54 protein-coding genes and 2 pseudogenes (2 of these 56 cut by a window edge) are annotated in these 56,264 nt (G+C 70.3%); 32 read left to right on the plus strand and 24 right to left on the minus strand.

The genetic code is table 11. The features are described from left to right. Positions 1 to 399, minus strand: the 5' portion of a protein-coding gene (locus M2271_RS21390; protein WP_280888893.1) for a bifunctional 3'-5' exonuclease/DNA polymerase. 1,284 nt of this gene lie to the left of the window's left edge; 399 of the gene's 1,683 nt are visible here — the first part of the coding sequence; its start codon is at positions 397 to 399; its stop codon lies beyond the left edge, outside the window. A gap of 194 nt (positions 400 to 593) precedes the next feature. Then, positions 594 to 1,328 (minus strand): Clp protease N-terminal domain-containing protein, encoded by a 735-nt coding sequence (locus tag M2271_RS21395; RefSeq protein ID WP_280888894.1) that lies wholly within the window; start codon positions 1,326 to 1,328, stop codon positions 594 to 596. 79 nt (positions 1,329 to 1,407) lie between these two features. Here M2271_RS21395 and M2271_RS21400 point away from each other — a divergent pair, with 79 nt between their 5' ends. Next, the gene (locus tag M2271_RS21400; protein ID WP_280888895.1) at positions 1,408 to 2,718 is read left to right on the plus strand and encodes a DUF2786 domain-containing protein; all 1,311 of its coding nucleotides are present in this window, start codon (positions 1,408 to 1,410) and stop codon (positions 2,716 to 2,718) included. A 49-nt stretch (positions 2,719 to 2,767) separates the two neighbouring features. On the opposite strand, the gene M2271_RS21405 is transcribed toward M2271_RS21400, so the two are convergent. Beyond that, a complete protein-coding gene (locus M2271_RS21405) occupies positions 2,768 to 3,307 on the minus strand; it encodes a DUF4232 domain-containing protein (protein ID WP_280888896.1) in 540 nt (179 codons plus the stop codon). 509 nt (positions 3,308 to 3,816) lie between these two features. Here M2271_RS21405 and M2271_RS21410 point away from each other — a divergent pair. Further along, positions 3,817 to 4,092 (plus strand): DUF397 domain-containing protein, encoded by a 276-nt coding sequence (locus M2271_RS21410; protein ID WP_280888897.1) that lies wholly within the window; start codon positions 3,817 to 3,819, stop codon positions 4,090 to 4,092. Positions 4,093 to 4,250: 158 nt separating this feature from the next. Here the strand turns inward: M2271_RS21410 and M2271_RS21415 are convergent, their stop codons facing one another. Then, positions 4,251 to 4,748: an ATP-binding protein gene (locus tag M2271_RS21415; RefSeq protein WP_280888898.1), complete on the minus strand. Its 498-nt coding sequence runs from the start codon at positions 4,746 to 4,748 to the stop codon at positions 4,251 to 4,253. 378 nt (positions 4,749 to 5,126) lie between these two features. On the opposite strand from M2271_RS21415, the gene M2271_RS21420 reads away from it, so the two are divergent. The 5 genes and pseudogenes from M2271_RS21420 to M2271_RS21440 all read left to right on the plus strand — a co-directional run. Beyond that, a complete protein-coding gene (locus M2271_RS21420) occupies positions 5,127 to 5,951 on the plus strand; it encodes a helix-turn-helix transcriptional regulator (protein WP_280888959.1) in 825 nt (274 codons plus the stop codon). 112 nt (positions 5,952 to 6,063) lie between these two features. Next, positions 6,064 to 7,524 (plus strand): aldehyde dehydrogenase family protein, encoded by a 1,461-nt coding sequence (locus tag M2271_RS21425; protein ID WP_280888899.1) that lies wholly within the window; start codon positions 6,064 to 6,066, stop codon positions 7,522 to 7,524. Positions 7,525 to 7,674: 150 nt separating this feature from the next. Then, positions 7,675 to 8,223, plus strand: a complete 549-nt coding sequence (locus M2271_RS21430; protein WP_280888900.1) for a DinB family protein — start codon at positions 7,675 to 7,677, stop codon at positions 8,221 to 8,223. 38 nt (positions 8,224 to 8,261) lie between these two features. Next, positions 8,262 to 8,903 (plus strand): PadR family transcriptional regulator, encoded by a 642-nt coding sequence (locus tag M2271_RS21435; protein WP_280888901.1) that lies wholly within the window; start codon positions 8,262 to 8,264, stop codon positions 8,901 to 8,903. A gap of 159 nt (positions 8,904 to 9,062) precedes the next feature. After that, positions 9,063 to 9,317, plus strand: a pseudogene (locus M2271_RS21440) (daunorubicin/doxorubicin resistance ABC transporter ATP-binding protein DrrA); the annotation flags it as partial. A gap of 25 nt (positions 9,318 to 9,342) precedes the next feature. On the opposite strand, the gene M2271_RS21445 reads toward M2271_RS21440, so the two are convergent. Next, a complete protein-coding gene (locus M2271_RS21445; RefSeq protein ID WP_280888902.1) occupies positions 9,343 to 10,755 on the minus strand; it encodes a glutamate decarboxylase in 1,413 nt (470 codons plus the stop codon). 33 nt (positions 10,756 to 10,788) lie between these two features. Beyond that, positions 10,789 to 12,072 carry an ion channel protein gene (locus tag M2271_RS21450; RefSeq protein ID WP_280888903.1) on the minus strand — a complete coding sequence of 428 codons (1,284 nt, stop codon included), beginning with the start codon at positions 12,070 to 12,072 and terminating at the stop codon, positions 10,789 to 10,791. 214 nt (positions 12,073 to 12,286) lie between these two features. Here M2271_RS21450 and M2271_RS21455 point away from each other — a divergent pair, with 214 nt between their 5' ends. Beyond that, complete coding sequence (locus tag M2271_RS21455) at positions 12,287 to 13,057, plus strand: MerR family transcriptional regulator (protein ID WP_280888960.1); 771 nt, start codon at positions 12,287 to 12,289, stop codon at positions 13,055 to 13,057. A 34-nt stretch (positions 13,058 to 13,091) separates the two neighbouring features. Here M2271_RS21455 and M2271_RS21460 read toward each other — a convergent pair whose 3' ends face one another. Continuing rightward, a complete protein-coding gene (locus M2271_RS21460; RefSeq protein WP_280888904.1) occupies positions 13,092 to 13,457 on the minus strand; it encodes a YbjQ family protein in 366 nt (121 codons plus the stop codon). Positions 13,458 to 13,597: 140 nt separating this feature from the next. On the opposite strand from M2271_RS21460, the gene M2271_RS21465 reads away from it, so the two are divergent. Then, a complete protein-coding gene (locus tag M2271_RS21465) occupies positions 13,598 to 14,590 on the plus strand; it encodes a VTT domain-containing protein (RefSeq protein WP_280888905.1) in 993 nt (330 codons plus the stop codon). 80 nt (positions 14,591 to 14,670) lie between these two features. Here the strand turns inward: M2271_RS21465 and M2271_RS21470 are convergent, their stop codons facing one another. Both M2271_RS21470 and M2271_RS21475 read right to left on the minus strand, forming a co-directional pair. Further along, positions 14,671 to 16,335 carry a threonine/serine exporter family protein gene (locus M2271_RS21470; protein WP_280888906.1) on the minus strand — a complete coding sequence of 555 codons (1,665 nt, stop codon included), beginning with the start codon at positions 16,333 to 16,335 and terminating at the stop codon, positions 14,671 to 14,673. A 111-nt stretch (positions 16,336 to 16,446) separates the two neighbouring features. Then, the gene (locus M2271_RS21475) at positions 16,447 to 16,938 is read right to left on the minus strand and encodes an inorganic diphosphatase (RefSeq protein ID WP_164412192.1); all 492 of its coding nucleotides are present in this window, start codon (positions 16,936 to 16,938) and stop codon (positions 16,447 to 16,449) included. 79 nt (positions 16,939 to 17,017) lie between these two features. On the opposite strand from M2271_RS21475, the gene dacB reads away from it, so the two are divergent. From dacB to folE, 6 genes are all read left to right on the plus strand, one after another. Further along, positions 17,018 to 18,778 carry a D-alanyl-D-alanine carboxypeptidase/D-alanyl-D-alanine-endopeptidase gene (gene dacB / locus M2271_RS21480; protein ID WP_280888907.1) on the plus strand — a complete coding sequence of 587 codons (1,761 nt, stop codon included), beginning with the start codon at positions 17,018 to 17,020 and terminating at the stop codon, positions 18,776 to 18,778. Between the two features lie 223 nt (positions 18,779 to 19,001). Continuing rightward, positions 19,002 to 20,123 carry a zinc-dependent metalloprotease gene (locus tag M2271_RS21485; protein WP_280888908.1) on the plus strand — a complete coding sequence of 374 codons (1,122 nt, stop codon included), beginning with the start codon at positions 19,002 to 19,004 and terminating at the stop codon, positions 20,121 to 20,123. Positions 20,124 to 20,316: 193 nt separating this feature from the next. Beyond that, the gene (gene tilS, locus M2271_RS21490) at positions 20,317 to 21,465 is read left to right on the plus strand and encodes a tRNA lysidine(34) synthetase TilS (protein WP_280888909.1); all 1,149 of its coding nucleotides are present in this window, start codon (positions 20,317 to 20,319) and stop codon (positions 21,463 to 21,465) included. Positions 21,466 to 21,538: 73 nt separating this feature from the next. Next, positions 21,539 to 22,099 carry a hypoxanthine phosphoribosyltransferase gene (hpt, locus tag M2271_RS21495; RefSeq protein ID WP_280888910.1) on the plus strand — a complete coding sequence of 187 codons (561 nt, stop codon included), beginning with the start codon at positions 21,539 to 21,541 and terminating at the stop codon, positions 22,097 to 22,099. Positions 22,100 to 22,284: 185 nt separating this feature from the next. Beyond that, positions 22,285 to 24,324 (plus strand): ATP-dependent zinc metalloprotease FtsH, encoded by a 2,040-nt coding sequence (gene ftsH / locus M2271_RS21500; protein ID WP_280888961.1) that lies wholly within the window; start codon positions 22,285 to 22,287, stop codon positions 24,322 to 24,324. Positions 24,325 to 24,479: 155 nt separating this feature from the next. Beyond that, positions 24,480 to 25,085 carry a GTP cyclohydrolase I FolE gene (folE, locus tag M2271_RS21505; RefSeq protein ID WP_280888911.1) on the plus strand — a complete coding sequence of 202 codons (606 nt, stop codon included), beginning with the start codon at positions 24,480 to 24,482 and terminating at the stop codon, positions 25,083 to 25,085. Positions 25,086 to 25,097: 12 nt separating this feature from the next. Here folE and M2271_RS21510 read toward each other — a convergent pair whose 3' ends face one another. The 8 genes from M2271_RS21510 to M2271_RS21545 form a co-directional block, all read right to left on the minus strand. Then, positions 25,098 to 25,457 (minus strand): transposase, encoded by a 360-nt coding sequence (locus M2271_RS21510; protein ID WP_280888912.1) that lies wholly within the window; start codon positions 25,455 to 25,457, stop codon positions 25,098 to 25,100. 50 nt (positions 25,458 to 25,507) lie between these two features. After that, positions 25,508 to 25,915 (minus strand): helix-turn-helix domain-containing protein, encoded by a 408-nt coding sequence (locus M2271_RS21515; RefSeq protein WP_280888913.1) that lies wholly within the window; start codon positions 25,913 to 25,915, stop codon positions 25,508 to 25,510. A gap of 203 nt (positions 25,916 to 26,118) precedes the next feature. Continuing rightward, complete coding sequence (locus M2271_RS21520; RefSeq protein WP_280888914.1) at positions 26,119 to 26,607, minus strand: DUF3180 domain-containing protein; 489 nt, start codon at positions 26,605 to 26,607, stop codon at positions 26,119 to 26,121. Between the two features lie 57 nt (positions 26,608 to 26,664). Beyond that, the gene (gene folK / locus M2271_RS21525) at positions 26,665 to 27,276 is read right to left on the minus strand and encodes a 2-amino-4-hydroxy-6-hydroxymethyldihydropteridine diphosphokinase (RefSeq protein ID WP_280888915.1); all 612 of its coding nucleotides are present in this window, start codon (positions 27,274 to 27,276) and stop codon (positions 26,665 to 26,667) included. Next, the gene (gene folB / locus M2271_RS21530) at positions 27,273 to 27,632 is read right to left on the minus strand and encodes a dihydroneopterin aldolase (RefSeq protein ID WP_280888916.1); all 360 of its coding nucleotides are present in this window, start codon (positions 27,630 to 27,632) and stop codon (positions 27,273 to 27,275) included. Before folB ends, folK begins: the two co-directional genes overlap by 4 nt. Before the next feature lie 295 nt (positions 27,633 to 27,927). Beyond that, positions 27,928 to 28,431 (minus strand): nuclear transport factor 2 family protein, encoded by a 504-nt coding sequence (locus tag M2271_RS21535; protein WP_280888917.1) that lies wholly within the window; start codon positions 28,429 to 28,431, stop codon positions 27,928 to 27,930. After that, complete coding sequence (folP, locus tag M2271_RS21540) at positions 28,428 to 29,336, minus strand: dihydropteroate synthase (protein WP_280888918.1); 909 nt, start codon at positions 29,334 to 29,336, stop codon at positions 28,428 to 28,430. The genes M2271_RS21535 and folP overlap by 4 nt, the downstream gene beginning before the upstream one ends. 230 nt (positions 29,337 to 29,566) lie before the next feature. Beyond that, positions 29,567 to 31,378: a phosphatidylglycerol lysyltransferase domain-containing protein gene (locus tag M2271_RS21545; RefSeq protein WP_280888919.1), complete on the minus strand. Its 1,812-nt coding sequence runs from the start codon at positions 31,376 to 31,378 to the stop codon at positions 29,567 to 29,569. Between the two features lie 172 nt (positions 31,379 to 31,550). On the opposite strand from M2271_RS21545, the gene M2271_RS21550 reads away from it, so the two are divergent. Both M2271_RS21550 and M2271_RS21555 read left to right on the plus strand, forming a co-directional pair. Continuing rightward, complete coding sequence (locus tag M2271_RS21550) at positions 31,551 to 32,678, plus strand: alpha/beta hydrolase-fold protein (RefSeq protein ID WP_280888920.1); 1,128 nt, start codon at positions 31,551 to 31,553, stop codon at positions 32,676 to 32,678. A 159-nt stretch (positions 32,679 to 32,837) separates the two neighbouring features. Continuing rightward, entirely contained in the window at positions 32,838 to 34,301 is a 1,464-nt protein-coding gene (locus M2271_RS21555) for a hypothetical protein (protein ID WP_280888921.1), read from the plus strand. 74 nt (positions 34,302 to 34,375) lie between these two features. Here M2271_RS21555 and M2271_RS21560 read toward each other — a convergent pair whose 3' ends face one another. Together M2271_RS21560 and M2271_RS21565 are read right to left on the minus strand one after the other, a co-directional pair. Beyond that, positions 34,376 to 35,710, minus strand: a complete 1,335-nt coding sequence (locus M2271_RS21560) for a PH domain-containing protein (protein ID WP_280888922.1) — start codon at positions 35,708 to 35,710, stop codon at positions 34,376 to 34,378. Further along, a complete protein-coding gene (locus tag M2271_RS21565; RefSeq protein ID WP_280888923.1) occupies positions 35,707 to 36,210 on the minus strand; it encodes a PH domain-containing protein in 504 nt (167 codons plus the stop codon). The genes M2271_RS21560 and M2271_RS21565 overlap by 4 nt, the downstream gene beginning before the upstream one ends. A gap of 31 nt (positions 36,211 to 36,241) precedes the next feature. On the opposite strand from M2271_RS21565, the gene M2271_RS21570 reads away from it, so the two are divergent. Next, positions 36,242 to 37,393 (plus strand): NADH-quinone oxidoreductase subunit D, encoded by a 1,152-nt coding sequence (locus M2271_RS21570; protein ID WP_280888924.1) that lies wholly within the window; start codon positions 36,242 to 36,244, stop codon positions 37,391 to 37,393. Between the two features lie 126 nt (positions 37,394 to 37,519). Here the strand turns inward: M2271_RS21570 and M2271_RS21575 are convergent, their stop codons facing one another. Then, positions 37,520 to 38,512 (minus strand): SAM-dependent methyltransferase, encoded by a 993-nt coding sequence (locus M2271_RS21575; protein WP_280888925.1) that lies wholly within the window; start codon positions 38,510 to 38,512, stop codon positions 37,520 to 37,522. Positions 38,513 to 38,630: 118 nt separating this feature from the next. Here M2271_RS21575 and M2271_RS21580 point away from each other — a divergent pair, with 118 nt between their 5' ends. After that, complete coding sequence (locus M2271_RS21580) at positions 38,631 to 39,833, plus strand: sensor histidine kinase (protein ID WP_280888926.1); 1,203 nt, start codon at positions 38,631 to 38,633, stop codon at positions 39,831 to 39,833. Positions 39,834 to 39,999: 166 nt separating this feature from the next. Beyond that, complete coding sequence (locus M2271_RS21585; RefSeq protein WP_280888927.1) at positions 40,000 to 40,671, plus strand: response regulator transcription factor; 672 nt, start codon at positions 40,000 to 40,002, stop codon at positions 40,669 to 40,671. Here M2271_RS21585 and M2271_RS21590 read toward each other — a convergent pair. Next, a complete protein-coding gene (locus M2271_RS21590; RefSeq protein WP_280888928.1) occupies positions 40,668 to 42,002 on the minus strand; it encodes a beta-eliminating lyase-related protein in 1,335 nt (444 codons plus the stop codon). The two genes, M2271_RS21585 and M2271_RS21590, sit on opposite strands and share 4 nt — an antisense overlap. A gap of 183 nt (positions 42,003 to 42,185) precedes the next feature. On the opposite strand from M2271_RS21590, the gene M2271_RS21595 reads away from it, so the two are divergent. From M2271_RS21595 to M2271_RS21640, 10 genes are all read left to right on the plus strand, one after another. Continuing rightward, positions 42,186 to 43,151, plus strand: coding sequence for a DUF2520 domain-containing protein (locus M2271_RS21595; protein WP_280888929.1), 966 nt, complete (start codon positions 42,186 to 42,188; stop codon positions 43,149 to 43,151). Further along, positions 43,148 to 44,140, plus strand: coding sequence for a pantoate--beta-alanine ligase (panC, locus tag M2271_RS21600; RefSeq protein ID WP_280888930.1), 993 nt, complete (start codon positions 43,148 to 43,150; stop codon positions 44,138 to 44,140). Before M2271_RS21595 ends, panC begins: the two co-directional genes overlap by 4 nt. After that, positions 44,137 to 45,915, plus strand: a complete 1,779-nt coding sequence (locus M2271_RS21605) for an L-aspartate oxidase (RefSeq protein ID WP_280888931.1) — start codon at positions 44,137 to 44,139, stop codon at positions 45,913 to 45,915. Before panC ends, M2271_RS21605 begins: the two co-directional genes overlap by 4 nt. Positions 45,916 to 45,920: 5 nt before the next feature. Then, positions 45,921 to 46,919: a carboxylating nicotinate-nucleotide diphosphorylase gene (gene nadC / locus M2271_RS21610; RefSeq protein WP_280888932.1), complete on the plus strand. Its 999-nt coding sequence runs from the start codon at positions 45,921 to 45,923 to the stop codon at positions 46,917 to 46,919. Positions 46,920 to 46,924: 5 nt separating this feature from the next. After that, the gene (locus M2271_RS21615; protein ID WP_280888933.1) at positions 46,925 to 47,722 is read left to right on the plus strand and encodes a type III pantothenate kinase; all 798 of its coding nucleotides are present in this window, start codon (positions 46,925 to 46,927) and stop codon (positions 47,720 to 47,722) included. Positions 47,723 to 48,045: 323 nt separating this feature from the next. After that, positions 48,046 to 48,864: a hypothetical protein gene (locus tag M2271_RS21620; protein WP_280888962.1), complete on the plus strand. Its 819-nt coding sequence runs from the start codon at positions 48,046 to 48,048 to the stop codon at positions 48,862 to 48,864. A 61-nt stretch (positions 48,865 to 48,925) separates the two neighbouring features. After that, positions 48,926 to 49,105, plus strand: coding sequence for a hypothetical protein (locus tag M2271_RS21625; protein ID WP_280888934.1), 180 nt, complete (start codon positions 48,926 to 48,928; stop codon positions 49,103 to 49,105). Between the two features lie 134 nt (positions 49,106 to 49,239). Next, positions 49,240 to 49,683, plus strand: a complete 444-nt coding sequence (locus tag M2271_RS21630; protein WP_280888935.1) for a BlaI/MecI/CopY family transcriptional regulator — start codon at positions 49,240 to 49,242, stop codon at positions 49,681 to 49,683. Between the two features lie 9 nt (positions 49,684 to 49,692). Then, a complete protein-coding gene (locus M2271_RS21635; RefSeq protein ID WP_280888936.1) occupies positions 49,693 to 50,265 on the plus strand; it encodes an amino-acid N-acetyltransferase in 573 nt (190 codons plus the stop codon). A 276-nt stretch (positions 50,266 to 50,541) separates the two neighbouring features. Next, on the plus strand, positions 50,542 to 50,877 hold the full coding sequence (locus tag M2271_RS21640) for an Lsr2 family protein (RefSeq protein WP_280888963.1): 336 nt from the start codon (positions 50,542 to 50,544) through the stop codon (positions 50,875 to 50,877). Positions 50,878 to 50,922: 45 nt separating this feature from the next. Here M2271_RS21640 and M2271_RS21645 read toward each other — a convergent pair whose 3' ends face one another. Continuing rightward, positions 50,923 to 51,705 carry an SCO3374 family protein gene (locus tag M2271_RS21645; RefSeq protein ID WP_280888937.1) on the minus strand — a complete coding sequence of 261 codons (783 nt, stop codon included), beginning with the start codon at positions 51,703 to 51,705 and terminating at the stop codon, positions 50,923 to 50,925. Positions 51,706 to 52,184: 479 nt separating this feature from the next. Here M2271_RS21645 and M2271_RS21650 point away from each other — a divergent pair, with 479 nt between their 5' ends. Next, positions 52,185 to 54,713 (plus strand): ATP-dependent Clp protease ATP-binding subunit, encoded by a 2,529-nt coding sequence (locus M2271_RS21650; protein WP_280888938.1) that lies wholly within the window; start codon positions 52,185 to 52,187, stop codon positions 54,711 to 54,713. Between the two features lie 75 nt (positions 54,714 to 54,788). Here the strand turns inward: M2271_RS21650 and M2271_RS21655 are convergent. Further along, positions 54,789 to 54,884 (minus strand): annotated as a pseudogene (locus tag M2271_RS21655) (hydrolase); the annotation flags it as partial. 447 nt (positions 54,885 to 55,331) lie between these two features. Between M2271_RS21655 and M2271_RS21660 the strand changes: the two are divergent. Then, positions 55,332 to 55,958: a M23 family metallopeptidase gene (locus M2271_RS21660; protein WP_280888939.1), complete on the plus strand. Its 627-nt coding sequence runs from the start codon at positions 55,332 to 55,334 to the stop codon at positions 55,956 to 55,958. Here M2271_RS21660 and M2271_RS21665 read toward each other — a convergent pair. Continuing rightward, positions 55,955 to 56,264, minus strand: partial view of a TetR/AcrR family transcriptional regulator gene (locus M2271_RS21665; RefSeq protein ID WP_280888940.1) — the 3' portion only. The gene runs 287 nt beyond the window's last position; 310 of the gene's 597 nt are visible here — the last part of the coding sequence; its start codon lies beyond the right edge, outside the window; the stop codon is at positions 55,955 to 55,957. The two genes, M2271_RS21660 and M2271_RS21665, sit on opposite strands and share 4 nt — an antisense overlap.

Here is a 56,264-nt window from a genome sequence, read left to right on the forward strand (position 1 = left end):
CAGCGGTACGTGCGCGGCCTGCGGCTCGAACAGGGGTGACTGCGAACCCGGCTCGGCGGAACGCTGCGGCGGATCGGGCGGTACCGGGCCACCGCGCAGCCGGGCCAGGGCGGCGGCTGCCGACCGGGGTTCGCCGTAGCGCCCCTCGTGACCGAGGAGGAGCGTCTCCGCGTCCTCCACGTCGTAGCACCGCTCCACTCGCACCCCCGTGGCGAGCAGGCGCGGATACGTCTCGGTCGTCGACCGCCACACCCAGCGTGTGACCTCCGGCAGATCCCGCACCGCATCGGAGGCGTCGGACGCCCACCGCACCGGCCCCGCGAGCACTCCACCGGGGCCGAGGGCGGCGAACTCCACGCCACCACCCTCGGCCGGAGCGAGAGCCCACCGATCGGCCATGGTCACGAGTGTTGCAGGCGGGTCTGACAATGGGTCTTCCGCCGGCTCGGGCCAACGGGCCGTCCGGCCCTGACCGGGCCGTTCGGGCCACCCGGGCCGTTCGGGGCACCCGGCAAGACACCGCAGCCCGCAGCCCGCACCTGGTCCACGCCTGCAGTCCGCGTCCGCAACCCGCGCCCGCGCCCGCAGCCGTCTCAGTCCTGCTCGCCGAGCTTCACTGCGATCTTGGCGAGCGCCCCGGCGATGTTCTTCTCCGCCGCCGGCTTGGTGATGCCGAGGCCGGACAGGACCCCCTCGCCGTTCTCGAACTCCAGCAGGGCAAGCAGGAGGTGCTCGGTGCCGACGTAGTTGTGGCCCAGACGCAGGGCCTCGCGGAAGGTGAGCTCCAGGACCTTCTTGGCGTCGGAGCCGTAGGGGACGAGATCGGGGACCTCCTCTGCGGCCGGTGGCAGCGCGGCGGTGGCGGCCTGGCGCACGGTGTCGAGGAGGACGCCCTGCGCGGTGATCGCTTTGGCGGCCAGCCCCTCCGGCTCGGCGAGCAGACCGAGGATCAGGTGCTCGGGGCGGCCCTCGGCGTTGCGGGCGGCGATGGACTCGTTGTGGGCGGCCATCACCACGTTCCGGGCGCGCGGGGTGTACCGGGCGAAGCCCGCGTTCGGATCGAGGGCGGCCGACTCCTTCGGCACGAACCGCTTCTGCGCGGCCTGCCGGGTCACCCCCATGCTCTTGCCGATGTCCGTCCAGGAGGCGCCGGAGCGGCGGGCCTGGTCCACGAAGTGGCCGATCAGATGGTCGGCCACCTCGCCGAGGTGGTCGGCCGCGATCACCGCGTCCTGGAGCTGGTCGAGCGTGTCCGTGTGGGCCTTCTTGATGGCCGCGATGAGGTCGTCGAGGCGTACGGATGACGTGATGTCGGGGTTCGTCGTCATGTGTCAACCGTAGGTTGACGCTCATCACGTGTCAACCAGAGGTTGACGACAGTTCTGGGTCAAGTGAGACGATCGCCGAGTGAGCAGCACGAACAACTCCGGCAGGACGTCCGACAACTCCGGCAGGACGACCAACAACTCCGGCAGGACGACCGGCGACTCGGGCAGGACGGCCGACAACGCCGACGGCCCGCCCGGCACCGTCGGCCGCGCCTTCCAGGCCGCCCTCTACGCCGACTCCGACACCGCCCTCGACACCGCCGCCTCCCTCCTCGCCGCCGACCCCGCGGCGGACGCCGAACTGGCCCGGCGGGGCGAGGAGTTCGTCGCGGCGGCCTGGCGACGCGGCTGGCAGCCGGCGGATGTCGTACGGATCGTGCGGCGTGACTTGGACGACATCCACGTACGCATGGCGGCCACGCTGATCCGAGCGCAGTCCCCGAACGACCGGCCACGCGGCCCCCGCTGGACCGCCCAGCTGGACCGGCTCGCCCGGCTCGCGGACACCGACGACCCCGCCGCCGCCCCACCCCGCCCCGACCGCTTCACCCACGCGACCGCCGTACTGGAGCTGTACCGCCTCCTCCTACGCCTGCCCGCCCTGGAGCCCCTCGGCGAGCCACGCCAAGCCCCCGGACCGCACCACCGCACGCACGGGGCACAAGGCACGCACGGAGCACAAGGCGCACACGGAGCACAAGGCGCACACGGCACCCCCTCCCGCATGCTCACCCGCATCCGCGCGCTGCTCGCCAAGGCGGAGGCGACCGGGTTCCCTGAAGAGGCGGAGGCGCTCAGCGCCAAGGCGCAGGAGCTGATGGCCCGGCACAGCATCGACGCGGCGCTTCTCGCGGACCGGGACACCGCCCATGCCGCCGACGCGCCCGGCGCCTGCCGTATCGGGGTCGAGCCGCCGTACGAGCAGGCCAAGGCGGTGCTGCTGGACGCGGTCGCCGCGGCGAACCACTGCCGGGCCGTGTGGAACGAGCCTCTCGCCTTCTCCACCGTCGTCGGCTTCGAACCCGACCTCGAGGTGGTCGAACTGCTCTACACCTCGCTGCTCGTGCAGGCGCAGTCCGCCCTCGCGAAGGCGGAGGCGGCACAGCGCGCGGGCGGCCGCAAGCGTACGAAGACCTTCCGGCAGTCGTTCCTCGCCGCCTATGCCCACCGTGTCGGCATCCGCCTGCGCGAGGCCGCCGCGACCCCGGTGAGCGAGGACCTGCTTCCGGTCCTCGCCTCCCGCGAGGTCGCCGTCGCCGACCGCCTGGACCGCATGTTCCCGCAGACGACTACTTCCCGGCTGCGCGGAGTGAGCGACGAGGCGGGCTGGACGGAGGGCGCCCAGGCCGCGGACCGCGCCCAGGTCAGGTCCCGACATCCACTGGAGTGACACCCGCCGGAGTGACACCCACGCGCGCGGGACAGCTCCCTGCGGCTGGTCAGTCTCCCGCGCGCGTGAAGGGCCCCACCGAGGCGTCCGGCGCCCCGCCCTCCGCCTTCAGCGCCACCGGCCCGTACGACCACGGGAAGCTCTTCGCGTCGCCATCGGCCCCGGGCACGCTGATCGACAGCGTCTTCGCGGCGAGGTTCTTCCCACCGGCCGCGCCACCGCGCACATAGGTGAGCGTGAAGGTCGCGCTCTCGCCCTTGGCGAGGGTCAGCTTCTCGGGCTTGGCACCGCTGGCCCCGGGGGCGGTCGCGGAGGTGTCGCCGGCCTTGAGGGTGACCCCGGGGGTGCCGTCCAGGACGCACGGCGCGCTCTGGTTGGTGAGTGAGACGGGGATGTCGCCCGTGTCGCCGACGGCCGGCGCGACGTTCGCCGGGCCGGCCTCGACGCCCAACTGACCGATCGCGCAGGCGCCGCCGGCCTTGCCGGAGCTGTCGCTGTCACCGCCCCCTCCGCCGCCTCCGCCGCTGCTGCAGGCGGTCAGCAGAAGGGCGGCGGCGAGTGCGGTGACGGCGAGGGGAGTGGTGCGCATTGAGGGTCCTCTGGGGCGAGACGGAGCAAGACAGCGCCAGACGGCGGTACGCGAGGATCATCACGTACGAGGGGATCATCCCGCACCTGGGGGCATCACGTACGAGGGATCATCACGTACGAAGCGACACAGTTGCCGCCCCCCGAGTGCAAGCCACCAGGGCGCCCTCGCTTCCCACCGCTGACCGGCATGTCAGGAGGTGATCCATTCCGGACCCATTCAGGACGATCTTCCGATCCATGGAACACGAATGCCCCGCAACGCGTCTCTTCCTGTGCACGGGGGAGCGTGCTTGGAAGGCGGGCGCATGGTCCCGGAACTCCGGGGCAGGCGCCGGAACGCGTTCGGCACAGCAAACGTCACAGCTGTAACCGCAGGAACACCCCGCGTGCACGTGCATCTGCAGATGCAGCTGCTCATGCGTCTGCATATGAACAGAGCTATGATCCGGGTCAGTTGACCACTGCATCGATGGCCTCACCAGCCAGTGCACCACCGGGGAGCGACCTGTGGACCACGACGTGTACGACGCGTACGACGTTGCCGACGCGTCCGGCGTGTACAACGGCATGGCCGCCGCCCAACTGCGGGTGGCCTGGCAGAAGAGTCGGCACAGCAACTCGCAGGGTTCCTGCGTGGAGTTCGCCCGGCTGCCCGACGGGGACGTGGCGGTGCGCAACTCGCGCTTCCCCGACGGCCCGGCGCTGGTCTACACCCGCGCCGAGATCGAGGCCATGCTGCTGGGCATCAAGGACGGCGAGTTCGACCACCTGATAGCGAGCTGACCGCCAACGGAGCGAGCTGACCGCCAACGGGCTGACCGACAGCGAGCTGACCGCTGACGAGCTGAGCGCCGTCCGACCTCGTGGGCAACTGAGGGCGAGCGGCGCTCAACGGTCTGGAATGCGCGTAGAAGCAGCACGTCAGAAGGTGCCGCCGCGTTTCACTCGGTCGGGGGCAGCCGGAACAGCGCCCAGACGACCTTGCCGCTCAGCATGCCCGCCAGCGGGTGCCAGCCCCAGCTGTCGCTGAACGAGTCGACGAGGAAGAGTCCGCGGCCGGACTCCGCCGAGAAGTCGTCGGTGTCGCACGCGACGGGGCTCTCCTGGCTGGGGTCGCGCACCGCGCACACCAGCCGTCCGCTGCACTGCATCAGATGCAGCCGTACGGGCGGACTCTGCTCGGGCGCCCGCGGGGTGTCGGCCGGCAGCGCGTGCCGCAGGGCGTTGGTCACGAGCTCGGAGACCACCAGGCACACGTCGTCGAAACGTTCGTCCACGTCCCAGTGGTCCAGTGCGCTGCGGGTGAACCGCCGCGCCTCGCGCACCGCTTCGTAGCGGGCGGGCAGGGCGCAGGAGGCGGCGCTGGACACGCTTGCGGGATCCAGCGGCGGAAGGCCCTGCCGTAATGGCTTGAGCATGGTCGATCCATTCGTTCCCATGCGAGGCACTCCCGGGAATTCGCGGTCGTTGCGATGCAGCGGTGGCGCACCACCATGGTTTCCGATGCGCACAGCAGATGCAAGGGCAGATGCACGTGCACGTGACCGAATTAAGCCCTCCCGTACCGCTTGTTGGCCATTTTTTCCGCCATCTTCTCTCCTGCCTCTTGCCTGTCTCTTCCCGAACCCCCCTTCCGAACCCCTCCCGAACTCCCCTCCCCACCCGTCCCACTGCTGCGTGGAAACCTCGGCTTTTTCCGTCTCCGTAATCGCGCGAGTACTGCTCGGAGTGTTTTAGTGGCAGACTTCGGCCCCTGAAGACGGTTGGGGAGGCTGGCGAACGTGAGCGCGGGAGAGCCCGGATCGGTGGTGCGGCGGATGCTGCTCGGCTCGCAACTCAGGCGGCTGCGTGAGGCGCGTGGCATCACGCGCGAGGCGGCGGGATATTCCATCCGCGCCTCCGAGTCGAAGATCAGCCGGATGGAGCTGGGCCGGGTGAGCTTCAAGTCGCGGGATGTCGAGGACCTGTTGACGCTGTACGGCATCACGGACGAAGTGGAGCGCAACTCGCTGCTCTCCCTCGTGAAGGAGGCCAACGCCGCGGGGTGGTGGCACAGTTACTCGGACGTTCTGCCGAGCTGGTTCCCCACCTATGTGGGCCTGGAGGGTGCGGCGTCCCTGATCCGCGCCTACGAAGTCCAGTTCGTGCACGGCCTGTTGCAGACCGAGGCGTATGCCCGCGCGGTCGTGCGGCGCGGAATGAAGAGCGCGAGCGCGGCGGACGTCGAACGGCGTGTGGCGCTGCGCCTGGAGCGACAGAAGCATTTCCTGGAAAACAGCGCCCCCGAGTGCCACATCGTCCTCGACGAGGCCGCCCTGCGCCGCCCGTACGGCGACCGCGACGTGATGCGCGGTCAGTTCCAGCATCTGATCGAGATCTCCGAACGCCCCAACGTACGGCTGCAGATCATGCCGTTCGGCTTCGGCGGCCACTCCGGTGAGAGCGGCGCGTTCACGCTCCTGTCCTTCCCGGAGTCCGACCTCTCGGACGTCGTCTACCTGGAGCAGCTCACCAGCGCGCTGTACCTCGACAAGAGCGAGGACGTGGCCCAGTACGAGAAGGCGCTCAAGGAACTCCAGCAGGACAGCCCGGGACCGGACGAGAGCCGGGATCTGCTCCGGGGCCTTCTCCAGCTTTCGTAGGGCTGTTTCCGGAGCATGGCACTCCGTCCCCAACTCGCAGGCGGCGCACGTACGATGACGTGTGATCAGACCGTGATGCCGATCGTGTGTCTGCTAGTGACTTGGGGATCACATGTCGTCCTACTTCACCGACCTCGCTCAGCAGTACATCGACGGTGAGTGGCGCCCGGGAACAGGTTCCTGGGACATCATCGATTTCAACCCGTACGACGGCGAGAAGCTCACCTCGATCACCATAGCCACGGTCGACGAGGTCGACGAGGCGTACCGGGCGGCCGCCCGCGCGCAGAAGCAGTGGGCCGCCACCAACCCCTACGCTCGCCGCACGGTGTTCGAGAAGGCCCTCCGGTTGGTCGAGGAGCGCGAGCAGGAGATCAGCGAGGCGATCATCGCCGAGCTCGGCGGCACCCGGCTGAAGGCCGCCTTCGAGCTCCACCTCGCCAAGGAGTTCCTGCGCGAGTCGGTCCACCTGGCGTTGCGCCCCGAGGGCCGGATCCTCCCCTCGCCGACCGACGGCAAGGAGAACCGCCTCTACCGTGTACCGGTCGGTGTCGTGGGCGTCATCAGCCCCTTCAACTTCCCCTTCCTCCTCTCGCTCAAGTCGGTCGCCCCGGCCCTCGCGCTCGGCAACGGCGTCGTCCTCAAGCCGCACCAGAACACCCCGATCGTCGGTGGCTCCCTGGTCGCGAAGATCTTCGAGGACGCGGGCCTGCCCGGTGGCTTGCTCAACGTCGTCATCACCGACATCGCCGAGATCGGCGACGCTTTCATCGAGCACCCGGTCCCGAAGGTGATCTCCTTCACCGGCTCCGACCGGGTCGGCCGCCATGTCGCCACCATCTGCGCCGCGAACTTCAAGCGCTCGGTCCTCGAACTCGGCGGCAACAGCGCGCTGGTGGTCCTCGACGACGCCGACATCGACTACGCGGTCGACGCGGCGGTCTTCAGCCGGTACGTCCACCAGGGCCAGGTCTGCATGGCCGCCAACCGGGTCCTCGTGGACCGGTCGGTCGCGGACGAGTTCACCGAGAAGTTCGTCGCCAAGGTCAGGACCCTCAAGGCCGGCGACCCGCGCGACCCCGAGACCGTCATCGGCCCGGTCATCAACTCCTCGCAGGCGGAAGCGGTTTCGGGCGTCGTCGAGCAGGCGATCGCCGAGGGTGCCACGGCCCTCGTGCACGGCACGCGGACCGACAACCTGATCGAGCCGTCCGTCCTCACGAACCTCCCCGCCGACTCCGCCCTGCTCCGCCAGGAGGTCTTCGGCCCGGTCGCCTTCCTCGTCCCCTTCGACGGTGAGGAGGAGGCCGTACGCATCGTCAACGACACCCCGTACGGCCTGAGCGGCGCCGTCCACACCGGTGACATCGAGCGGGGCGTCGCCTTCGCCAAGCAGATCGACACCGGCATGTTCCACGTGAACGACGCCACGGTCCACGACGAGCCCCTCGTCCCCTTCGGCGGTGAGAAGCACTCCGGCATCGGCCGCCTGAACGGCGAGACGACGGCGGACGCCTTCACCACGCTGAAGTGGATCTCGGTACAGCACGGGCGGAGCGGGTTCCCGTTCTAGTGCCTGCCGCGGCACTGGCGAGTGCGGACCGGATCTCCGGCTCGTCGGGCCCTTGCGGACCGCCCTTGCGGACAGAATCTGACCTAAATCCCACCTAGGGTCATCGGTGTCAGGCAGCACCGGCACACGACCCGATGAAGGGCGGCCGTCATGGTCACTCACGTTCCCTCCGAGGCGCACGGCGACGAGCGCGGGGCCCTGCTCGCGTTCCTGGAGGAGCAGCGCGGCGGCATCCGCCGCGCCCTGCTCGGACTGACGGACGAGCAGGCTTCCAGCAGGCCCAGCGCGAGCGAGCTGTCCCTGGCCGGTCTGCTCAAGCATGTCGCCGAGGTCGAACAGGGATGGATCGCACGGGCCCAGGGCGAGCCGCCGGCGATCAAGCGGGACCAGTCGAACTGGCACGAGTGCTTCCAGCTGGCCGACGGCGAGAGTGTCGAGTCGCAGCTCGCGTACTGGGAGAAGGTCGCCGCAGACACGGAGGCGTTCGTCCGCGCGGTCCCGAGCCTCGACGACACCTTCCGGCTCCCGAACGACCCCTGGTTCCCGCCGGACGCGACCGTTTCCATGCGCTGGCTGGTCCTGCACCTGATCCGCGAGACGGCCCGGCATGCGGGCCACGCCGACATCATCCGCGAGTCCCTGGACGGCGCCACCGCCTTCGAACTGGTGGCCAAGGAGCAGGGCACCTCCCGGGGCTGACCCGCGGTGCTCCGCTGCGGCGGCCTAATCTGGACCGCATGTCAGCGATCCGTCTCCTCGTGCTCGGCGCGGTCCGTCAGCACGGGCGGGCCCACGGCTACCAGGTGCGCAACGACCTGGAGTACTGGGGCGCGCACGAGTGGTCCAACGCCAAGCCCGGCTCGATCTACCACGCCCTGAAACAGATGGCGAAGCAGGGGCTGCTGGTCGCGCACGAGATCGCGCCGTCCACGGCAGGGGGACCGCCGCGGACGGAGTACGAGATCACCGAGGCCGGCACGGAGGAGTACCTCTCGCTGGGGCGCCAGTACCTCACCGCCTACGACCAGCGGCCTGACATGCTCGCCGCCGCGCTCGGCTTCATGGTGGACCTGGGCCGCGAGGAGGTTCTCAGCCTCCTGGAGGAGCGGGTGCGCAGCATCGAGGCGTGGCGCACGTCGGTCACCGAGTACTACACGCCCGAGGAGGGCCCCGGTCAGCTCGGTCACATCAGCGAGATCATGAATTTCTGGGTCCACTCGGCCGACACCGGCGCCGAGTGGACCCGGGGCCTTGTCGAGCGCATTCGCGGCGGGGCGTACACCTTCGCGGGGGAGGGCGAGCCGTTCGTCGGCGTGTTGGCGGACGGTGACGAGAACCCGTACGCGACGGGGGAGCGGCATCCGGAAGACGCTCACTAGTCAAGTTTGATTAATAGCGGGGTACACTCTCCGTCGGCAGTCAGTGGTCAAGTTTTACTACAAGGCTTGTGTGGCTCGAAGGGATCCCATGACCGACGCGATCGTCGCCGAGAACCTGCGCAAGCGGTACGGCGACAAGGCAGCCCTGGACGGGCTCGCCTCGACCCGCGCGGCCGCGCCGAGGTGTGGGCGGCGATCCGCTCACTCGTCGGCGGTGGTACGACGGTCCTGCTGACCACCCAGTACCTGGAGGAGGCCGACCAGCTCGCCGACCGGATCTCGGTCGTCGACGCCGGCCGGGTCGTCGCCGACGGCACGGCGGACGAGCTCAAGGCGATGACCGGCGGCGTCCGGATCGATGTGGTGCTGCGGGACGCCGGTCAACTGGGCGCGGCTCTCGCGCTGTTGCCGGTCTCCGGGGACGAGGTCTGTCGCGGCCCTAGTGATGGAATCCGGTCGCGGCCCCCTTGTCCCGGGTCGACGGGCCTGACTGGCGCCTCAGCTCCGGCAGCAGTCGGGTCAGGTCCTCCACGAACAGGTCGGCGAGGTCGGTCGAGAAGCCGTTGCGGCAGACCACGCGCAGGACGGACAGGTCCTCCCGGTGCGGCGGGAAGGTGTACGCGGGCACCAGCCAGCCCCGCTCCCGCAGCCGCCGGGAGACGTCGAAGACGTCGTACGCCTGCACGCCGGGGACGGTCGTGAAGGCGAACACCGGAAGCTCGTCGCCCCGGGTCAGCAACCTGAAGTCACCGAGCGCCTCCACGCGGTCGGCGAGACTCATCGCCACGTCCCGCGTGGACTGCTGCACGGCCCGGAAGCCCTCGCGGCCCAGCCGGAGGAACGTGTAGTACTGCGCGACCACCTGGGCGCCGGGCCGGGAGAAGTTGAGGGCGAAGGTCGGCATGTCGCCGCCCAGATAGTTGACGCGGAAGACGAGTTCCTCGGGCAGGGCCTCCTTGTCACGCCACAGCGCCCAGCCGACGCCCGGGTACACCAGCCCGTACTTGTGCCCGGAGGTGTTGATGGAGGCGACCCTCGGCAGCCGGAAGTCCCACACCAGGTCCTCGTCGAGGAAGGGGGCGACCATCGCGCCGGACGCCCCGTCGACATGCACGGGGATGTCCAGACCGGTCCGCTTGCTCAGGGCGTCGAGAGCGGCGCACAGGTCCGCGATCGGCTCGTAGGAGCCGTCGAAGGTGGAGCCGAGGATGCCGACGACCCCGATGGTGTTCTCGTCGCACAGTTCGGCGGCGGCCTGCGGATCGAGGTGGAACCGGTCGCCGTCCATCGGGACCAGACGGGCCTCCACCTCCCAGAAGTTGCAGAACTTCTCCCAGCAGACCTGGACGTTGACGCCCATGACGAGGTTCGGACGCACGTCCCGCCCCGGATAGCGGTCGGCGTTGCGCCGCGCCCAGCGTCGCTTGAGCGCCAGGCCGGCGAGCATGCACGCCTCGCTGGAACCGGTCGTCGAACAGCCCACGGCCGCCGAGGGGTCGGGCGCGTTCCACAGATCGGCGAGCATGGCCACGCAGCGCCGCTCCAGCTCGGCGGTGCGCGGGTACTCGTCCTTGTCGATCATGTTCTTGTCCCGGCACTCACCCATCAGGACGCCGGCCTGAGGCTCCATCCAGGTGGTGACGAAGGTGGCGAGGTTCAGCCGCGCGTTGCCGTCCAGCATCAGCTCGTCGTGCACGAGCTGGTAGGCGGTCGTCGGCGGCAGGGGAGCGTCCGGGAGCCGGTGTCTGGGCGGGGCCTCGGTCATGCCGCCGACCGGGTTCGCCTCTCCGAAGAACGGGTTGACGGACCGAGGGCGTTCGTCGGACTTCTCGGGACCTTTGTGGAGCGGCATGGATGTCTCCTCGCGTCGTGTGAAGAACGGTGATCAGCGGACCGGGGTTCCGTCCTCGCGCAGCTGCATCTGGGGGCGCCCTGTCACCAGCAGCCAGGCCGGCAGGGAGGCGATGCACAGCAGGGCGAGGATCGCGGGGGAGGCCACCAGCACGGCGGCCGTGAACAGGCTCACCCAGCCCTGCCGGGTGACGGCGAGCAGCACGCCCAGCACGCCCGCGGCGACACCGAGCGCCGGATGGACGGCGGGCACGAGGGCGTGGGCGCCGAGACCGAAGGCGGTGCCGACGAACACGGCCGGGAAGATCCGCCCGCCCCGGAAGCCGCAGGACGCGGCGACGAGCAGAGCGGCCAGCTTCACCACCGTCATCGTCGCGAACTGTCCGGCCGACCAACCGTCGGGGTCGCGGGCCAGCACAGCGATCTCGTCCAGCCCCTTGAAGAGCGTCAGATGGCCGCCCAGGGCCGCCAGCAGGCCCAGCACGAGCCCGCCGGCCGGAAGGGCCAGCATCGGATGCCCGAGCCCGGCGAAGGCGCCGTGGACGTACGGAAAGGCGTACACGGCGGCCATGCCGAGCAGCGCCGCGAGGGACGCGACCACCAAGGCCGCCAACAGGTCGCCCCAACCGGGCCGGCCGAGGGCGGGAAGATGAAGGTCGAAACTCGGATGGGCCACCAGAGTGGCCGTCAGAGCCCCGGCGGCCCCGGCGACCAGGGGCGCGAAGACGCTGTCCCACAGCGGGCCCGTCAACTGCTTACCGGCCAGCGCCTCCGAGATGACCAGCGCCGCCGCCACCGGAGTGCCGAACAGTGCGCCGATCGTCGCCGCCTCCGCCAGCGCCACCCACAGCTCGCCCGGCGCCCGGGGGGCGAAGCGGCGCCCCAGCCAGAACGCGAGACCCACGTTCACCGCGATGATCGGGTTCTCCGGACCGAGACTCGGCCCGCCCGCGAGCATCAGCCCGGTCGCCAGCACCAGCCCGGGCAGCACGGCGGGCGGCAGCACCCGGGCGTTCAGCCCGGTGGTGGCCGGATCGGGACCGGCGTGCCCGGGCACCTTCCACAGCACCAGCCCGACCGCCACGCCCGTCGAGATGAGCATGACGAGCATCCACAGCACGGAGTACCCGCCGACCCCCAGGGCGTCCGGCAGGGTCTGCCAGAGCACGTCCTGGAGCTTCCCGGCCGCCGCGCTCACCCCGACGAGCAGCAGACCGGCGCCCACGCCCACCACAAGAGCGGGGAGGATCAACGGCAGCAGCGCGCGCGCCGGGGTCGCCGGGGCGGCGGGTGCCTGCTGCACGGCGTCCTGGGCCACGGGCTCACGATAAACGGACAAAACCGGCACGACATCCGGAGTGGGAACGGTGAGGACCGGCGCGACAGCGTGAGCGGGAACGGATGGAACCGGCGCGACACCCGGAGTGGGAAACGGTGAGGACCGGCGCGAGATCCGGAGTGGGAAACGGGCTTGCACCTCACGTCGCGTGAGGTCCGAACGTGGTGTGCGGACCAAGAAGGGAGCGGACGAGGTGAGCTACTCCGTGGGACAGGTCGCCGGTTTCGCCGGAGTCACGGTGCGCACGCTGCACCACTACGACGACATCGGCCTGCTCGTCCCGAGCGAGCGCAGCCACGCGGGCCACCGGCGCTACAGCGACGCCGACCTCGACCGGCTGCAGCAGATCCTGTTCTACCGGGAACTCGGCTTCCCGCTCGATGAGGTCGCCGCCCTTCTCGAGGGCCTGGCCACCGGCACTTCGGACCCGCGCGCGCACCTGCGCCGCCAGCACGAACTGCTGACCGCCCGGATCGAGAAGCTGCAGAAGATGGCGGCGGCCGTGGAGCACGCCATGGAGGCACGCACGATGGGCATCAACCTCACACCCGAGGAGAAGTTCGAGGTCTTCGGGGACAAGGACCCGGAACAGTACGCGCAGGAGGCCGAACAGCGCTGGGGCGGCACGGAGACGTACGCCGAGTCCCAGCGCCGCGCGGCCCGGTACACGAAGGAGGACTGGAAACGCCTGCAGGCCGAGGTGGACGACTGGAGTGAGCGCTACACGGCTCTGATGGCCGAGGGTGAGCCGCCGACCGGAGAGCGGGCCCTGGACCTGGCCGAGGAACACCGGCGGCACATCGGCACGTGGTACTACGAGTGCCCGTACGAGATGCACCAGACCCTCGGCGACATGTACGTCTCCGACGAGCGCTTCAAGGCGTTCTACGACTCCATGCGCCCCGGTCTCGCCGAGCACCTCAGGGACGCGATCAAGGCCAACGCGGCCCGCCACACCTCCTGACGCCCTGGCCCGGCTGACGTCCTGGCCCGGGGGCTCACTCCCGGGCCAGGACCACCGCCGTCCCGTAAGCGCACACCTCGGTGCCGACGTCCGCCGCCTCCGTCACGTCGAAGCGGAACATCAGCACACCGTTCGCCCCACGCGCGCGTGCCTGCTCCACCAGCCGTTCCATGGCCTGGTTCCGGGTCTCCACAAGCGTCTTGGTGAGCCCTTTCAACTCACCCCCGACCATCGACTTCAGACCCGCGCCGATCTGGCTCCCGAGGTGCCGGGACCGCACGGTCAGCCCGAAGACCTCGCCCAGTACCTCCTGGACCCGGTAGCCGGGTACGTCGTTCGTCGTCACGACCAGCACGTCCGCTCCAGGACCCTGGCCGCCGCCATAATCATCGATGCCCATGACTCACAGCTTTGTCCCGGTCGGCCCACAGTGCATCCTGAAGGCACCGGTGGAACCTGAGGCGGACACGTGGCGTTGATAGCTTTGTGCGTCCGCACAAGGACGCCGTACCACCCTCCACCCCTCAGGAGCCCGGAACCGTGACGACGATTGCCCTCGGACCGAGCTGGCTGGACCCCAACTATCTGCTCGACACCTACAGCATCTGGGGCCTGCTGCTCATCGTGTTCGCGGAGTCGGGCCTGCTCATCGGCTTCTTCCTGCCGGGCGACTCGCTGCTGTTCACCGCCGGCCTGCTGATCACCTCGGGGCAGCTGAACTTCCCGCTGTGGGGGGCGATCGCCCTCATCTGCGCCGCCGCGATCCTGGGCGACCAGGCGGGCTACATGTTCGGCAAGAAGGTCGGTCCGTCGCTCTTCAACCGCCCGGACTCCCGCCTCTTCAAGCAGGAGAACGTCGCCAAGGCGCACGAGTTCTTCGAGAAGTACGGCCCGAAGTCCCTGGTCCTGGCCCGCTTCGTGCCCATCGTGCGCACGTTCACGCCGATCATCGCCGGCGTCAGTGGGATGCGGTACCGCTCGTTCCTGGTCTTCAACGTCATCGGCGGCGTCCTGTGGGGCGCCGGAGTGACCCTGCTCGGCTCCTGGCTCGGCAACATCGACTTCGTCCACAAGAACGTCGAAGCGATCCTCATCCTGATCGTCTTCATCTCGGTGATCCCGATCCTCATCGAGTTCCTCCGGGCCCGCTCCAAGTCCAGGAAGACCCCGCCCCAGGCACCCGCCCAGCAGCACCCCCCGGTCATGGACGACGCGACGACCCAACTCCGCCGCGTCCCCCCGCTGAGCCAGCCTCAGCAGCCCCAACAGCCCTATGGCAACCAGGGCGGGCAGCAGTACGACAACGGCAACGGGTACGACAACGGCCACGGCAACGGCCACGGCAACGGGTACGACAACCAGTACTACGGCCAGCCCCAGCAGCAGCCCTACGCCCAGCAGCAGCCCTACGCCCAGCAGCCGTACGGCTCCCAGCAGAACGACCGGCAGATCCAGCAGCCGAACGACTGGCAGAACCAGCAGCAGAGCGACCGGCAGAACCAGCAGTACCCCTACAACGACGGCGGCCACTGAACTGATACGACGGCGGCCACCGATCGCCCGGGCTGACCCACCCGCGCCTGGAACTCGCCCAGAACGCGCCCAGAACGCGCCTAGAACCCCCGCGTCCGCTTCGCGGCCCTCCGCTTCCCGGCGGAGCCGATCCGCAGGAACATCCGCGAGATCTCCGACCCCAGGTTGACCCCGATCGCGATCGCCATCGCCAGCGCCGCCGCCGTGGACAGCGACACCAACCCCTCGTCCACGTGGTTCTGCGCGATGGCCAACAGCCCGAAGTACGTCGCGGAACCCGGCAACAGAGGCCCGATTGCCGCGGTCGTGTACGGCAGCGCGGACGCGAAACGGTACCGGGACAGCAACTGCCCGAACAACCCCACCAGTCCCGCCGCGACGGCCGTGGAAGCGACCGGTGACAGCTCGCCGGCGTAGCGCATCGCGCCGTACACCGACCACGCGACACCGCCGTTCAGGGTCACCGCGAGCACGGTGGAACGTTCCTGCTGGAGCAGCACCGCGAAGTTCAGCGACAGCAGCATCGACGCGCCGATCTGCCACAGCGGCCGCTCGGTGTTGCTCAGGGCCACGTCGGGGTTGAGATGGGCGCCGAGCTGTACGCCGACGTAGAGCATCAGCAGCACCCCGATGACGATGCCCACGTAGAAGTACATGACTTCCAGCAGCCGGGCGGCCGCGGTGATGTAGAAGCCGGTCAGACCGTCCTGCACGCCCGCCACCAGCGCCCGCCCGGGCAGCAGCGCGAACAGCCCACCGGTGATCACCGCGGACGCCTTCACGTCGACGTGTGCCAGCGTCAGCGCGATGCCGACCCCGGCCGGCGGCATCGCGGCGACCGTGAACTGGTAGAACTCCGGCAGCCCGCGCCCCGCGCACAGCCACGCCAGACGGTCGCCGAGCATCGCCCCCAGTGCGGCCGCGACGAAGACGATCAGGTCACCGCCGACGAGCACGGAGGCCGCCCCCGCGAGCAGCCCGCTCGCGCACGTCAGTACCCAGCCGGGATACGGGTGCCGGTTGCGGCGGATCTCGGCGAGCCGCCGGTATGCCTCCTCCAGCGAGATGTGCGTCTCGGGGTCGCTGAAGTCGTCGACCAATTGGAACACGGCGGCGAGCCGTGTGTAGTCGGTGCCGCGGCGGCGCACGGTCCGCGACGCCGTCACCGGATCCTCGACCAGGGACGGCTGGTACGAGATGGACAACAGGGTGAAGGTGACGTTCGGTTCGCAGCGGTCGAGCCCGTAGGACCGGCAGACCGCGAACATCGCCCCCTCGACGTCCTCCGCGCCCTCACCGCCCGCCAGCAGCAGTTCGCCGATACGCAGCGTCAGGTCCAGCACGCGGGGAACGGCCGGGCCCTCGTCCTCCTCCGCCTTGTGCAGCAGCTCCGGCGCGGGCCGCTCGGCCACCGGCATCCGCAGCATGGTGCGCATCCGGTCCTGCCACGGCACGTCCTTGGTCAGAGTGACCATGGGTATGCCGGTCGGCGGCGTGAAGGCGGCCAACGCGTGCGCGGCGCTGTACGTCCTCGGCGGGCTGAACGCCGACCCCTCCGGCTCGGCGGGCGGTGCCTGCGGAACGTCGAGCCCGTCCGGCAGAGCGAACTCGGACGTAGTCTCCGGCTCGCCGCCGGGCTTGGGCACCGCGAGCCCGTCGGGAAGGGCGAACTCGGACGTGATCTCGGGGTCGAAGACGCCCCTCACCTCGTCCGACTGCGGTTTGCGGTCCTCCGTGTAGGTCACTCGGTTGTGCTCCCTGTACGACACTTCAGCAATCCTCAGTATGCGCACCGAGACGCGAAGGGGCCGCGCCACCCCGGGAGGGGTCACGCGGCCTACGGGGCACAGCGGCGATCAGTGGCCGCCCTGCTCCTTCAAGCGCTTGTACGACCGCTCGATCTCGGCCTCGGCATCCGCGCGGCCCACCCAGTTGGCGCCCTCGACGGACTTGCCGGGCTCAAGGTCCTTGTAGACCTCGAAGAAGTGCTGGATCTCCAGGCGGTCGAACTCGGAGACGTGGTGGATGTCCCGCAGGTGCTCCACGCGCGGGTCGTGCGCGGGGACGCACAGCAGCTTGTCGTCGCCGCCGGCCTCGTCCGTCATCCGGAACATGCCGATCGTGCGGCACTGGATGAGGCAGCCGGGGAAGGTCGGCTCGTCCAGGATGACCAGCGCGTCCAGCGGGTCGCCGTCCTCGCCGAGGGTGTTCTCGACGAAGCCGTAGTCGGCCGGATAGCTGGTCGAGGTGAAGAGGCGACGGTCCAGGCGGATCCGACCGGTCTCGTGGTCCACCTCGTACTTGTTCCGTGAACCCTTCGGAATCTCGATCGTGACGTCGAACTCCACCGGTGGCTCCTCCATGATCAGCACATAGTTCTGGTGGTTAAGTGTCCCTCACGCAGGTGTGTGATCGCGAAAGGGGCTGGTGGTCGTGCCAGAGCTGAGACCTTGGCGAGCCGCGGGACCGCTTGCCACGCGGGTCGCGAACGCCGTACGACCGCGTCTGGCACGCGCCCGGAACGCCGTACGAACCCCTGTCACGCGCGCCGCGGACGCCGTGCGACCCGGTGTCACGCGGGTCGCGAACGCCCTACGAACCGGTGTCACGCGCGCCGCGAACGCCGCACGAACCGGTGTCACGCGCGCCGCGGACGCCGTACGCCCTCGCCTCACGAGCGCCGTCACGGCCGCGAAACCGCAGGTCGAGCGGCTGGCACGGGTTACGGGGCGGCAGTTCGCGCGGATCCCGAGGCCGAAGACCGTCAAGACCTGGCAGTACACCGCGACAGCCACCACCGCCGGGCTGGCGCTGGCCGCCTCCGTGGTGACCGTGACAGGCCCCTGGGACTCCACGGGTCAGCGTAAGGTCGAGCGGGACCGGGCGGTTGCCCTGCAGCGCACGGGTGGCGCAGATCACGAAGGCTCCTCCGGTACGGCGGGAGGGCAGCCCCGGCCCGCCCCCAGCGCGGCCTTCGTCCTCGCCGCCCTCGGCGGTGGCGCGCGCACCAGCACTTCGGCACCGACCGGTCAGGGTCTGTCCGCCGTTCTGCGACCGCTCCTGAAGGACGCGGCGCTCGGCACCCGCCGTACCGCCGTAGTCGTGGACGTCGCCTCCGGCAGGCGTCTTTACGGCAGCGGCGCCGACACGGCCCTGACCCCCGCCTCCACCACGAAGATCGCCACCGCCGTGGCCGCGCTCTCCGCCCTGGGCGCCGACCACCGCCTCACCACCCGGGCCGCCCTCGAACCCGACACCAGGGAAGTCGTCCTCGTCGGCGGCGGCGACCCCACCCTCACCGCCCACCGGGACGCCGAGGGCTGGGCGAGCCTGCGCACCCTCGCGGACCGGACGGCCGCCGCCCTCAAGAAGCGCGACCTCCACGAGGTCACGCTCTCGTACGACGCCACCCTGTACGCCGGCCCCCGGCTTCACCCCATCGGAGTCAACGAGAACCTCGCCCCGGTCACCGCCCTGATGGCCGACGAGGCCCGCACGGACGGCTCCGCCGACGGCCCCGTGCTCCGTGTGACGGACCCGGAGGCGGACGCGACCCGCACGTTCGCCGCATTCCTCAAAGCCGACGGCATCCGGACCACCGCACCCGGCCCCTCCAAGGCGACGAACCGCGCCGAGTCCCTCGCCGCGGTCTCCTCACCCCCGCTCTCCGCCCTCGTCGAACGCATGCTCACCAACAGCGACAACGACATCGCCGAGGCCCTCGCCCGCCAGACGGCCGTCGCACGCGGCGAACGCGCCGACTTCGACGGCGCGGGCAAGGCCATCGCCGCCCAGCTGACGAAACTCGCACTCCCCCTCAAGGGCGCCGCCTTCCACGACGGCAGCGGCCTCGACCGCGCCGACCGCCTCACCGCGAACCTGCTCACGGCGTTGCTGGTCACAGCGGGCGACCGCTCCCGCCCCGACCTCCGCCCCGCCCTCACCGGTCTCCCCGTGGCCGGCTTCACCGGCACCCTGACCAGCCGCTACACCGAGGGCGCGGCGGGTCTCGTACGAGCGAAAACAGGCACCCTCAGCGGCGTGAACACCCTCGCCGGAACGGTCGTCGACCAGGACGGCCGCCTCCTGGCCTTCGCCTTCCTGACGTCGAACACGACGGATCCGGGGGCAGCCCAGGCGGCGCTGGACCGGACGGCGACGGCGTTGGCGGCGTGCGGCTGCCGCTGACGCGGCCGACCGCGGCCGACCGCGGCCGGGGGATCCGTGCCTGGCGGACTGGCGGACTGGCGGACCGGCGCCTGGCGTACAGGCGCTCGGCGTACAGGCCGCCCGCGGCTGATCCGCCCGTGGTTCATCCGGCCCGCCGCGCCGGGTGCCGACCCGACGGGGCCCGGCAGCCGCCGACCTCCACGGCCTGCCCCAAGTGGGGCCGCTCACGTACGGTTGACGCATGACGAGCATCGGTGGTGCCGAGATGGTCGACTGGAATCTCGCGGTGGCGACCGCGACCCGGCTCGTACGGCCGGGCCCCGACGTGAGCCGTGACGAGGCCCGGGCCGTCGTCGCGGAACTGCGCCGGCATGCCAAGACGGCGGAGGAACACGTCCGGGCCTTCACTCGTATGGGGACGGAAGAGACCCACGACACGCCCGTCCTCGTCGTCGACCGCCCCGGCTGGGTGCGGGCGAACGTCGCCGGGTTCCGGGAGATCCTCAAACCGCTCCTCGAGAAGATGCAGGAACGGCGCGGCAACACCCCGGGCGGCGCGGTCCTCGGTGCCGTCGGAGGCAAGGTGACCGGCGTCGAACTCGGGATGCTGCTGTCCTTCCTGTCCTCCCGCGTCCTCGGCCAGTACGAGACCTTCGCCCCGGCCACCCGTGATCTCCCGGCGGCCGGGAACGGCGGCGGCCGGCTGCTCCTCGTCGCCCCGAACATCGTGCACGTGGAGCGCGAACTCGACGTGCAGCCCCACGACTTCCGGCTGTGGGTGTGCCTGCACGAGGAGACGCACCGCACGCAGTTCACGGCCGTGCCCTGGCTGCGGGACCACCTGGAGGGCGAGATCCAGTCGTTCCTGGGGGAGACCGAGGTCGACCCCATGACCGTTCTGGAACGCGTCCGGGAGGCCGCCCAGTCCCTGGCCGGCGGACGGCCCGAGGGCGAGGAGGACGAGGGCAGGTCCCTCGTGGAACTCGTCCAGACGCCCGCCCAGCGGGAGATCCTCGGCCGCCTCACCGCCGTGATGTCCCTCCTGGAGGGCCACGCCGACTTCGTGATGGACGGAGTGGGTCCGCAGGTCGTGCCGACCGTCGCGGAGATCCGCGAGAAGTTCCAGCAGCGCCGGGCCAAGGGCGCATCCCGGCTGGACATGGCGCTGCGCAAGCTGCTGGGTCTGGACGCCAAACTCCGGCAGTACCGTGACGGCGAACGCTTCGTACGGGCCGTCGTCGACGAGGTCGGCATGGACGGCTTCAACCGTGTCTGGACGTCCCCGAACACCCTTCCGACGAAGGCGGAGATCGCCAAACCGGCGGACTGGGTCGCGCGGGTGCACCGCAGGGCCGAGCCGTGAACCGGGTGCCGACGTCGTGAACGAAATTTGGCCGACGGCAGGCGAACGCCCCTTCAATCACCCGTCCGAGGGACCGTGAGCGAGGGGTAGGCGTGCGATGCTCGGGGAACGGCCCGGTTCTGTCACCATCTACACACTCTGAGTGACCGAACGTCGGGCTCACCCCCCGACAACTTCATGAAGGGAACCGGACATGGGTCCCCATCCTGCGGTCGCGGCGATACGCCTGGCGGTCCGCCGCGTCCTCCACGACATCCTCACCGAACACAGCCGTACGACCGAACACAGAAATACGCCCGGACACAGCCGTACACCCGGACAGCCCACCGCCCCCGAAGCCGCCCCGCGCGGCGCCGCGTACGAGATCCCGGGCGACGCCTTGTACGAGCGCCCGCACGACATCCCGAACGAGCGCCCGCCGGCGCCGCTCGTGTTCGTGGCGTGCTCCGGCGGCGCCGACTCCATGGCGCTCGCCTCCGCCCTCGCGTTCGAGGCCCCCAGGCTCGGCATCCGCGCCGGTGGCGTCACCGTCGACCACCGCCTGCAGCCCGGTTCCGACCTGCGCGCCGAGGAAGTCGTGCTGCGTCTGCGGCAACTCGGCCTGGACCCCGTCGAGTCCACCGCGGTGACCGTCGGCCGCGAGGGCGGCCCCGAGGCCGCCGCCCGGGACGCCCGCTACGCCGCACTCGACGCCGCGGCCGAACGCCACGGCGCCACCACCGTGCTGCTCGGCCACACCCGGGACGACCAGGCCGAAACCGTCCTGCTCGGCCTCGCCCGCGGCTCCGGCATCCGCTCCCTGTCCGGAATGGCGGCCGTCTCCGGGAGACCGGGGGCCGCCCGCCGCTACCGTCGCCCCTTCCTCCAACTCGACCGGCAGACCGTCCGGAAGGCCTGCATGGTTCAGTCCCTGCCCGTCTGGGACGACCCGCACAACACCGACCCGGCGTACACCCGCTCCCGGCTGCGCCACGAGGGCCTGCCCGCACTGGAGAAGGCGCTCGGCAAGGGCGTCGTCGAGGCCCTCGCCCGTACGGCCCAGCTCTCCCGCGACGACGCCGACGCCCTCGACGCCTGGGCGGGCCAGGCCGAGGCCTCCGTACGGGACACCACCGGCGTCCTGGTGTGCGCCAGGCTGTACGCGCTGCCGCCCGCGGTGCGCCGCCGCATCCTGCGCCGCGCCGCCATCGAGGCCGGCGCCCCGGCCGGTTCCCTCTTCGCCCGGCACATCGAGGAGATCGACCGGCTGATCACCGGCTGGCGCGGTCAGGGAGCCATCAATCTCCCCGGCAGAGTCGTCGCCCAGCGGCAGGGTGGCAGACTGGTGATTCGGCAAGGCTGATTCCGGAGGCCGCCGACGGATCGCCGGCGCGGCTCGTGGGCGGTCCGAACGGCCGGTTGGACAACCGAAAGTGATGCGGGTGGACGCGAAAGACATGGGCACCGACCTCAAAGAGGTGCTCATCACCAAGGAAGAGATCGACGCGAAACTGGTCGAGCTGGCCGCGAAGATCGACGCGGAGTACGCGGACAAGGACCTGCTGATCGTCGGTGTCCTCAAGGGCGCGGTGATGGTCATGGCGGACCTCGCCCGGGCGCTGTCCACCCCCGTCACGATGGACTGGATGGCGGTGTCCTCGTACGGCGCCGGCACCCAGTCCTCCGGTGTGGTGCGGATCCTCAAGGACCTCGACACCGACATCAAGGGCAAGCACGTCCTGATCGTCGAGGACATCATCGACTCCGGGCTGACCCTGTCCTGGCTGCTCTCCAACCTCGGCTCGCGGGAGCCCGCCTCCCTCAAGGTGTGCACCCTGCTGCGCAAGCCCGATGCCGCCAAGGTCGCCATCGACGTGGAGTGGGTGGGCTTCGACATCCCGAACGAGTTCGTCGTCGGATACGGCCTCGACTACGCCGAGAAGTACCGAAACCTCCCATTCGTCGGTACGCTCGCGCCTCACGTCTACGGCGGCTGAGCCAGATAGCCCAAGCCCTGTAAGACGATCGGGAACCCCAGCGGGTTTCGCGCCGTTGGAGCATTCAGACGGGTTCGCGAAGCCCTCCCGTGCGGCTTCGGTCCACAATGCTGGGGTACCGTCACAAGAACTGTCTTATCAAACTCACTATGGCAGGAGGGACGGGGCGGCACCGCTCCGTATGGATGGACGTGAAGCGATACTTCCGTGGGCCGGTCATGTGGATCGTGCTGGCCGTCCTTGCCGTGGTCGTGTTGATGCAGGTCGTCGGCTCGTCCGGTGGCTACAAGACGGTGGACACCGGCCAGGTGATCCAGGCGATCAATGACAACAGGGCCGAGTCGGCCAAACTGACCACCGGCGACGAGCAGAACATCAAGGTCGAGCTCAAAGACGGCGTGAAGGTCGAGGGCAGCTCGAAGATCCAGGCGAGCTACATCGGCGACCAGGGCGTGACCATCGCCGGCACGCTGCAGACCAAATACCAGGACAAGCAGATCCCCAAGGGCTACACGGTCTCGCCGACCAAGCAGAACGCCTTTGTCGGGATCCTGCTCACTCTGCTCCCCTTCGTCCTCATCGTGGTCGTCTTCCTGTTCCTGATGAATCAGATGCAGGGTGGCGGCTCCCGGGTGATGAACTTCGGGAAGTCCAAGGCGAAGCTCATCACCAAGGACACCCCGAAGACGACGTTCTCGGACGTCGCCGGGGCGGACGAGGCTGTCGAGGAGCTCCACGAGATCAAGGAGTTCCTGCAGGAACCGGCGAAGTTCCAGGCCGTCGGCGCCAAGATTCCCAAGGGCGTACTGCTGTACGGCCCGCCCGGCACCGGCAAGACCCTGCTCGCGCGTGCTGTCGCGGGCGAGGCCGGGGTCCCCTTCTACTCGATCTCCGGCTCCGACTTCGTCGAGATGTTCGTCGGTGTCGGTGCCTCCCGAGTCCGTGACCTGTTCGAGCAGGCCAAGGCGAACGCCCCGGCGATCGTCTTCGTCGATGAGATCGACGCGGTCGGCCGCCATCGCGGCGCCGGCCTCGGCGGTGGTCACGACGAGCGCGAGCAGACACTGAACCAGTTGCTGGTCGAGATGGACGGTTTTGACGTCAAGGGTGGTGTGATTCTCATCGCAGCCACCAACCGTCCGGACATCCTCGACCCCGCGCTGCTGCGCCCCGGCCGCTTCGACCGCCAGATCGCGGTCGACCGCCCGGACATGCTGGGTCGTCTGGAGATCCTCAAGGTCCACCAGAAGGGCAAGCCGGTCGCACCGGACGTCGACCTGTCGGCCGTCGCCCGCCGGACGCCGGGCTTCACGGGCGCGGACCTGAGCAACGTCCTCAACGAGGCCGCTCTGCTCACAGCCCGGTCGAACAAGAAGCTCATCGACAACCACATGCTGGACGAGGCAATCGACCGCGTCGTGGCGGGCCCGCAGAAGCGGACCCGGATCATGTCGGACAAGGAAAAGAAGATCACCGCGTACCACGAGGGCGGTCACGCCCTGGTCGCGGCGGCCTCACCCAACTCCGATCCGGTCCACAAGATCACGATCCTCTCGAGAGGCCGTGCTCTGGGCTACACGATGGTTCTGCCGGACGAGGACAAGTACTCGACCACGCGCAACGAGATGCTGGACCAGCTGGCGTACATGCTGGGCGGCCGCGCGGCCGAGGAACTGGTCTTCCACGACCCGACCACCGGCGCTGCGAACGACATCGAGAAGGCCACGGCAACGGCCCGCGCGATGGTCACGCAGTACGGCATGACCGAGCGTCTCGGCGCCATCAAGTTCGGTGGCGACAACACCGAGCCGTTCCTCGGTCGGGAGATGTCGCACCCGCGTGACTACTCGGAAGAGGTCGCCGCGCTGGTCGACGAAGAGGTCAAGAAGCTCATCGAGACGGCGCACAACGAGGCCTGGGAAATCCTGGTCGAGAACCGCGACGTCCTCGATGCTCTGGTCCTGCAGTTGCTGGAGAAGGAGACGCTGAACAAGGAGCAGATCGCCGAGGTCTTCGCTCCCATCGTCAGGCGTCCCCCGCGGCCGGCCTGGACCGGCTCCTCCCGCCGCACGCCGTCCACCCGTCCGCCGGTGCTCTCCCCCAGGGAGCTCGCACTGACGAACGGCGCCAACGGCGCGACCCCGGCGATCTCCACCGTGAAGTCCACCGCGGCGGAACCCGCCCCGGCGACCGAGTCGGCCCCCGAGGAGCGCCCGGAGAGCTGAATCTCCCGGTCCTTCGGATCCCGGTGACCTCACCACAGGCCCGGAATGGATGCCGCGTCCCCCAAGGTTCTAGCCTGGGGGGCGCGGCATTTGTGTATGCCCGAGGACGAGGAGCGTGGCCCACACACGCGACAGGCACAGGAACGAGGCACCACATGACCGACCCGGTGACGCTGGACGGCGAGGGCTCGATCGGCGAGTTCGACGAGAAGCGGGCCGAGAACGCCGTACGCGAACTGCTGATCGCGGTCGGCGAGGACCCGGACCGCGAGGGCCTGAAGGAGACGCCGGCGCGGGTGGCGCGGGCGTATCAGGAGATATTCGCGGGGCTGACGCAGAAGCCGGAGGATGTGCTGACCACGACGTTCGACGCGGGGCACGACGAGATGGTGCTCGTGAAGGACATCGAGGTGTACTCGACGTGTGAGCACCATCTCGTGCCGTTCAGGGGCGTCGCTCATGTCGGCTACATCCCGGCCACCACCGGCAAGATCACCGGCCTGTCCAAGCTGGCCCGCCTCGTGGACGTCTACGCTCGCCGCCCCCAGGTGCAGGAACGACTGACCACACAGATCGCGGACTCCCTGATGAAGATCCTGGAGCCGCGCGGTGTCATCGTCGTCGTGGAGTGCGAACACATGTGCATGTCGATGCGCGGTATCCGCAAGCCCGGTGCCAAGACGCTGACGTCAGCCGTGCGCGGGCAGTTGCGGGACGCAGCCACCCGCGCTGAGGCGATGAGCCTCATCATGGCCCGCTAGTGCCGCGACAGGCTATGTTCGCCCCGTCGCGACGCCTGGCACGCACTCCCGGCAGTTGTCCATCACCAGCACTACGGTCTCGGCGTCGGGGTAGTCCATGTTCAGCAGCTGTTTGACCTGGCCGGCCCAGTCGGTCCGGGTCCGCTGGGACAGTGCCTGAACGCGGCGTCGGCCGCGCAGGGGTTCGACCCATACGAAGATGGAGTACGTGCCGCAGCGGATGTACTCGCTGTCCTGGCGGGCGTCGTGACCGGGGCGGGCTGGGAGCGGGTCGCGGGCATGGTCGAGGAGTTGGTAGGGCTTCTCGTCCATGCACACCACCGGACGTGCCGGGTCGTAGGGCCGGGCATGGACGGCGAGCACGTCTTCCATCCGGGCCGCGAACTCCGCGTTCGCCCGTGGCGGGATGGTCCAGCACTTTCTCAGGTGAGGGCGCAGTTCCGTTTTTTTAAGACCCGCCCGATGGTGGAGTGGTCCAGGTCGGGGATGTCCTCGGCCAGCGCGACGTGCTTCTCCAGCAGCCGCAGCGACCACCGGGTATGGCCCTGGGGCGGCTGTGAGCACGCCAGCGCGATCAGCCGGGCTTCGACCTCGTCCGTCACCGGCGAGGGCACCGGCGGAAGGTCGCGCATCTTCCGCGCGATCGTGGCGTGAATATCGCCACCGGTCTCGGCGAAACGCTTGGCGACCAGCCGTAACGTCTCACCGGAGACGTTGAGCCGGGCCGCGATCACCGCCTTGGAATCCACGTGACCCACCGAGGTGTCCAGTGCAAGCAGTACCCGCGCACGCATGATCATCGAGGCCCGACGAACACCCGTCGTGGTCACCCGGACCAACTCTTCACGATCCTGCGCGGTCAGCCTGACCGGCCGCTTCTTCTGCGAACCCACAACGACGGTCCCGTCTGGTGAAAGGGAAGGAACCCACCAGACACCAGTCTCCCCAGACACGCCATAACCAAGCAGCGACGCCCTACTAGCTGTTCTGTCCACGGAGGTTGGTGATGGCTTCCTGATCGCCGGGCGGGTCGTCACGCCGCCGAGGTCGCCCCCGTGTTGTTGTCGTCGTCGTCCTCCGGGAGCTTGCAGACCCGCTCCAGGAAGATGGCGGCCGCTATGACGGCGATGCCCGCCAGGACCGAGAAGCCGGCGGAGATGGCCTGGTCGCGGCGGGCGGGGATGTCGAGGGACTCCAGGAGGAAGACGCCGGTGCCGCCGTACATCCCGGAGACCAGGGCGGCGACCAGAGCGCTGGCCTGACCGAAGACGACCGCGCGGGCCGCCATCAGGGGGTCGACGCCCTTGGCCTCGGGCCGGCGCTCGCGCTGGGCCTTGAGGCGGGCGCGGATCGAGAGCGCCGTGGAGAGCAGAATGACGGCGATCACGGCCAGGACGATGGGGGCGGCCAGGGGGACGCTGGGCAGGGTCCCGACCGAGTTCCACAGGCGGGCGCCCGCCCAGGACAGGATCCCGGCGACGACGAACACGCCGGCCAGCACCCTGATACGTAGCTCTCTCACGGTGTCCCTTCAGCTCCCCCGAGGTCCTTCCGACTGTGGCCGTCTTGACCTTAACGGCTATTCGGGCAGCCGAAGTTCCAGGTCCTCGCGTGCTTCGACGCCGTCCCGGGCGACCGAGCCGAGGAGATCGGCGACCGGGCCGCGGCCGGGCAACTGGGCCTCGGGCTCCACGTCGTGCCAGGGGGCCAGGACAAAGGCGCGTTCGTGAGCGTGCGGGTGGGGGAGGGTCAGTTGCGGGTCGGCGGCGACGACATCGGCGTACGCCACGATGTCGACGTCGAGGGTGCGTGCGCCCCAGCGCTCGTCGCGGACGCGGTGGAAGGCATCCTCGACCGCGTGCGCCCGCTCCAGGAGGGAGGACGGGGGCAGGGTCGTCTTGAGGACCACGACCGCGTTGAAGTACGAGGGCTGACTGCCGGGCTCGACGCCCCAGGGCTCCGTCTCGTACACCGGGGAGACGGCCTTGATGCGGACGCCCGGGGTGTCCTCCAGGGCGTCGATGGCGCCCTGCAGCGTCTCCAGACGGTTGCCGAGGTTGGAGCCCAGGGAGAGCACGGCCCGTTTCGGATTGTGGAGGGTGGTGTCGGCGGCGTCGACCTGCTCGACGACGGAGGCGGGTACCGGCTGTACGGTCGGGTCGCTGTGCCCCGTGGTGAAGAACGCGGTCATACTCGGCTCCGGGTGATGGTGACGGTCACGTCGTCGAAGGGGACGGTGATCGGGGCGTCCGGCTTGTGGACGCGGACCTCGACCTCCTCGACCCCTTCGTGCTTCAGACAGGCCTGGGCGATGCGTTCGGCGAGCGTCTCGATGAGGTTGACGGGCTCGCCCTCGACGACGGCCACGACCTCCTCCGCCACGATGCCGTAGTGCACGGTCTTCGTGAGGTCGTCGTCGGCGGCGGCCGGTCGGGTGTCCAGGCTCAGGACGACGTCCACGATGAAGGTCTGGCCCTCCTCGCGTTCCTTGGGGAACACCCCGTGGTGCCCACGGGCCTTCAGGCCGCGCAGCGCGACACGATCCACGCGAATCACTCCTGCAATCGTCGGTCACGGCCGGTCGGTGCCGTGTGCGGGCGGCACACCGGCCTCGAACGAATCTACCCGTGAGCACTGACAGAGCCGGGCCACGAGGGCGTCGGCCCGCGCCGGAGCCAGGAGGTTTCATCGTGCGTTTCCCCTGGGGAACCCGGCGGCTCACAGGCTGGTAGCCGCCCATACCCGGGGGTAGGTGATTCCAACCACTTCTTGATCCCTGTGGGCGGTCCCGGGTGGCTTCCGGGGGCCGACCCGATGCCCGTCCTCCGGGTCACCTACCCCGTCAGGCGGGGGTGTCGTCGCTCTCGTCCTCGTCGGTTTCGGCCAGAACGGGGGAGGCGTGATGGGACCAGAGTTTCCAGCCGTCGTGCGTCCGGCGGAACACGTTGGTGGCGACGACCAGCTGGCCGACGAGCGGGCCGAGTTCCTCGCCGCCCTCGGGCGCGGGGCCGCCGCTGAGGATGTTCTCGGTGCAGGTCACCACGGCGGTGTCGCCGCCGACGGAGGTGTGTGTGTCGGTGAGGATGAACTGGATGTAGTCCGTGTTCGCCATGATCAGGGCGTACGACCTGAGGACCTCGCCGCGGCCGGTGAGCACCGGCCAGCCGGGATGCACGCAGGAGATCACGCCGACATCGGCCGGATCGTGATACGTCTCGTCGACGCCCAGGTCGGCCGGGGTGAGCCAGAGCGAGGACACCGTTTCGAAGTCGCCGCGCTCCATGGCCTCGTAGAAAGAGGTGTTGGCGAGTTCGACCTCTTCCACATCGGTGTGGGGGGCGCTCACCGGACTCCTTCTGCCCCGTCGACCGCGCCGCGCGCTCCCTCCACGCCGCGCGCTCCCTCCACGGCGCGCGAGACCCGCACAGCGTCCGCGGTCGCGTGCACCTCGTGCACGCGTACGGCCCATGCGCCGGCGTGCGCCGCGAGTGCGGAGACGGCGGCCGTGGCGGCGTCGCGCTCGCGCGCGGGCGGTGGTGAGCCCTCCGGGCCGGCCAGGACACGGCCCAGGAACCGCTTGCGGGAGGCGGCGACGAGCAGGGGACGGCCCAGGCAGAGCAGGCGGTCGAGGTGGGCGAGGAGGACGAGGTCGTGCTCGGCGTCCTTGGAGAAACCGAGGCCGGGGTCGACGACGATCCGGTCGGGGGCGATCCCGCCGGCCAGAACGGCCTCCACGCGCGCGTGCAGCTCGTCGACGACTTCGGTCACGACATCCTCGTACACGCCCCTGACGTTGCCGCCTTCCAGGAAGCCGCGCCAGTGCATGACGACGAAGGGGGCGTCCGTCTCGGCGACGACCGGGATCATCGCGGGGTCGGCGAGGCCGCCGCTGACGTCGTTGACGAGGGCGGCGCCGGCCGAGAGAGCCTGTTCGGCGACGGAGGCGCGCATGGTGTCGACAGAGACGGTGACGCCTTCGGAGGCCAGGCCGCGGACGACCGGGATGACCCGTTTGAGCTCTTCGGCCTCGTCGACGCGGGTGGCGCCGGGGCGGGTGGACTCACCGCCGACGTCGACCAGGTCGGCGCCCTCGCTCACCAGGGCGAGGCCGTGTTTGACGGCGGCCGTGGTGTCGAAGAAGCGGCCGCCGTCCGAGAAGGAATCGGGGGTGACGTTCACGACTCCCATGACCGCGCAGCGGTCCCACTCCGGAAGGCCCGCGACGCGCCCGCGTCCGCTCTGCTTGCTCATACCGTCAGCGTAGGCCCAGGGCGGGGCCGCACGGCCCGGGGGCCCGGCCGATGCGGCCGCTCGTACACCGGCACGAAGCGGCCCGAACGCACACCCTGGGCGGGAGGAGGGGGCGGGCTTCCGCTCGGGCCCGTTCGGGTGACCGGGGTTCACGCCGGCCGGTGGGTGACCGCGGCTCAAGCCGGCCGGTCGGTGACTGAGGCTCACGCCGGCCGGTGGGTGACCGCGGTTCACGCCGCGCGGACGTTGCGTTCCGCTGTTCCGTGGACACACGCGCGCGCCGGGGCCGTACGACGGCGCAGGAAGCGCGGCACGGGGAGTGCGAGGTTGACGAAACCCTCCGCCTGCATGGCGGCGAAGCCGATGCGGGGCAGGTCGCCGGAGGCGCGGTAGACCACGAAACGCGGCTCCCAGCGGGGACAGAACTTCGCGTTGAACTTGTACAGGGACTCGATCTGGAACCAGCGCGAGAGGAACACCAACAGCCCGCGCCAGGCACGGAGCACCGGGCCCGCGCCGATCTTCTCGCCACGGGCCAGCGCCGCGCGGAACATGGCGAAGTTCAGCGACACACGCGTGATGCCCAGGCGCGGAGCCGCGAGGAGGGCCGCCACGATCAGCAGTTCGTTCATGCCCGGGTCGGCCGAGCGGTCGCGCCGCATCAGGTCGAGCGAGGCGCCGTCCGTACCCCAGGGCACGAAGTGCAGGATCGCCTTGAGGTCGCCGTACGGACCCGGCTGGTCGTCCGCCTTGTGGGCGGTGGCGATGAGACAGTCGCCGTCGGCGGCGTCGCCGATGCGGCCCAGCGCCATGGAGAACCCCCGCTCGGTGTCCGTGCCGCGCCAGTCGTCGGCGGCGCGGCGGATCCGCCCCAGCTCGGCCTCCCCCAGGTCACGCACGCGCCGTACCCGGGTCTCGTAACCGGCCCGCTCGATGCGCTTGACCATCTGGCGCACGTTGCGCATCGCGCGCCCGGCGAGCGAGAAATCCGCGACGTCCACCACCGCCTCGTCGCCCAGTTCGAGGGCGTCCAGGCCGGTCTCACGGGTCCAGACCTCGCCGCCGGTCTCGGAGCACCCCATGACGGCGGGGGTCCAGGAGTGGGCCCTGGCCTCGTCCATGAACCGCTCGATGGCGCCCGGCCAGGCCTCCACGTCCCCGATCGGGTCACCGCTGGCCAGCATCACCCCGGAGACGACCCGGTAGGTCACCGCCGCCTTGCCGCTGGGCGAGAAGACGACGGCCTTGTCGCGGCGCAGCGCGAAGTGGCCGAGGGAGTCGCGGCGGCCGTGCTTGTCCAGCAGGGCGCGCAGGCGGGCCTCGTCCTCCTCGGTGAGGCGCGCGGCGGGGTGTTCGGGTCGCAAGGCCAGGTAGATCGTGGTGACGGCGGTGAGCAGGCCCAGGGCGCCCAGCGAGAAGGCGACCGTCCACGAGGTGCTGCCCTGGTAGTCGACCGGTCCCTCGAAGCCGAACAGGCCGTAGAGGACGTGCGTGAGGCGATCGGCCAGGCTCGGATCGCCGACCATGCGGCTCGGGTGGACGCTGACGATGATCAGCCCGAGGAACAGGGAACCGGCGCCCATGAGGACGAAGTTGGCGAGCGCGCGCCAGCGGCTGCGTGGGTCGGGCAGGGCCGTGAACTGGTCGCGGTGGCGGAGCAGGGGCGCGAGCAGCGCGACCGAGATGAGCATGCCCACCAGGGAGTGCCGGTACGTGAACTGCGCCATCGCGCCCGCCGGGAGCAGCACCACGGCCGCACGCCAGGCCCGGCGCTTGTGGCGCTTGAGTCCGTGGGCGAGCAGCAGCAACAGCACACCGGCGCTGAGCGAGAGCGCGGCCGTGAACGGGCCGAGCGCGCCGGGCAGCACCTCCGCGAGGGAGTGCATACGGCTGTGCCTGAAGCGCGGGAAGACACCCGCGGCGATGTCCAGCAGGCCCACGAGGGCACAGGCTCTGCCGACGAGGGCGGGTACGGCTTCGGGGCGCGGGCCACGCAGTGCGCGCCGCACCCGGTGTGATCGGACCGGAACCCCGGCCGACATTTCCTCATCTGTCCTGACAGACATCGCATCACGTAGTTCCGCGAGAGACCTTGGATCCGGTGCCGATTCGGGCATCCGGCGACATTGCGCCCTCTAGGACGGTGTCGGTAGGTGAGAGGTTCACTCATCTCCACAAAGGCGGTCCAAAGACCGGGGAAAGCGGAAGCAACCAATGGGTCTCACGAGCAACAACACGCTGGTGGCTGCGGTTCTGGCCGCCTTACTCCTGTTCGTCGGCACGGTATGGCTCTGGCCGCGGCTGGCGCGGCGGAGCTGGCGGGCCGTCGGCGGGCGGGTGGGTCTGCTGCTCGCGACCCAGGTGGTGCTCTTCGTGTCGGTGGGTCTGGCCGCCAACCACGCTTTCGGGTTCTACGCCTCCTGGGCGGACCTGTTCGGGCGGGAGACCGGCCAGGGTGTGGTCGTCGACCACGCCGCGGGCATCCCCTCGGGCGGGCCTCTTCAGGTGATCGACACGGGAAAGGTGCAGGGGCGGGGCGGCTTCCGGCCGTCGTCGGGCGGGCAGATCGAGCAGGTCGACATCGTGGGGCGTACGACGCGCATCGCCACGCGCGCGTACGTCTATCTGCCGCCGGAGTACTTCCAGCCGCGTTATCGCACGCGGACCTTTCCCACGGCCGCCGTCCTCACCGGTTATCCGGGCACGGCGCGGGCGCTGGTGGACAAACTCGGCTACCCGCGCGCTGCTGGGGAACTCGCCGCGGACGGCCGTATGCAGCCGATGATCCTGGTGATGCTGCGGCCGACCGTGTCGCCGCCGCGGGATACGGAGTGTGCGGACATCCCGGGCGGCCCGCAGACCGAGTCGTTCTTCGCCAAGGATCTGCCCGACGCCGTGGCCGCGCACTACAGGGTGGACAGGAAACCGGGGCGCTGGGGCATCATCGGCGACTCCACGGGCGGTTACTGCGCACTGAAACTCGCCCTGCACCACCCCGAGATGTACGCCGCCGGAGCGGGCCTGTCGGCGTACTACAACGCTCCCGCCGACGCCACCACGGGCGATCTCTTCCACGGTGACAAGGGGCTGCGCGACCGCGCGAACCTCTGGTGGTGCCTCAAGCACCTGCCCGCTCCCGACACTTCACTGCTCGTCACGAGCAGCAAGGCCGGAGAGCCGAACTACAAGGACACCCTGAAGTTCATCGAGCGGGTCAAGGACACCAGGCGGACCCACATCTCGTCGATCATCCTCGAAAGCGGCGGGCACAACTTCAACACCTGGCGGCGGGAGATTCCGGCGACGCTCCAGTGGATCAGCGGACGGCTGGGTGACCGCTGAAAACGATCTTGTTTTCACCGTAGCTGTCGGCCCCGACTTGCCGATTCTGCCGAATTCGGTGACCGATCTGATTCCTGATGACGTGTGAAGGCTGCGGGATGGCTGTCTTTTTGCGGGGCGGGGCGCCATCATTCACATACTCGCGGTAAGTTTCTGGCCATGCCACGTGGACGTCACCGCCATTCCCCGCCTTTGCACAGGCTGCTCCCCCCGTCGGCGATCGCAGGCGTGTCCCTCGTCTGCGCCCTGGGCCCATGGTTGTTCACGGATGCGACAGTGCTCCGTGGGCTGGCCGTGGCCGCCGCGGCGACGGCGATCGGAGGCGCGGTCGTCCTGCGCCACTGGGACACCCAGGCGGGCAAGCAGGTCGCCGAACTCACGCGCGCGCGGGCGAGTGACGAGTGGCGGTACGAGGAACGGGTCGCCGAACTGGAGACCGACTTGGAGGAGTCGCGCGGGCTGCGGGGCAAGCTGGAGCAGCGGTTGCGGGCCAAGCGGTCGGAACTGGCGGGGCTGCGCAACGAACACGCGGCGCTGCTGCGGCGATACGCCACGGCGGAGACCGAGCGGGCGAGTGCCCTGGAGGGCCGCCGACTGCTGGAGATAGAGGCGTCGGTTCCGGCTCCCGCGCTGCTGCCGGCGCAGGCCGGTTCCGCGGCCGAGGCGGAGGCTGCGGCTGCCCCGGCCGACCCGGAGGCCGAGGTGGCGGAGGACCGCGCGGAGACCGCGGAAAGGGTGCGGCCGGTGAAAACCGGGGAAACCGGGGAAACCGGGGAAAAGGAGCCCGAGGCTCCCCCGGTCTTCTCGCCGGACGGCTCCCAGCTGTTCCTGCGGGCAAAGGGGGCGCTGGCCCGCTTCGATGAGGACGGCGGTGACGACGGCGACGGTACGGGGAAGGACTCCGCGGAGGCCGAGCCGGAGGACTCCGCGGAGGCCGAGGCCGACGAGGCCGAGGACGCCAACTCCAGGAACGTCAGGCACTCCAGGAACTCCGGGAGCGCCGGAAACGCCAGGCGCTCAAAGAAGTCCAGGAATGCCGAGGCCTCCAAGGACGTCACGAAGCCCGACCCCAAGGACGCCCCGGAGGGCGTGTCCAAGGGCGCGCCGAACGGCGCCTTCAAGGAGGTCGCCAAGGCTGGGACGGTGAAGGTTCCCGCTGCTGGGGGCCCCGCGGCCGGTGCCGCCGCGACCAGCCAGACGGAGGCCGCGCAGGAGGACGAGGCGCAGGGGAAGTCCGAGGCGGTCGACGGGCATCAGCGCGCGGCCGCCACCCCCTCGGCGAAGGCGGCGCAGCCCGCCCAGCAGGCCACTGGACACTTCGTCGCGCCGACCGCGGTGGCGGTCGTACCGCCGACGCCCGTGCGGCGTCCCTCGGTCGAGGGCGGCTTCGACTTCTTCGGTATGCAGCAGGGGGCCGAGCCGGCTGCCCTGGAGGCCGTGCAGAACGAGGACCTCGCCGATGTGGTCGGCCAGGAGGCGCTCGCTCTCCACAAGGCCGAGTCCGAGGCGCAGTTCAAGCCGGCGGACGAGGCGTCGCGGGGCGTCGGCCAGGTGATTGACCTGACGGCCCACGACGAGACGCAACATATCGACCTACAGGGCCTGCGGACCGCGGTTTCCTGACTCCGTCGGCGGGCGTTTCGCGACTCCCGCCGGCGGCCACCGCCCACGCGTCCGCACTCAGGCCGCTACCGCTATCAGGGCGCCATCCACCGGTCCGGCCGGGCGTCCCGGCGTCCCGTCCGTGACCTCTCCGCCTGGGTCCTGAGTAGCTCTGCCGCCTCCTGGGCGTCCCGCAGACGGGCTGTCACGGTCTTGTTGGCCCCCGTGTCCACGTGCACGTCAGCGACCCCCCACAGGCGCTCCCACGGCCCTTGGGTGAGCCGTACGCTCTGCACCTTCGCGTGGGGTACGAGCGACAGGCTCCGGCGCAGCAGCCCGTGCCGGGCCGTGAACACGCCGTCGGTGACGGCGAGTCCGTACCCCCGCCACCACACCGGCACGCACCGCCCGGCCCGCCGCGGCGGCCGGGACTGCGCCGACCTCGGCGGCACGTTCACTCCGGGCAGCACCCGTGCGACGACCGCCTCGGCGACCGCGCGCGGAGCGACCGGCACCAGCACCGAGTTGGCGGACCCCGCCACGTCCAGCTCCACCCGCACCCAACCGCGCCGCCGCCACAGCAGCGGCTCCACGATCCGTACGGTCTGCACGCGGCCGGGCGGCACCGTCTCGTGCGTCCGGTCGAGCAGCCCGTGGTCGATGCGCAGCCCGTCCTGCGACTCGCCCACCGTCCAGTCGTATTCGGAGACGAACCGCCCCACACTGCTCGCGCCCGCCGCGCCCAGCAGCGGCACGCCGGTCGCGAGGACCGTCCACACGCTGTGGGTGGCCAGCCACAGCACCGGCGGTACGACGAGCGCGGCGGCCAGCGCGCCCCAGGTCGCGCCGGTCAGCACCAGCGAGACGGCGAGAACGCGCGGCGGCACGCGCAGCAGGTCGCGGGAGGGCGCCTCGCCGACCTCGTGCGCCGTCTCGGGCGCGAATCCGGCGGCGCGCGCGAGGAGTTCCGCGCGCAGCGCACGCGCCTCGCCCTCGCCCAGGAAGGCCAGCTCGTCCTTCTTGTCGGTGCCTATGACGTCGAGTCTGAGTTTCGCGACGCCCGCGACCCGCGCGAGCAGCGGCTGGGAGACGTCGACGGCCTGGATCCGCTCCAGCCGGATGTGCGCGGTGCGCCGGAACACCAGTCCGGTCCGTATGCGCAGTTCGCTGTCGGTGACCGCGAAGTGGGTGAACCACCAGGTCAGAAAGCCGTAGAGGGCGGCGGCCGGGACGAACACGGCGAGGCCGATCAGCAGGGTGGCCGTGGTCAGCCTGGCCAGCTGCTCGTGCGCCTGGTTCGGATCGTGCACCGCCCATCCGATGATCACGGCGACGGGCGCCCACGCCCGCCGGAACGGGGTCACGGGATGCAGCCGCCGCTCGGCGACGGGCGGCTTCTCGCGTACGTCCTCGACGTCCGGGGCTGTCACAGCCCCGCCGATCGGGCCTCGCCGAGCTCGGTGAGCCGGTCGCGCAGCCGTTCCGCCTCGGCCGGGTCGAGACCCGGGATGGTCGCGTCGGTCGCGGCGGCCGCGGTGTGCAGCTGCACGCTGGCCAGCCGGAAGTGCCGTTCGACGGGCCCCGAAGTGACCTCGACCAACTGCATCCGGCCGTACGGCACGACGGTCTCCTCCTGCCACAGGACACCCCGGGTGATCAGCAGATCGTCGGCGCGTTCGGCGTACCGCCAGGAACGCCAGTTGCGGCCGAGCATCACCCACCCCCAGCCGGTCAGCGCCAGCGGCAGCAGCGCGAAGGCGGCCCAGGCGGGCCCGACGAGCAGCCCGAGCAGCAGCCCCAGGGCCAGGGCCAGCAGCCCCAGCCACACCACCAGCAGCAGCCGCCGCATGCTCAGCAGTCTCGGCGGCAGCCCCGTCCACACCGGTTCGTCCCCGGTGGTCCCCGTGTCCGCCGCGCTCCCCGTCTCCATGGGGCCAGCGTACGTAGGAGAGACTGGGGCCATGACTCCTACGACGGAGACCATGGTCGGAATCGGCGGCGCCGCGGAGAGCACCGACATGGTGCTCAACATCGGCCCCCAGCACCCGTCCACGCACGGGGTGCTGCGCCTCAGGCTCGTCCTGGACGGTGAGCGCATCCAGCACGCGGAGCCGGTGATCGGCTATATGCACCGCGGCGCGGAGAAGCTGTTCGAGGCGCGCGACTACCGCCAGATCATCATGCTGGCCAACCGCCACGACTGGCTGTCGGCCTTCTCCAACGAGCTGGGTGTGGTCCTCGGCGTGGAGCGCATGCTCGGCATGGAGGTCCCCCCGCGCGCGGTATGGACCCGCACGCTGCTCGCCGAGCTGAACCGGGTGCTGAACCACCTGATGTTCCTGGGCTCGTACCCGCTGGAACTCGGCGGGATCACTCCGGTCTTCTACGCGTTCCGGGAGCGCGAGGTGCTCCAGAACGTCATGGAGGAGGTCTCCGGCGGCCGTATGCACTACATGTTCAACCGCGTCGGCGGACTCAAGGAGGACCTGCCCGCGGGATGGGCCGCACGCGCGCGTGCGGCTGTCGCGGGCGTGCGCTCGCGCATGGACCGGTTCGACGACCTGGTGCTCGGCAACGAGATCTTCCGGGCGCGCACGCGAGGCGTAGGCGCCCTCGCGCCGGAGGCCGTCCACGCGTACGGCGTGAGCGGGCCGGTCGCGCGCGCCTCGGGCGTCGACTTCGACCTGCGCCGCGACGAGCCGTACCTCGCGTACGGGGAACTGCAGGACACCCTGAAGGTGGTGACCCGGGAGGAGGGCGACTGCCTCGCCCGCTTCGAGGTCCTGCTGGAGCAGACCTACAACGCCCTCGACCTGGCCGACGCCTGCCTCGACCGGCTCGCCGAACTGCCGCCCGGGCCGATCAACCAGCGGCTCCCCAAGGTCCTGAAGGCGCCCGAGGGACATACCTACGCGTGGACCGAGAACCCCCTCGGCATCAACGGCTACTACCTGGTCAGCAAGGGGGAGAAGACCCCGTACCGGCTCAAGCTGCGCTCGGCCTCGTACAACAACATCCAGGCGCTGGCGGAGTTGCTGCCGGGCACGCTGGTGGCGGACATGGTGGCGATCCTGGGGTCGCTGTTCTTCGTGGTGGGGGATATCGACAAGTAGGCGTCGAGCGGGCGTCGGGCGGCGTCGGGCGGCGACAAACAGGGGTCGGGCGGCGGCAAGCGGGCATCGAGCGGTGCTCTCCCGGTCGGGTGGCTCGGTCCGGGGCGCGTCCGGAAGTCCTCGCCCTCAGCCGGTGAGCACGTCCGCGATGCCGACCGGCTGGAGCAGCCAGCCGAAGTCGCCGAGTCCGCCCGCCGCGGTGAGCTCGGCGCCCTCGCCGGCGCTCGCGAGGGCGCGCACATAGGCCGCGGGCTCGGTGGACGCCAGCGCGAGCGGGGGGCGTGCGCCGGTGATGCCCAGGGTGTGCAAGGCGTCGCGCTGTGTCCGTACACGCCCGCCGGGGAGCGCGCATGCGTCCAGTGCGACATGCGCCGTGAGATCGCAGGACCCGTCCGGCACGGGCGCCGTCCCGCGCCCCTCCCGGAAGCCGGTGAGCGTGCCGAACGGGGGACGTGCGTCAGCCGTGTGCGCGTAGTCCACCGCCACCGCCAGCCCCCGCTCCACGGTCGCGACCGCCGCTGCCCACGCCTCGTCCCGGGGCAGCCCGATCTCCGCCCGCAGTCCTTCCTCGGCCGGCAGCGGCCACCATCGTGCGAGCCACCGCGCCTCCGCTCCGGAAAGCTGCTCGCCGAGCCGCTCCCACCCGTCCTCCCGGACGAGTACCTGCCGCGGTACGCCCACGGAGTCCACCTCGGCGACCTCCACGGGCACGTTGTCGAGCCACTCGTTGGCGAAGAGCAGCCCGGTGATCCCCTTCGGAGGTCCGGCGAGCCACTCGATCCGGTGATCGAGGCCCACGGGACGCCCGGTGATCTCGACGGCGTACCCGCGCGCGCGGGCGGCCACCTCGGCAGGCAGCGCGGCGAGCACTCCGGCGGCCAACTCGCCGCGCCCCGCGGCCATGTCCACGAAGCCGAGCTCCGCGGGCCGCCCCAGCGCCTCGTCGACCCGGCACAGCAGACGGGCCACGGCCTCGGCGAACAGCGGCGACGCGTGCACGGACGTACGGAAGTGCCCGGCCGGTCCCTCGGGTCCGCGATAGAAGCCGTCCGGGCCGTACAACGCGGCCTCGGCCGCCGCCCGCCAGCCGTGCCACTCGCCCGTCGCCTCTGCCGCCACCGGCCCAGGTTAAGGGAACGCAATCACCGAAACTCCACCTTGCGGAGTATGCGGGCGGGACAGGGATCGGCCCTCCGGTTGACCCCTGCACGCATCATGCTTCCCTACGCTGGGTTACGTGCAGCGCCTCTACGATTTCCTCCGCAGACACCCGACCTGGGTCGACAGTGTCTGGGCCGTTGTCCTGTTCGGGATCTCGGCCGCCAGCGAGGAGGCTCGACAGGGCAGCCGGGGCACCGACTCCTTGACCTTGATCGTCCCGTTCGTGCTGCTGCTGTGCCTGGTGGTCGCGCTGCGCCGGGTGATGCCGGAGAAGATGCTGGTGCTGGGCCTCGGGCTCGGTGTGGCGCAGGTCGCGCTGGACGTCGAGACGATGGCCGCCGACTTCGCCCTGCTGGCGATCGTCTACACCGTGGCCGCCACCGGCGAGCGCTGGGCCTCCCGGCTCGCGCTGACCGCGGGCCTGTGCGCGGCCCCCGTGGCACAGCTGCGCTGGCCGAACCACGACACGAGCGCCCTGGGCAACATCGCCATAGTGGTCTTCCAGGCGGTGCCGTTCGCGCTGGCCTGGGTGCTCGGCGACTCGATCCGGACCCGCCGCGCGTACTTCGCGCAGCTGGAGGAGCGGGCCGCCCGGCTTGAGAAGGAGCGCGAGGCGCAGTCCAAGGTCGCGGTCGCCGCCGAGCGCGCCCGGATCGCCCGCGAACTGCACGACGTCGTCGCGCACAACGTCTCGGTGATGGTGGTCCAGGCCGACGGCGCCGCCTACGTCCTCGACGCGGCCCCCGACCAGGCGAAGAAGGCCCTGGAGACCATCTCCTCCACCGGCCGTCAGGCCCTCGCCGAGATGCGCCGCCTGCTGGGCGTGCTGCGTACCGGAGAGCACGAGGAGGGCGGCGAGTACGTCCCGCAGCCCGACGTGGAGCAGATCGAGGACCTCGTCGAGCAGTGCCGCAGCTCCGGACTGCCCGTCGACTTCAAGATCGAAGGCACCCCGCGCCCGCTGCCCAGCGGCGTCGAGCTCACCGCGTACCGCATCGTGCAGGAGGCGCTGACCAACACCCGCAAGCACGGAGGCCCGAACGCGGGCGCGAGTGTCCGGCTGGTCTACTTCGACGACGGCCTCGGCCTGCTCGTCGAGGACGACGGCAAGGGGGCCCCGCACGAGCTGTACGAGGAGGGCGGCATCGACGGCCGGGGCCACGGCCTGATCGGTATGCGCGAGAGGATCGGCATGGTCGGCGGCACCCTGGACGCCGGGCCGCGTCCCGGCGGAGGGTTCCGCATCAGTGCGCTGCTCCCGCTGAAACCCGCCCACTGACGCCGACGCATGTCCCTTGTTGACACCTGTCACGACTCCGCTGATCCACCCTTGCCAGACCCCTTGCCAGACCCCCTGCCAGACCCACTGACAGACCCCTGCCAGACCCACTGACAGACCCCCGCCGGACCCACTGGCGGAAGCCGAAGAGACGGAAGAGGGCCCGATGACGATCCGCGTGATGCTCGTCGACGACCAGGCGCTGCTGCGCACCGGGTTCCGGATGGTGCTCGCGGCCCAGCCGGACATGGAGGTCGTCGCGGAGGCCGGCGACGGCGTCGAGGCCCTTCAGGTGCTGCGCGCGACCGCCGTGGACGTCGTGCTGATGGACGTCCGTATGCCGAAGCTGGACGGGGTGGAGACCACCCGCCGCATCTGCTCGGAGCCCGACCCGCCGAAGGTGCTGATCCTGACCACCTTCGACCTGGACGAGTACGCGTTCTCCGGGCTGAAGGCGGGCGCCTCGGGCTTCATGCTCAAGGATGTGCCGCCCGGCGAGCTGCTGGCCGCCATCCGCTCGGTGTACAGCGGCGACGCCGTGGTGGCGCCGTCGACCACGCGCCGCCTGCTCGACCGCTTCGCTCCGATGCTGCCGAGCGTCGGCAAGGAGACCCAGCACAAGGAGCTGGAGCGGCTCACCGGCCGGGAGCGTGAGGTCATGGTGCTGGTCGCCCAGGGCCTGTCCAACCGCGAGATCGCGGCGCGGCTCGTGCTGTCCGAGGCGACCGTCAAGACCCATGTGGGCCGCATCCTGACCAAGTTGGGGCTGCGGGACCGGGTGCAGGTGGTCGTCCTGGCGTACGAGACAGGGCTGGTGCGCGCGGGCGGGCACGGCTAGCTGTTCTGGTCCCGGATCCTGCGGTGGCGCTGTGCCACCGCAGGATCCGGGACCGGAAAGTCGCTGCCCAGCCGGGAGACGAAGTCCGCGACCGCCGCCGTCACGTCGTCCGGCGTCCACTCCAGGCCGGCGGCCCGTACGGAGACCTCCGTGGCGGCCAGGCCCGGGCCCTTCTGGTCCCAGGCGTCGCCGAACAGGAGGGTTTTCGTCTCCTCGGCCTGCCGGATCGCGGCCTCCGAGACGACCTCGACGTCGTACGGCAGCCAGACCTGGAATTCGTGGGTGTGCGGCACCTCGGGGTGCACGCGTGCCCACGGCACCCCGGCCGCCGCGAACCCCTCGCGCAGCGCGTCGGCCACCACGCGCGCGTGGGCCACGTACTCGGGCAGTCGGGGCAGCTCCCGCTCCAGGCCCGCAAGGGCCGACAGCGCGGTCGGGAACTGCTGGAAGACCGTGCCGCCGTACCGGTGCCGCCAGGCCTTCGCCTCGTCGACCAGTGTCTTCGGGCCGGCGAGGGCCGCGCCGCCGTAACCGTCGAGGGACTTGTAGAACGAGACGTAGACGCTGTCGGCCAGGCCCGCGATCTCCTCCAGGGGGCGGCCGAAGTGCACGGTGGACTCCCACAGGCGGGCCCCGTCGAAGTGGACCACGGCGTCGCGTTCCCGGGCGGCCTCGACGACCTCGACGAGCTCCTCCCAGGAGGGCAGCACGAAACCGGCGTCCCTGAGGGGGAGTTCGAGCATCAGCGCCCCGAAGGGCTCGTCGAAGTCACGTACCTCGTCTGCGGTCGGCAGCCGGGGCTCGCTCGTCATCCGGACCGGACGCAATCCGCTGACCTGGGTGAACGCGTTCCGCTCGTGCAGCTCGGGGTGGGCCAGTCCGTGCAGGGCGACAGTCGGGTCGCCGGTGCGGCCCGCCCAGCAGCGCAGGGCGACCTGCTGGGCCATCGTGCCCGTCGGGAAGAAGGCGGCGGCCTCCGTGCCCAGCAGTCCCGCGACCTTCTTCTCCAGGGCCTCGACGATTCCGTTGCCGTAGATGTCCGATGTCTCGTCGAGGTCGTACAGATCCGACACCGTCTCCAGCAGGGCCAGGCGCTCTCGGAGGGTGCCCAGGAAGCCGGGGCGCGCCAGGCTGCGCTCCGCGCCTCGGTAAGCGGCTATGCGCCGCTCTCTGCGCTGTATGCGCCGTTCTTCGTCGGACACCTGCTCCGGCTCCCGCCCCGCTTGCACCTGCTCCGGCTGGTGCCCCGCTTGCACCTGCTCCGGCTCCCGCCCCGCTTGCACCTGTTCCGGCTCGTGCCCGTCCTGTGCCTGTTCCGCGGTATCGCTCATGCCCGGATCATGCCCGCGGCCGCCGGCTCGGGCATCCGGATTTCCGTACGCCCGTCAGTACATGCGCGGCACACGGGAACCCACAGCCTGTGGACAACCGAACGCCCCTCGAACCGATCGCGTTAACATGACGAGAAATCGTCCGGTACCCAGAGCGGACTGGAACGGGAAGGCCGACGTCGCGTGAGTACATTCCAACAGCCAGACCCCCAGGACCGCCCCGCGCGGCTCACCGTCGGCGTCGTCGGCGCCGGCCGCGTGGGCCCCGCACTCGCCGCGTCCCTTCAGCTCGCCGGACACCGTCCGGTGGCCGTCTCCGGGGTCTCGGACGCCTCCCGGCGCCGGGCCGCGCAGCTGCTGCCCGACGTGCCGCTCGTCCCGCCCGCCGAGGTCATGGAGCGCGCCGACCTGGTGCTGCTGACGGTCCCCGACGACACCCTGCCCGGTCTCGTCGAGGGCCTCGCCGAGACGGGCGCCGTCCGGCCGGGCCAGCTGCTGGTGCACACCTCCGGGCGGTACGGCGCGAAGGTCCTGGACCCCGCTCTGCGCGCGGGCGCGCTGCCGCTGGCCCTGCACCCGGCGATGACCTTCACCGGCACCCCCGTGGACGTACAGCGCCTGGCCGGATGCTCCTTCGGCGTCACCGCGCGCGAGGAGCTGCGGCCGGCCGCGGAGGCCCTGGTCATCGAGATGGGCGGCGAACCCGAGTGGATCGCCGAGGAGATGCGGCCGCTGTACCACGCGGCTCTCGCGCTGGGCGCCAACCACCTGGTGACACTGGTCGCCCAGTCCATGGAGCTGCTGCGCGCGTCCGGGGTCGAGGCGCCCGACCGGATGCTCGGCCCGCTGCTCGGCGCCGCCCTCGACAACGCCCTGCGCTCCGGCGACGCGGCCCTCACCGGCCCCGTCGCGCGCGGGGACGCCGGCACGGTCGCCGCCCATGTCGAGGAGCTGCGCAGGCACGCCCCGCAGACCGTCGCCGGCTATCTGGCGATGGCCCGCGCGACGGCGGACCGGGCGCTCGCGCACGGCCTGCTGAAGCCGGAACTCGCGGAGGACCTTCTCGGGGTACTCGCCGACGACACCGACCGCACCCACCGGACCGACGGCACCGACGGCACCGAAGGCACCGAAGGGGACGCCCGATGAGCACCGTCCTGCTGCGTACCGCCGACGAACTGCACGGCCGCGCGAGGGCGGGCCGCCGGGCCGTCGTGATGACCATGGGCGCCCTGCACGAGGGCCACGCCACGCTGATCCGCACCGCCCGCGAGATCGCCGGCCCGGACGGCGAGGTCGTCGTCACAGTCTTCGTGAACCTGCTGCAGTTCGGCAGGGGAGAGGACCTCGACCGTTACCCGCGCACCCTGGACGTCGACGTCAAGATCGCCGAGAGGTCGGGCGCGGACGCCGTGTTCGCGCCCTCCGTGGACGAGGTCTACCCGGGTGGCGAGCCCCAGGTCCGCATCGGCGCCGGCCCCATGGGGGAGCGTCTGGAAGGCAGTTCGCGCCCCGGCCACTTCGACGGCATGCTCACCGTCGTCGCCAAGCTGCTGCACCTCACCCGCCCCGACGTGGCGCTGTACGGCCAGAAGGACGCCCAGCAGCTCGCCCTGATCCGCCGCATGGTGCGGGACCTGAACTTCGGCGTCGAGATCGTCGGCGTACCGACCGTGCGCGAGGACGACGGGCTGGCCCTGTCCAGCCGCAACCGCTACCTCTCGCCGACCGAACGCCGCACGGCGCTCGCGCTGTCCCGCGCGCTGTCCGCCGGACGCGACCGGCACGCGGCACAGGAGGCGCTGCGCGCGCGGGCCCACGAGGTGCCCGCCACGCGCGCCCGTGCCGAGGCCCTGAGCGCCATCGGTGAGTCCCGCGCCGCCGCCGACGCGCACGCCGTCGCCAAGGCACTCCCGGGCGCCCCGTCGGCGGTCCGCGCGGCCGCCCGTCTGGTCCTCGACGACGCCGCCCGCCTGGATCCGCCGCTCGCGCTGGACTACCTGGCCCTCGTCGACCCGTCCGACTTCACCGAGATCGAGGACGACTTCACCGGCGAGGCCGTTCTCGCCGTCGCCGCCCGGGTCGGGACGACCCGGCTGATCGACAACATTCCCCTCACCTTCGGAGCCGCCTCGTGACCAGCACAGGCATACGACTGCACGCGCCCGCGCCAGGGTGGAACATCGACGCGGACGTCGTGGTCGTCGGTTCCGGCGTCGCCGGCCTGACCGCCGCCCTGCGCTGCGAGGCGGCCGGTCTGAGGACGGTCGTCGTCACCAAGGCCCGCCTCGACGACGGTTCCACCCGCTGGGCACAGGGCGGCATCGCCGCGGCCCTCGGCGAGGGCGACACGCCCGAACAGCACCTGGACGACACGCTGGTCGCGGGCGTGGGCCTGTGCGACGAGGAGGCGGTACGGATTCTCGTCACCGAGGGCCCCGACGCCGTACGCCGCCTGATCGCGACCGGCGCGCACTTCGACGAGTCCGAGGCGGGCGACCTGGAGCTCACCCGCGAGGGCGGTCACCACCGCCGCCGTATCGCCCACGCGGGCGGTGACGCGACCGGCGCGGAGATCTCCCGCGCGCTGGTGGAGGCCGTACACGCGGTCCGCAGGGGCGAACGCGACGCGCTCTCGGGCAAGGGTGATGGTGGGCGACGGGCGGGACTGCGCACGATCGAGAACGCGCTCGTCCTGGACCTCCTCACGGACGAGGACGGCCGTACGGCGGGCGTGACCCTGCACGTCATGGGTGAGGGCCAGCACGACGGTGTGGGCGCCGTGCACGCGCCCGCGGTCCTCCTCGCGACCGGCGGGATGGGCCAGGTCTTCTCGGCGACGACCAACCCGTCCGTGTCGACCGGCGACGGTGTGGCGCTCGCCCTGCGTGCGGGCGCGGAGGTCTCCGACCTCGAATTCGTCCAGTTCCACCCCACCGTGCTGTTTCTCGGGCCGGACGCCGAGGGCCAGCAGCCGCTCGTCTCCGAAGCGGTGCGCGGTGAGGGCGCCCACCTCGTGGACGCCGACGGTGTGCGCTTCATGGTGGGCCAGCACGAACTGGCCGAGCTGGCGCCCCGGGACATCGTCGCCAAGGGCATCGTGCGCCGCATGACGGAGCGGGACGCCGAGCACATGTTCCTCGACGCCCGGCACTTCGGCGCCGACATGTGGGAGCACCGCTTCCCGACGATCCTGGCCGCCTGCCGGGCCCACGGTATCGACCCGGTCCACGAGCCCATCCCGGTCGCCCCGGCCGCCCACCACGCCTCCGGCGGCGTCCGCACCGACGATCACGGCCGCACCACCGTTCCCGGCCTGTACGCGTGCGGCGAGGTCGCCTGCACCGGCGTGCACGGCGCGAACCGACTCGCGTCGAACTCCCTCCTGGAGGGCCTGGTCTACGCCGAGCGCATCGCCGTCGACATCGTGGCGAGCCGGGCGGAGAACGGCCTCCACGCGCGCGTGCCCGCCCCGGTCGAGCACCCCGCGAAGCCCGCCCACCCGCTGCTCGCTCCCGAGGCCCGCTTCGCGATCCAGCGGGCCATGACGCAGGGCGCGGGCGTCCTGCGCTCCGCCGAGTCCCTGGCCACGGCCGCGGGCGCCCTTGAGCGGCTGCACAGCGACGCCCGGGAGGTACTCGCCGAGAACGGCAAGACCGCCGAGCCCGGCGTCGACACCTGGGAGGCCACCAACCTCCTGTGCGTGGCCCGCGTCCTGGTCGCCGCCGCGCGCCGGCGCGAGGAGACCCGGGGCTGCCACTGGCGTGAGGACCACGCCGAACGCGACGACACGGCATGGCGCCGCCACATCGTCGTACGGCTGAATCCGGACCGCACGCTCGCCGTACACACCACCGATACCGCAGACTTCCCCCCGACCCGGCAGCACCGGCAGCGCCTTCAGGAGCAGTGACAGAAGTGAGCACCCCCGACCTTCCCCTCGCGTCGACCGGCGGTTGCGGCGACGGCTGCGCCTGTGGCGCCGACGGCTGCGCCTGTGGCGCCGACGGCGACGAGCAATATCTGGAGTGCGGGCTCGACCCCGCGCTCGCACAGCTTCTGGCCGACGCCGGACTCGACCCCGTGGAGGTCGAGGACATCGCCAACGTCGCCATCCAGGAGGACCTCGACCACGGCGTGGACGTGACGACCGTCGCGACCATCCCCGAGGAGGCCGTCGCCACCGCCGACTTCACCGCGCGCGAGGCGGGCGTGGTGGCGGGCCTCAGGGTCGCCGAGGCGGTCGTCTCGGTGGTCTGCACGGACGAGTTCGAGGTCGAGCGGCACGTGGAGGACGGCGACCGCGTGGAGGCCGGGCAGAAGCTCCTGTCGGTCACCACCCGCACCCGTGACCTGCTGACCGCCGAACGCAGCGCGCTCAACCTCCTGTGCCGTCTGTCGGGCATCGCGACGGCCACGCGCGCGTGGACGGACGTTCTGGAGGGCACCAAGGCGCGCGTGCGGGACACCCGCAAGACCACGCCCGGGCTGCGCGCCCTGGAGAAGTACGCGGTGCGCTGCGGCGGCGGCGTCAACCACCGCATGTCGCTGTCCGACGCCGCGCTCGTCAAGGACAACCACGTGGTCGCCGCGGGCGGCGTCGCGCAGGCCTTCAAGGCCGTACGGGAGGCCTTCCCGGACGTACCGATCGAGGTCGAGGTCGACACCCTGCACCAGCTGCGCGAGGTCGTCGACGCGGGCGCCGACCTGATCCTGCTGGACAACTTCACGCCGGGGGAGTGCGAGGAGGCGGTGGCGATCGTCCACGGCCGCGCGGCCCTGGAGGCGTCGGGCCGGCTGACGCTGGACAGCGCGCGCGCGTACGCCGACACCGGCGTCGACTACCTCGCCGTAGGGGCCCTCACCCACTCCTCGCCGATCCTGGACGTCGGCCTGGACCTGCGCGAGGCGGAGTAGTCGCGATGCTCCTCACGATCGACGTGGGCAACACGCACACGGTCCTGGGCCTGTTCGACGGCGAGGACATCGTCGAGCACTGGCGCATCTCCACGGACGCGCGCCGCACGGCCGACGAGCTGGCGGTCCTCCTGCAGGGCCTGATGGGTATGCACCCGCTCCTCGGAGACGAGCTGGGCGACGGCATCGACGGCATCGCGATCTGCGCGACCGTTCCGTCCGTGCTGCACGAACTGCGCGAGGTGACCAGGCGGTACTACGGCGACGTGCCGGCGGTGCTCGTGGAGCCGGGCGTCAAGACGGGCGTGCCGATCCTTACCGACAACCCCAAGGAGGTCGGCGCGGACCGGATCATCAACGCGGTGGCCGCGGTCGAGCTGTACGGCGGGCCGGCGATCGTCGTGGACTTCGGTACGGCGACGACGTTCGACGCGGTGTCCGCGCGCGGGGAGTACGTCGGCGGTGTCATCGCGCCCGGTATCGAGATCTCCGTCGAGGCGCTCGGTGTCAAGGGGGCGCAGCTGCGGAAGATCGAGGTGGCGCGGCCGCGGAGTGTGATCGGCAAGAACACGGTCGAGGCCATGCAGGCCGGGATCATCTACGGGTTCGCGGGCCAGGTGGACGGGGTCGTCAACCGGATGACACGGGAGTTGGCGGACGATGCTGAGGACGTGACCGTCATCGCGACGGGGGGACTGGCGCCGATGGTGCTGAAGGAGTCGTCGGTCATCGACGAGCATGAGCCGTGGCTGACGTTGATCGGGTTGCGGCTGGTGTACGAGCGGAACGTGTCGCGGATGTGAGTGATGCGGGCGGACGGGGGTGGGCGCCGGGTTCTACCCGCCCTCGCCGCTCTCTACCGTCCGATCCCCAGGGGCTCTCCGCCCCTTCGGACCCGTTCCTCCGCCCCTTCGCCCCCGTTCGGCTCTGCCCCTTCGGACCCGCCCGGCTCCGCCCCGGGGCCCCGCTGTGGGTTCCGCCTCCAAGACCCCCTCGTCCTGGTGCGCGTCCTCGTGCGCGTCCGCCCGGGTGGCTTTGAGCGCCACACGCGGGTGGCTTATGTCGAGTTTGTCTGATTAGCGCGTATCGTCGCCGCATGCCCACGCCCTATGGATCCCGCGGCGGCATGGCGTTCGGTGTGGAGGAGCTGCGTGTGCTCCGCCGCGCTCTCGCCCTCGCCCTGAAGCCCACGCCCGCCTCGGCGGAGGACGTCCAGGACTGCCTCCGCCTCGCCGAGTCCCTCGACGAGGCGATGTGCGAGGGGGCCCGGCTGCGCGCCTTCCTGGTGGCCGACCTCGCCCGGTACCGCGCCGCACTCCCCGGCACCGCCGCCGGCTACCTCGCACTCCTGGAGGAGGCGCTGAGCGCCGGGCACCGCCCGGGCCCCGACGACCTGGCCGGCCTCAGGGCCCTGCGCGGCAACCCCGTCGCAGCCGCCCTCCTCGACCACTGCCAGGCCCTCGCGGAACAGGACGTACGCGCCCGCCAGTCCCGCACCGCGCCCCGCCGGGCCTCCTCCTCGACCCCCACCCTCCCCGTCTCCCGGACCCGCCTCCTGGCCCTCCCTGGGGGCCGTTCAGCGGCGACGGGCGACCGTCCGGCCGGGCGGCGCGCCGAGGAGCGGGACGCCACCACGAACGTCCCCGATCCGTACGCCCCCCGGCAGGGCCATACGGGCCCCGCCGACACCCCCACCTTGCGCCCCGCCGCGAGCCCCGCCATGCGCCCCGCCCTGGACTCCGCCAAGGATCCGGCGAAGGAACCCGCACGGAAGCCCCCGCAGAAACCTGCCGAGCGGCCCGGGCGGCCTGGTGCGCCAGAGCCGTCCAGCCCGGCCGGGCCCAAGCCGGCGCGTCCCATCCCCACACCGGGCGAGGTCTTCCCGCGGCGCAAACCGGCCGGCCCGCCGTCCGGGAGTCCTCCGCGGCAGCTGGCCGCGGGATGACGCGCCCCACTTCGCCCCACCCCGTCCCGAGGGTCCCCCGGCCCGTGGCTACCCTGGACGCATGGACTACGTCTCCGCGCTCGTGCCCCCCGTCGTCATGGCCGTGTTCTTCATCGGTTTGATCAGGGTGATCGTGAAGACCCAGGGCGGGGCCAACAAGGCCAAGGAGGACGCGGCCGTCGACGCGGCCCTCGCGCGCGCGCAGGGGGCCCGTCAGAGTTCCGCGCACACCGACGCCTGAGCGGACGAACCGCGCACCTCATCGGCGTGCGACTCCACACTTTGTCGAGTCGTACGCCCTTTTTGTGCCTGTTTGTCGTTGAAAGTGGCCGTCCGTCACGCCAATGACGGTATCCCCCACTATTGTGTCGAGTTGTGCCTCGCCCATTGGGAGAACTCGAAGACGCGGTCATGACGCGGGTGTGGAAGTGGAACCGCCCGGTGACCGTTCGGGAAGTCCTGGAAGATCTTCAGCAGGAACGGTCCATCGCCTACACCACGGTGATGACCGTTCTGGACAATCTCCATCAGAAGGGCTGGGTGCGCCGTGAGGCGGAAGGCCGGGCCTATCGATATGAGGCGGTGTCCACGCGCGCCGCGTACGCCGCTGCCCTGATGAACGAGGCCTGGTCGCAGAGCGACAACCCGGCCGCCGCTCTCGTCGCGTTCTTCGGCATGATGAGCGAGGAACAGCGGCATGCCCTGAGGGACGCTGTCCGCATCGCCCAGGGCCCGGAATCCCCCGGACCCGCCCCGCCTCCCGCCTCCGATACCGCGAGGACGAACCCCGGCTCGGCGCCGGAGGGCGACGGGCGATAGCGTCCGGTCATGTCAGCAGAGAGCTCAGCGGAGAGCTCCGCGGAGAGTCCCTCCGCGGAGAGTCCCGAAGTCACCGCAAAAGCCATCACCATCCGGCGGGCCCGTACCGGCGATGTCCCGGCCGTACGCGGTCTCCTTGACGCGTTCGTCCGTGGCCGCATCCTGCTCGACAAAGCGACGGTGACTCTTTACGAGGACATCCAGGAGTTCTGGGTCGCCGAACGGGACGACAACGCGGAGGTCGTCGGCTGTGGCGCCCTGCATGTGATGTGGGAAGACCTCGCGGAAGTCCGTACTCTCGTCGTGAAGCCCGGCCTGAAGGGCGCCGGCGTGGGGCATCAGTTGCTGGAGAAGTTGCTGCACACCGCGCGCTGGCTCGGCGTTCGACGCGTTTTCTGTCTGACCTTCGAAGTGGACTTCTTCAGCAAGCACGGCTTCGTGGAGATCGGCGAGACACCCGTCGACACCGATGTCTACGCGGAGCTCCTGCGTTCCTATGACGAAGGTGTGGCGGAGTTCCTCGGTCTCGAACGAGTGAAACCGAACACCTTGGGCAACAGTCGGATGCTTCTGCATCTGTGATCGCCTGGACGGCCCAGGAGCGACAAGGCGCGATCCGGGAGAGGCGCGATCCGGAAGGGATATTCCGTCCGGCCGAGCCCTGCCCAGGTTCCCTATGTCCGAAACGCGCACGTTTCCGGACTGTGGGAGGTCGGCCAGTCTCTCCCAGGGGTTTGTGTTTTTCCAGCAAAAGCGGTTTGCTTTCCGACGTACTGCAGTACTGCATATAACAGGGGACGGTGAAACGGCGGACGCCGTAGACCCCCGGCCCTCAAGTTATGGATGAAAGGAAAACCGGTGGCACAGAAGGTTCAGGTCCTTCTTGTCGATGACATCGACGGTGGCGAGGCGGACGAGACTGTCACGTTCGCGTTGGACGGCAAGACGTACGAGATCGATCTCACGACCGCCAATGCGGACAAGCTGCGTGGCCTTCTTGAGGCTTACGTGAAGGGCGGCCGTCGTACCGGAGGCCGCGCTTCGGGTGGGCGTGGAAAGGCACGTGCGGCCACCGGCGGCAGCCAGGACACCGCGCAGATCCGCGCCTGGGCGAAGGAGAACGGTTACGAGGTCAATGACCGCGGCCGTGTTCCGCAGTCCATTCGCGAGGCTTACGAGAAGGCCAACGGCTGATCGAGGGATCCGACGCCGCGTGGATCCTGCCCGGCGGGGCCTGGCTCAGTGCCGGGCCCGGGGGACTGCCGACGGCAGGGCGCACGCACGTCGCAACCGCAGGCGGTGGCATTGTGTCGCCACGGTCTCCAGAACGCGTACGAGATCGGGGGCGCCCCCGCCGCCCCCGCCGCCCCCGCCGCCCCCCAAGGCCGACAGCGCCGGCAGCGAGGCATCGGCCTCGCCCCCAGGCTCGGGGGGCCGCACCCAGACGGCGGCCTCCTGGGCGGCCTCGAAGCGGCCCACGGGCAGCACTCGCGCCCCGGCAAGGCCCGTCGAGCCCAAAGTCCCCGTCGGACCCGAGTCTCTCGTCCCCGTCGGACCCGACCCTTTCGCCCCCGTCGAAGCCGACCCGGTCGCCTTCACCTCTCGTGGCGTCACAGGCCCCGTTTCAGGCGGCAGCGGCGCGTCCATCGTCCCTCCCTCGCCGATCATCGTGAGGTCGAGCGGCAGCGAGCCCCACTCCAGCCAGTCCAGCACCCCCTGCAGTTCCTCCGCGCTGCCCGCCGCCACCAGGAACCGCATCCGGCCGCCCTGCAGGGCCACCGGAGAGCCCGCGGCCAGGTGGCGCAGGGCCGCCCGGCCCGCTTCAGCCGGCACGTCCAGGACGTCGAAGCGCAGGCCCACGCGGAGCCGTACCGGGAATGCGGGGGTTCTTGGACTCCCGGCGGGCCCTGGAGGAGCGGGCACTGTCGGCCAGCCCAGGTCGTTCTCGTACCACCGGCGGATCTCCTCCCCTCGGCGGATCTCCTCGCTCGGATGGAGAGGCCGACGGGGAAGCGGGACCATGGGAAGGTCCGTGGTGACCGGAGGGAGGGCGCCAACCATGACAAGCGCAACCGTCAAAAAGCCGCGCGAGTTACGCTGGGTGCTCTGTCGAATACACAGAGCGCCGCAATCCGGAGCGTGCGGGGGCGTGGGGGAGCGCAAGGTTGTTCGCCCGTAGCTGAGGGAACGAGGGCGTGCGGCATGGACTGTCAGTGCGAGCGGGTAAGACATCCCTAGTGGGAGGGGGCGACACGCAGTACAGGGCGTCTCACGTTCGCCATCGGCGTAGTGATGGTGAGGGTAACTGTCTGGCCTGCGGGAACATCGTCTCGCACCATCAGGTTGAGGAGTTGTCGGCGTTCGGGGTCAGGAGGCAGTGTTGGTTCTCGGTCCGGTGTCGGCAGTTGGAATGAGCGGTCCCCGCTTGCGGGACTAAGCTGCGGAAGGACAGGGAGGGGAAGTTCCCCCCACTGCCTGACCGCTCTGAGGAGCGATTAACGATGTTCGAGAGGTTCACCGACCGCGCGCGGCGGGTTGTCGTCCTGGCTCAGGAAGAAGCCCGGATGCTCAACCACAACTACATCGGCACCGAGCACATCCTCCTGGGCCTGATCCACGAGGGTGAGGGTGTCGCCGCCAAGGCCCTTGAGAGCCTCGGGATTTCGCTCGAGGCGGTCCGCCAGCAGGTGGAGGAGATCATCGGCCAGGGCCAGCAGGCCCCGTCCGGGCACATCCCCTTCACCCCCCGTGCCAAGAAGGTCCTGGAGCTGTCGCTCCGCGAGGCTCTTCAGCTGGGCCACAACTACATCGGCACGGAGCACATCCTGCTCGGCCTGATCCGTGAGGGCGAGGGCGTCGCCGCCCAGGTCCTGGTCAAGCTGGGCGCAGATCTCAACCGGGTGCGGCAGCAGGTCATCCAGCTGCTCTCCGGCTACCAGGGCAAGGAGACCGCCGGCGCCAGTGGTGGCCCTGCCGAGGGCACGCCCTCGACGTCCCTGGTCCTCGACCAGTTCGGCCGGAACCTCACCCAGGCCGCTCGTGAGTCCAAGCTCGACCCGGTCATCGGGCGCGAGAAGGAGATCGAGCGGGTCATGCAGGTGCTGTCCCGCCGTACGAAGAACAACCCGGTCCTGATCGGTGAGCCCGGCGTCGGCAAGACCGCCGTCGTCGAGGGCCTCGCCCAGGCCATCGTCAAGGGCGAGGTGCCCGAGACCCTCAAGGACAAGCACCTCTACACCCTGGACCTCGGCGCACTGGTCGCCGGCTCCCGCTACCGCGGTGACTTCGAGGAGCGCCTGAAGAAGGTCCTCAAGGAGATCCGCACCCGCGGCGACATCATCCTGTTCATCGACGAGCTGCACACGCTGGTCGGTGCGGGTGCCGCCGAGGGCGCCATCGACGCGGCTTCGATCCTGAAGCCGATGCTGGCCCGCGGTGAGCTGCAGACCATCGGTGCGACCACGCTGGACGAGTACCGCAAGCACCTGGAGAAGGACGCAGCCCTCGAGCGGCGCTTCCAGCCCATCCAGGTCGCGGAGCCGTCCCTGCCGCACACGATCGAGATCCTCAAGGGCCTGCGTGACCGGTACGAGGCGCACCACCGTGTCTCGATCACCGACGAGGCGCTGGTCCAGGCCGCGACCCTGGCCGACCGTTACATCTCGGACCGCTTCCTGCCGGACAAGGCGATCGACCTGATCGACGAGGCCGGTTCCCGGATGCGGATCCGCCGGATGACCGCGCCGCCGGACCTGCGTGAGTTCGACGAGAAGATCGCCGGCGTCCGCCGCGACAAGGAGTCCGCGATCGACTCGCAGGACTTCGAGAAGGCCGCCTCCCTCCGCGACAAGGAGAAGCAGCTCCTGGCCGCCAAGGCCAAGCGGGAGAAGGAGTGGAAGGCCGGCGACATGGACGTCGTGGCCGAGGTCGACGGCGAGCTGATCGCCGAGGTCCTCGCGACCGCCACCGGCATCCCGGTCTTCAAGCTGACCGAGGAGGAGTCCTCGCGTCTGCTGCGCATGGAGGACGAGCTCCACAAGCGGGTCATCGGCCAGGTCGACGCCGTCAAGGCGCTGTCGAAGGCGATCCGTCGTACGCGTGCGGGCCTCAAGGACCCGAAGCGCCCCGGTGGTTCGTTCATCTTCGCCGGTCCGTCCGGTGTCGGTAAGACCGAACTCTCCAAGGCACTCGCCGAGTTCCTCTTCGGTGACGAGGACGCGCTGATCTCCCTCGACATGTCGGAGTTCAGCGAGAAGCACACGGTGTCGCGTCTCTTCGGTTCGCCCCCCGGATACGTGGGCTACGAAGAGGGCGGGCAGCTGACCGAGAAGGTCCGCCGCAAGCCGTTCTCCGTCGTCCTCTTCGACGAGGTCGAGAAGGCCCACCCGGACATCTTCAACTCGCTGCTGCAGATCCTGGAGGACGGTCGTCTGACCGACTCCCAGGGCCGGGTCGTGGACTTCAAGAACACGGTCATCATCATGACGACCAACCTCGGCACCCGGGACATCTCCAAGGGCTTCAACCTGGGCTTCGCGGCCTCGGGCGACAAGAAGTCCAACTACGAGCGCATGAAGAACAAGGTCTCGGACGAGCTCAAGCAGCACTTCCGCCCCGAGTTCCTCAACCGCGTCGACGACGTGGTCGTCTTCCCGCAGCTGACGCAGGAGGACATCCTGACGATCGTCGACCTGATGGTCGGCAAGGTGGACGAGCGCCTCAAGGACCGGGACATGGGCATCGAGCTCTCCCAGTCCGCCAAGGAACTGCTGTCCAAGAAGGGTTACGACCCGGTGCTGGGTGCGCGTCCGCTGCGTCGCACCATCCAGCGCGAGATCGAGGACACGCTCTCGGAGAAGATCCTCTTCGGCGAGCTGCGTCCCGGTCACATCGTGGTCGTGGACACCGAGGGCGAAGGTGAGACCGCGACCTTCACCTTCCGCGGCGAGGAGAAGTCGGCCCTGCCCGACGTCCCGCCGATCGAGCAGGCGGCCGGCGGAGCCGGACCGAATCTGAGCAAGGAGGCGTAAGCCTCGGCGCTGTAGAGCCAAGGAAAGGGGCCGGTGCTTTCGAGCATCGGCCCCTTTCGCATGTTCGGTGGGCGGTTACGACAACTGACCGTCGTGGTCCGGCAGTTTGTACGTCTGCTCGGCGTGGCCGCGCGAGAGCTCGGTGGTGTTGTCACCGATGTTCGCGATGATCCAGCAGCTCTCGCGTCCGGACCTTCTGCAGTTGTCGGGCGCATGCCCGTGGGGGAGGGTGGCGCGAGGGGAACCGTAGGGTTACTAGGCGGTAAGTAGCCAGAGATGTGCGTCACATGGCCTCACTCATCGAAGATCGAGGAGTGAGGTGGCCGGTGACAAGCAGCACAGGCGATTTATCCGGTACTAGTCGAAATAGTGGAAAGCGCATAGCGGACAAAAGGGATTTAAGGCGCTGAATCGGTTGGCCGGTCGTGCCGCCTTGAGGGAATGAGGCCTGATGGCTTATCTGTCAATAAGCGTGCAGATTTAGGCGTAAATACTAGCTTCTATCGTAGAACAGCTGTTTGGGGGTATGTGGGGTCGGCGGTTACCAAGGGATGGCCCCATCCGGCGGGTGTTCGTGCGCCGGGTGGTTCTTCTGTCCCCGTCCCCATGAGGTTCCGCATGTCCCCGCGTTTCTCGTCCCGGTCTTCACGTACGTCCGCCCTCCGCACCCGTACGTCCGCCCTCCGCACCCGTGCGTCCGTGCTGGCCGCCGGCCTCGGGGTGTCCGTCGCGCTGGGGGCGGGGGTGGCCGCCGCCGCCACCCCGGCGGTGGCGACGCCCGCGACCGTCGTCCATACCCAGACCGTCGCTGCCAAGAAGAAGGCCGTCTCCTGGGTCGACCCGGTGAAGAAGTACAAGCTGACCGCGGGCTTCGCCCAGGCCGGTGCGATGTGGCAGGCCACCCACAGCGGCCAGGACTTCGCCGTGCCCAGCGGCACCAACGTCATGGCCGCGCACGGCGGTACCGTCGTCAAGGCGGGCGGCAACGGCGCCGGTGACGGCCCCGCGTACGGCAACGCCATCGTCATCAGGCACGGCAGCGGCACGTACTCGCAGTACGCGCACCTCTCGCGCGTCGACGTGAGGGTCGGTCAGATCGTCAGGACCGGCCAGCACATCGCCCTGTCCGGCAACACCGGCAACACGACCGGCCCGCACCTGCACTTCGAGATCCGTACGACCCCCGACTACGGGTCGGCCGTCAACCCGGTCACCTTCCTGCGCTCCCAGGGCGTGACGGTCTAAGCGCCTCGGGTTTTCTCGTGGGCCTGGGTCACCAGATCCGTGGCAACCTCCAGGACCGCCTTGCGCTTCTCCTCAGTAGTGGCGTCCAGATCCTGGAGGAAGAACATCCCGGCGTGCAGGGTGAAGATCGCGCTGACACAGCGGACCTGGTCGGCGAGGGCCGTGTCCGGGTCGACGATGATCTCGCGCAGGCCCTGCATGCGCTCCTTGAAGGTCTCGCCGATCTGCAGTTCCCGTACCGCCGCCTGGTTCTCCTGCATGAAGCGGAACAGTGGTGTCGCACCGGCCAGGATCTCGCTGTACCGG

Origin of the sequence: Streptomyces sp. LBL, assembly GCF_029893585.1 — a bacterium.
Taxonomy (GTDB): domain Bacteria; phylum Actinomycetota; class Actinomycetes; order Streptomycetales; family Streptomycetaceae; genus Streptomyces.

Bases quoted from the DNA above. Each gene is read 5' to 3' on its own strand.
- M2271_RS21395 (WP_280888894.1), bottom strand. From the start codon at position 1,328: ATGACGACGAACCCCGACATCACGTCATCCGTACGCCTCGACGACCTC.
- M2271_RS21405 (WP_280888896.1), bottom strand. From the start codon at position 3,307: ATGCGCACCACTCCCCTCGCCGTCACCGCACTCGCCGCCGCCCTTCTG.
- M2271_RS21415 (WP_280888898.1), bottom strand. From the start codon at position 4,748: ATGGGAACGAATGGATCGACCATGCTCAAGCCATTACGGCAGGGCCTT.
- M2271_RS21420 (WP_280888959.1), top strand. From the start codon at position 5,127: ATGCTGCTCGGCTCGCAACTCAGGCGGCTGCGTGAGGCGCGTGGCATC.
- M2271_RS21425 (WP_280888899.1), top strand. From the start codon at position 6,064: ATGTCGTCCTACTTCACCGACCTCGCTCAGCAGTACATCGACGGTGAG.
- M2271_RS21430 (WP_280888900.1), top strand. From the start codon at position 7,675: ATGGTCACTCACGTTCCCTCCGAGGCGCACGGCGACGAGCGCGGGGCC.
- M2271_RS21435 (WP_280888901.1), top strand. From the start codon at position 8,262: ATGTCAGCGATCCGTCTCCTCGTGCTCGGCGCGGTCCGTCAGCACGGG.
- M2271_RS21445 (WP_280888902.1), bottom strand. From the start codon at position 10,755: ATGCCGCTCCACAAAGGTCCCGAGAAGTCCGACGAACGCCCTCGGTCC.
- M2271_RS21460 (WP_280888904.1), bottom strand. From the start codon at position 13,457: ATGGGCATCGATGATTATGGCGGCGGCCAGGGTCCTGGAGCGGACGTG.
- M2271_RS21485 (WP_280888908.1), top strand. From the start codon at position 19,002: ATGACGAGCATCGGTGGTGCCGAGATGGTCGACTGGAATCTCGCGGTG.
- tilS (WP_280888909.1), top strand. From the start codon at position 20,317: ATGGGTCCCCATCCTGCGGTCGCGGCGATACGCCTGGCGGTCCGCCGC.
- hpt (WP_280888910.1), top strand. From the start codon at position 21,539: ATGCGGGTGGACGCGAAAGACATGGGCACCGACCTCAAAGAGGTGCTC.
- ftsH (WP_280888961.1), top strand. From the start codon at position 22,285: ATGGACGTGAAGCGATACTTCCGTGGGCCGGTCATGTGGATCGTGCTG.
- folE (WP_280888911.1), top strand. From the start codon at position 24,480: ATGACCGACCCGGTGACGCTGGACGGCGAGGGCTCGATCGGCGAGTTC.
- M2271_RS21510 (WP_280888912.1), bottom strand. From the start codon at position 25,457: ATGGAAGACGTGCTCGCCGTCCATGCCCGGCCCTACGACCCGGCACGT.
- folK (WP_280888915.1), bottom strand. From the start codon at position 27,276: ATGACCGCGTTCTTCACCACGGGGCACAGCGACCCGACCGTACAGCCG.
- folP (WP_280888918.1), bottom strand. From the start codon at position 29,336: ATGAGCAAGCAGAGCGGACGCGGGCGCGTCGCGGGCCTTCCGGAGTGG.
- M2271_RS21545 (WP_280888919.1), bottom strand. From the start codon at position 31,378: ATGTCGGCCGGGGTTCCGGTCCGATCACACCGGGTGCGGCGCGCACTG.
- M2271_RS21550 (WP_280888920.1), top strand. From the start codon at position 31,551: ATGGGTCTCACGAGCAACAACACGCTGGTGGCTGCGGTTCTGGCCGCC.
- M2271_RS21555 (WP_280888921.1), top strand. From the start codon at position 32,838: ATGCCACGTGGACGTCACCGCCATTCCCCGCCTTTGCACAGGCTGCTC.
- M2271_RS21565 (WP_280888923.1), bottom strand. From the start codon at position 36,210: ATGGAGACGGGGAGCGCGGCGGACACGGGGACCACCGGGGACGAACCG.
- M2271_RS21570 (WP_280888924.1), top strand. From the start codon at position 36,242: ATGACTCCTACGACGGAGACCATGGTCGGAATCGGCGGCGCCGCGGAG.
- M2271_RS21585 (WP_280888927.1), top strand. From the start codon at position 40,000: ATGACGATCCGCGTGATGCTCGTCGACGACCAGGCGCTGCTGCGCACC.
- M2271_RS21590 (WP_280888928.1), bottom strand. From the start codon at position 42,002: ATGAGCGATACCGCGGAACAGGCACAGGACGGGCACGAGCCGGAACAG.
- panC (WP_280888930.1), top strand. From the start codon at position 43,148: ATGAGCACCGTCCTGCTGCGTACCGCCGACGAACTGCACGGCCGCGCG.
- M2271_RS21615 (WP_280888933.1), top strand. From the start codon at position 46,925: ATGCTCCTCACGATCGACGTGGGCAACACGCACACGGTCCTGGGCCTG.
- M2271_RS21620 (WP_280888962.1), top strand. From the start codon at position 48,046: ATGGCGTTCGGTGTGGAGGAGCTGCGTGTGCTCCGCCGCGCTCTCGCC.
- M2271_RS21625 (WP_280888934.1), top strand. From the start codon at position 48,926: ATGGACTACGTCTCCGCGCTCGTGCCCCCCGTCGTCATGGCCGTGTTC.
- M2271_RS21635 (WP_280888936.1), top strand. From the start codon at position 49,693: ATGTCAGCAGAGAGCTCAGCGGAGAGCTCCGCGGAGAGTCCCTCCGCG.
- M2271_RS21645 (WP_280888937.1), bottom strand. From the start codon at position 51,705: ATGGTCCCGCTTCCCCGTCGGCCTCTCCATCCGAGCGAGGAGATCCGC.
- M2271_RS21650 (WP_280888938.1), top strand. From the start codon at position 52,185: ATGTTCGAGAGGTTCACCGACCGCGCGCGGCGGGTTGTCGTCCTGGCT.
- M2271_RS21660 (WP_280888939.1), top strand. From the start codon at position 55,332: ATGTCCCCGCGTTTCTCGTCCCGGTCTTCACGTACGTCCGCCCTCCGC.